The organism is Streptomyces sp. NPDC015139 (assembly GCF_043079785.1).
In the GTDB taxonomy this organism is placed as follows: Bacteria; Actinomycetota; Actinomycetes; order Streptomycetales; family Streptomycetaceae; genus Streptomyces; species Streptomyces albidocamelliae.
In genome coordinates, this window is record NZ_JBIBUW010000008.1 from 346,472 (window position 1) to 390,782 (window position 44,311).

At 72.8% G+C, this 44,311-nt stretch carries 43 protein-coding genes and 1 pseudogene (1 of these 44 only partly in view); 19 read left to right on the top strand and 25 right to left on the bottom strand.

Annotated elements, in window-relative coordinates:
- The 3 genes in view from ACF08B_RS23710 to ACF08B_RS23720 are tightly spaced (at most 52 nt apart) and all read right to left on the bottom strand, a layout consistent with a single transcriptional unit that may run on beyond the window.
- Window positions 1-2,201, bottom strand: partial view of a SpoIIE family protein phosphatase gene (locus tag ACF08B_RS23710; RefSeq protein WP_392319205.1) — the 5' portion only. Its footprint begins 139 nt before the window's first position; the window shows 2,201 of its 2,340 coding nt (coding positions 1-2,201); it begins with the start codon at window positions 2,199-2,201; its stop codon lies beyond the left edge, outside the window.
- Between the two features lie 52 nt (window positions 2,202-2,253).
- Window positions 2,254-2,721, bottom strand: a complete 468-nt coding sequence (locus tag ACF08B_RS23715; protein WP_392319206.1) for a peroxiredoxin — start codon at window positions 2,719-2,721, stop codon at window positions 2,254-2,256.
- Complete coding sequence (locus ACF08B_RS23720; RefSeq protein WP_392319207.1) at window positions 2,718-3,098, bottom strand: DoxX family protein; 381 nt, start codon at window positions 3,096-3,098, stop codon at window positions 2,718-2,720. Before ACF08B_RS23720 ends, ACF08B_RS23715 begins: the two co-directional genes overlap by 4 nt.
- A 291-nt stretch (window positions 3,099-3,389) precedes the next feature.
- Here ACF08B_RS23720 and ACF08B_RS23725 point away from each other — a divergent pair, with 291 nt between their 5' ends.
- Together ACF08B_RS23725 and ACF08B_RS23730 are read left to right on the top strand one after the other, a co-directional pair.
- Window positions 3,390-3,839 (top strand): SH3 domain-containing protein, encoded by a 450-nt coding sequence (locus ACF08B_RS23725; protein ID WP_392319208.1) that lies wholly within the window; start codon window positions 3,390-3,392, stop codon window positions 3,837-3,839.
- A gap of 187 nt (window positions 3,840-4,026) precedes the next feature.
- Window positions 4,027-4,788, top strand: coding sequence for a DUF2690 domain-containing protein (locus ACF08B_RS23730; RefSeq protein ID WP_392319209.1), 762 nt, complete (start codon window positions 4,027-4,029; stop codon window positions 4,786-4,788).
- Between the two features lie 58 nt (window positions 4,789-4,846).
- Here ACF08B_RS23730 and ACF08B_RS23735 read toward each other — a convergent pair whose 3' ends face one another.
- From ACF08B_RS23735 to ACF08B_RS23755, 5 genes and pseudogenes are all read right to left on the bottom strand, one after another.
- Window positions 4,847-6,172, bottom strand: coding sequence for an MFS transporter (locus ACF08B_RS23735; RefSeq protein WP_392319210.1), 1,326 nt, complete (start codon window positions 6,170-6,172; stop codon window positions 4,847-4,849).
- A 102-nt stretch (window positions 6,173-6,274) separates the two neighbouring features.
- Window positions 6,275-6,385 (bottom strand): annotated as a pseudogene (locus ACF08B_RS23740) (4-carboxy-4-hydroxy-2-oxoadipate aldolase/oxaloacetate decarboxylase); the annotation flags it as partial.
- Complete coding sequence (locus tag ACF08B_RS23745) at window positions 6,382-7,134, bottom strand: PIG-L deacetylase family protein (RefSeq protein WP_392319211.1); 753 nt, start codon at window positions 7,132-7,134, stop codon at window positions 6,382-6,384. The gene ACF08B_RS23745 and the pseudogene ACF08B_RS23740, both read right to left, overlap by 4 nt.
- Before the next feature lie 173 nt (window positions 7,135-7,307).
- Complete coding sequence (locus ACF08B_RS23750) at window positions 7,308-7,958, bottom strand: GntR family transcriptional regulator (RefSeq protein WP_392319212.1); 651 nt, start codon at window positions 7,956-7,958, stop codon at window positions 7,308-7,310.
- Between the two features lie 101 nt (window positions 7,959-8,059).
- Complete coding sequence (locus ACF08B_RS23755; RefSeq protein WP_392319213.1) at window positions 8,060-8,917, bottom strand: LysR family transcriptional regulator; 858 nt, start codon at window positions 8,915-8,917, stop codon at window positions 8,060-8,062.
- A gap of 152 nt (window positions 8,918-9,069) precedes the next feature.
- Here ACF08B_RS23755 and ACF08B_RS23760 point away from each other — a divergent pair, with 152 nt between their 5' ends.
- Window positions 9,070-9,882 (top strand): DMT family transporter, encoded by an 813-nt coding sequence (locus tag ACF08B_RS23760; protein WP_392319263.1) that lies wholly within the window; start codon window positions 9,070-9,072, stop codon window positions 9,880-9,882.
- Window positions 9,883-9,924: 42 nt separating this feature from the next.
- Here the strand turns inward: ACF08B_RS23760 and ACF08B_RS23765 are convergent, their stop codons facing one another.
- Window positions 9,925-10,575 carry a TetR/AcrR family transcriptional regulator gene (locus ACF08B_RS23765; RefSeq protein ID WP_392319214.1) on the bottom strand — a complete coding sequence of 217 codons (651 nt, stop codon included), beginning with the start codon at window positions 10,573-10,575 and terminating at the stop codon, window positions 9,925-9,927.
- Window positions 10,576-10,820: 245 nt separating this feature from the next.
- Between ACF08B_RS23765 and ACF08B_RS23770 the strand changes: the two genes are divergently transcribed.
- The 3 genes from ACF08B_RS23770 to ACF08B_RS23780 all read left to right on the top strand — a co-directional run bounded on the left by ACF08B_RS23770 (window position 10,821) and on the right by ACF08B_RS23780 (window position 14,507).
- Window positions 10,821-12,293, top strand: a complete 1,473-nt coding sequence (locus ACF08B_RS23770) for an MFS transporter (protein WP_392319215.1) — start codon at window positions 10,821-10,823, stop codon at window positions 12,291-12,293.
- Between the two features lie 309 nt (window positions 12,294-12,602).
- A complete protein-coding gene (locus ACF08B_RS23775; protein ID WP_392319264.1) occupies window positions 12,603-13,580 on the top strand; it encodes an ATP-dependent DNA ligase in 978 nt (325 codons plus the stop codon).
- 150 nt (window positions 13,581-13,730) lie between these two features.
- Window positions 13,731-14,507 carry an NPP1 family protein gene (locus tag ACF08B_RS23780; RefSeq protein ID WP_392319216.1) on the top strand — a complete coding sequence of 259 codons (777 nt, stop codon included), beginning with the start codon at window positions 13,731-13,733 and terminating at the stop codon, window positions 14,505-14,507.
- Between the two features lie 37 nt (window positions 14,508-14,544).
- Here the strand turns inward: ACF08B_RS23780 and ACF08B_RS23785 are convergent, their stop codons facing one another.
- From ACF08B_RS23785 to ACF08B_RS23820, 8 genes are all read right to left on the bottom strand, one after another.
- A complete protein-coding gene (locus ACF08B_RS23785; RefSeq protein ID WP_392319217.1) occupies window positions 14,545-15,171 on the bottom strand; it encodes a TetR/AcrR family transcriptional regulator in 627 nt (208 codons plus the stop codon).
- Window positions 15,172-15,218: 47 nt separating this feature from the next.
- A complete protein-coding gene (locus ACF08B_RS23790; RefSeq protein WP_392319218.1) occupies window positions 15,219-16,121 on the bottom strand; it encodes a 3-hydroxybutyryl-CoA dehydrogenase in 903 nt (300 codons plus the stop codon).
- 34 nt (window positions 16,122-16,155) lie between these two features.
- On the bottom strand, window positions 16,156-17,328 hold the full coding sequence (locus tag ACF08B_RS23795; protein WP_392319219.1) for an acyl-CoA dehydrogenase family protein: 1,173 nt from the start codon (window positions 17,326-17,328) through the stop codon (window positions 16,156-16,158).
- Window positions 17,329-17,378: 50 nt separating this feature from the next.
- A complete protein-coding gene (locus tag ACF08B_RS23800) occupies window positions 17,379-18,551 on the bottom strand; it encodes an acyl-CoA dehydrogenase family protein (protein WP_392319220.1) in 1,173 nt (390 codons plus the stop codon).
- A gap of 85 nt (window positions 18,552-18,636) precedes the next feature.
- Window positions 18,637-20,691, bottom strand: a complete 2,055-nt coding sequence (locus ACF08B_RS23805) for an acetate--CoA ligase family protein (protein WP_392319221.1) — start codon at window positions 20,689-20,691, stop codon at window positions 18,637-18,639.
- Window position 20,692: 1 nt separating this feature from the next.
- Window positions 20,693-20,884 carry a ferredoxin gene (locus tag ACF08B_RS23810; RefSeq protein WP_392319222.1) on the bottom strand — a complete coding sequence of 64 codons (192 nt, stop codon included), beginning with the start codon at window positions 20,882-20,884 and terminating at the stop codon, window positions 20,693-20,695.
- Between the two features lie 51 nt (window positions 20,885-20,935).
- Complete coding sequence (locus ACF08B_RS23815; protein WP_392319223.1) at window positions 20,936-22,159, bottom strand: NADH-ubiquinone oxidoreductase-F iron-sulfur binding region domain-containing protein; 1,224 nt, start codon at window positions 22,157-22,159, stop codon at window positions 20,936-20,938.
- On the bottom strand, window positions 22,156-22,575 hold the full coding sequence (locus tag ACF08B_RS23820; RefSeq protein WP_392319224.1) for a hypothetical protein: 420 nt from the start codon (window positions 22,573-22,575) through the stop codon (window positions 22,156-22,158). Before ACF08B_RS23820 ends, ACF08B_RS23815 begins: the two co-directional genes overlap by 4 nt.
- A gap of 355 nt (window positions 22,576-22,930) precedes the next feature.
- Here ACF08B_RS23820 and ACF08B_RS23825 point away from each other — a divergent pair, with 355 nt between their 5' ends.
- The 8 genes from ACF08B_RS23825 (at window position 22,931) to hemC (ending at window position 32,040) form a co-directional block, all read left to right on the top strand.
- Window positions 22,931-24,130, top strand: coding sequence for an aromatic ring-hydroxylating dioxygenase subunit alpha (locus tag ACF08B_RS23825; protein ID WP_392319225.1), 1,200 nt, complete (start codon window positions 22,931-22,933; stop codon window positions 24,128-24,130).
- 174 nt (window positions 24,131-24,304) lie between these two features.
- A complete protein-coding gene (locus tag ACF08B_RS23830; RefSeq protein ID WP_392319226.1) occupies window positions 24,305-25,432 on the top strand; it encodes a spermidine/putrescine ABC transporter substrate-binding protein in 1,128 nt (375 codons plus the stop codon).
- A gap of 3 nt (window positions 25,433-25,435) precedes the next feature.
- Window positions 25,436-26,335 (top strand): ABC transporter permease, encoded by a 900-nt coding sequence (locus ACF08B_RS23835; protein WP_392319227.1) that lies wholly within the window; start codon window positions 25,436-25,438, stop codon window positions 26,333-26,335.
- Window positions 26,332-27,213, top strand: coding sequence for an ABC transporter permease (locus ACF08B_RS23840; RefSeq protein ID WP_392319228.1), 882 nt, complete (start codon window positions 26,332-26,334; stop codon window positions 27,211-27,213). Before ACF08B_RS23835 ends, ACF08B_RS23840 begins: the two co-directional genes overlap by 4 nt.
- Before the next feature lie 4 nt (window positions 27,214-27,217).
- Window positions 27,218-28,297: an ABC transporter ATP-binding protein gene (locus ACF08B_RS23845; protein ID WP_392319229.1), complete on the top strand. Its 1,080-nt coding sequence runs from the start codon at window positions 27,218-27,220 to the stop codon at window positions 28,295-28,297.
- Between the two features lie 27 nt (window positions 28,298-28,324).
- Window positions 28,325-29,644, top strand: coding sequence for a flavin monoamine oxidase family protein (locus ACF08B_RS23850; protein ID WP_392319230.1), 1,320 nt, complete (start codon window positions 28,325-28,327; stop codon window positions 29,642-29,644).
- Window positions 29,637-31,070: an aminobutyraldehyde dehydrogenase gene (locus ACF08B_RS23855; protein WP_392319231.1), complete on the top strand. Its 1,434-nt coding sequence runs from the start codon at window positions 29,637-29,639 to the stop codon at window positions 31,068-31,070. Before ACF08B_RS23850 ends, ACF08B_RS23855 begins: the two co-directional genes overlap by 8 nt.
- A gap of 34 nt (window positions 31,071-31,104) precedes the next feature.
- On the top strand, window positions 31,105-32,040 hold the full coding sequence (gene hemC, locus ACF08B_RS23860) for a hydroxymethylbilane synthase (protein WP_392319232.1): 936 nt from the start codon (window positions 31,105-31,107) through the stop codon (window positions 32,038-32,040).
- 40 nt (window positions 32,041-32,080) lie between these two features.
- On the opposite strand, the gene ACF08B_RS23865 is transcribed toward hemC, so the two are convergent.
- The 4 genes from ACF08B_RS23865 to ACF08B_RS23880 form a co-directional block, all read right to left on the bottom strand.
- Window positions 32,081-32,605, bottom strand: a complete 525-nt coding sequence (locus tag ACF08B_RS23865) for a hypothetical protein (protein ID WP_392319233.1) — start codon at window positions 32,603-32,605, stop codon at window positions 32,081-32,083.
- A 190-nt stretch (window positions 32,606-32,795) separates the two neighbouring features.
- Window positions 32,796-33,653, bottom strand: a complete 858-nt coding sequence (locus ACF08B_RS23870; protein WP_392319234.1) for an ABC transporter permease — start codon at window positions 33,651-33,653, stop codon at window positions 32,796-32,798.
- On the bottom strand, window positions 33,613-34,533 hold the full coding sequence (locus tag ACF08B_RS23875; RefSeq protein WP_392319235.1) for an ABC transporter ATP-binding protein: 921 nt from the start codon (window positions 34,531-34,533) through the stop codon (window positions 33,613-33,615). The genes ACF08B_RS23870 and ACF08B_RS23875 overlap by 41 nt, the downstream gene beginning before the upstream one ends.
- A complete protein-coding gene (locus ACF08B_RS23880) occupies window positions 34,530-34,985 on the bottom strand; it encodes a MarR family winged helix-turn-helix transcriptional regulator (RefSeq protein ID WP_392319236.1) in 456 nt (151 codons plus the stop codon). The genes ACF08B_RS23875 and ACF08B_RS23880 overlap by 4 nt, the downstream gene beginning before the upstream one ends.
- A 243-nt stretch (window positions 34,986-35,228) precedes the next feature.
- On the opposite strand from ACF08B_RS23880, the gene ACF08B_RS23885 reads away from it, so the two are divergent.
- A complete protein-coding gene (locus tag ACF08B_RS23885; protein WP_392319237.1) occupies window positions 35,229-36,023 on the top strand; it encodes an RNA polymerase sigma factor SigF in 795 nt (264 codons plus the stop codon).
- 22 nt (window positions 36,024-36,045) lie between these two features.
- Here the strand turns inward: ACF08B_RS23885 and ACF08B_RS23890 are convergent, their stop codons facing one another.
- Complete coding sequence (locus tag ACF08B_RS23890) at window positions 36,046-36,357, bottom strand: ANTAR domain-containing protein (RefSeq protein WP_392319238.1); 312 nt, start codon at window positions 36,355-36,357, stop codon at window positions 36,046-36,048.
- Window positions 36,358-36,514: 157 nt separating this feature from the next.
- Here ACF08B_RS23890 and ACF08B_RS23895 point away from each other — a divergent pair, with 157 nt between their 5' ends.
- The gene (locus ACF08B_RS23895) at window positions 36,515-37,336 is read left to right on the top strand and encodes a VOC family protein (RefSeq protein WP_392319239.1); all 822 of its coding nucleotides are present in this window, start codon (window positions 36,515-36,517) and stop codon (window positions 37,334-37,336) included.
- Between the two features lie 9 nt (window positions 37,337-37,345).
- Here ACF08B_RS23895 and ACF08B_RS23900 read toward each other — a convergent pair whose 3' ends face one another.
- The 3 genes from ACF08B_RS23900 to ACF08B_RS23910 form a co-directional block, all read right to left on the bottom strand.
- The gene (locus ACF08B_RS23900; RefSeq protein ID WP_392319240.1) at window positions 37,346-37,972 is read right to left on the bottom strand and encodes a hypothetical protein; all 627 of its coding nucleotides are present in this window, start codon (window positions 37,970-37,972) and stop codon (window positions 37,346-37,348) included.
- Window positions 37,973-38,187: 215 nt separating this feature from the next.
- The gene (gene glgX, locus ACF08B_RS23905; protein WP_392319241.1) at window positions 38,188-40,332 is read right to left on the bottom strand and encodes a glycogen debranching protein GlgX; all 2,145 of its coding nucleotides are present in this window, start codon (window positions 40,330-40,332) and stop codon (window positions 38,188-38,190) included.
- Entirely contained in the window at window positions 40,329-40,841 is a 513-nt protein-coding gene (locus tag ACF08B_RS23910; protein ID WP_392319242.1) for a pep a2, read from the bottom strand. Before ACF08B_RS23910 ends, glgX begins: the two co-directional genes overlap by 4 nt.
- Window positions 40,842-41,144: 303 nt before the next feature.
- Between ACF08B_RS23910 and ACF08B_RS23915 the strand changes: the two genes are divergently transcribed.
- The 3 genes from ACF08B_RS23915 to ACF08B_RS23925 all read left to right on the top strand — a co-directional run.
- Window positions 41,145-41,444, top strand: a complete 300-nt coding sequence (locus ACF08B_RS23915; RefSeq protein WP_392319243.1) for a DUF5133 domain-containing protein — start codon at window positions 41,145-41,147, stop codon at window positions 41,442-41,444.
- Between the two features lie 108 nt (window positions 41,445-41,552).
- Window positions 41,553-43,544: an alpha-1,4-glucan--maltose-1-phosphate maltosyltransferase gene (locus tag ACF08B_RS23920; RefSeq protein ID WP_392319244.1), complete on the top strand. Its 1,992-nt coding sequence runs from the start codon at window positions 41,553-41,555 to the stop codon at window positions 43,542-43,544.
- Window positions 43,541-44,311, top strand: a 771-nt coding sequence (locus tag ACF08B_RS23925) for an alpha-amylase family glycosyl hydrolase (protein WP_392319245.1), incomplete at its 3' end; no start/stop codon positions are given. The genes ACF08B_RS23920 and ACF08B_RS23925, both read left to right, overlap by 4 nt.

The window sequence follows — 44,311 nt, forward strand, 5'->3', positions numbered from 1 at the left end:
GGGGAGGTGGAACTGCCGTCGGAGACCTCGCAGATGAGCGCGCGGTCGCGGATCAGGCGGAGCTTGATGGGCGGGGTGCCGTAGCGGATGGCGTTGGTGACCAGTTCGCTGACGACGAGTTCGGTGACGAAGGCCTCCTCCTCCAGGCCCCAGGCGGCCAGTTGCCGGCCGGCGGCCCGCCGGAAGGTGGCGACTTCGGCCGGGTCCGGCGGGACGTCCCAGGTGGCGATCCGGTCCGCGCCGAGGGCACGGGTGCGGACCAGGAGCAGGGCGACGTCGTCGATGGGCTGTTCGGGCATGACGGCCTTGAGCACGTTGTCGCTGAGGGACTCCAGGGAGTCGCTCGGTGCGGCGAGCGCGCGGCGGAGTTCCTCGGTGGCCCGGTCGCCGTCCCGGTCGCGGTCCTCGATCAGCCCGTCGGTGAAGAGGGCGACGACGGAGCCCTCGGGCAACTCGAGTTCGGTCGCCTCGAAGGGCAGACCGCCGACGCCCAGCGGCGGCCCGGCGGCCATCGGGACGAACTCGGCCGTGCCGCCGGGCAGCACGACGGCCGGGGCCGGGTGACCGGCGGCGGCCAGGGCGAGGCGGCGCGAGACGGGGTCGTACACGGCGTACAGGCAGGTGGCGCCCAGTTCGGCGACCTCCTCGGCGCTGCCCTCGGATGCCAGGTGGGTGACCAGGTCGTCGAGGTGGGTGAGGAGTTCGTCCGGCGGCAGGTCGACGTCGGCGAGGGTGCGCACGGCCGTCCGCAGCCGGCCCATGGTGGCCGAGGACTGGATGCCGTGGCCGACGACGTCGCCGACGACCAGGCCGACCCGGCCGCCGGAGAGCGGGATGACGTCGAACCAGTCACCGCCGATGCCGGCCAGAGATCCGCACGGCAGATAGCGGTGGGCCACCTCGACCGCGGCCTGTCCGGGCAGGCCCCGCGGGAGCAGGCTGTGCTGGAGGGCCAGGGCGGTGGCTCGCTCGCGGGCGAAGCGGCGGGCGTTGTCGACGCAGACGGCGGCGCGGCTGGCGAGTTCCTCGGCGAACACGGCGTCGTCCGGGCCGTAGCCGTCCGGGTGGACCACGCGGACGCAGACCGCGACACCGAGGGTGGTGTCGCGGGCCCGGAGCGGCACCGCGATCATGGAGTGGACGCCCAGGCGGAGATCGCGGCCCGCGGGCGAGCGTCTGTTGCGCTCGGCCAGCCACTCCACGAAGGCGGGCTCGCCGGCCTGGGCCAGTACCGCCCGGCCCTCGCGCAGCGCCCGGGCGGGCGGGGAGAGCGGCGGGTAGGCGTCGGTCTCGCCGATGCGCATGGCCGCTCCGGGACTGCCCGGACGGGCGGAGCCGTGGGCCACGCGCTGGACCGGGGCTCCGTATTCGGCCGTGATCGGCGGCTCCTCGGCGCCGAGCACCCAGTCGAGCAGGTCGACGCTCGCGAAGTCGGCGTACCGCGGGACCAGGATCTCGATCAGTTCCTCGGCCGTGCGGACCACGTCGAGGGTGGTGCCGAGGCCGGTCGCCGCCTCGTTCAGCAGGGCGAGGCGGCGGCGCGCCCAGTACTGCTCGGTGTTGTCGAAGGCGGCCATGGCGACGCCGGTCATCTCACCGGAGTCGCCGCGCAGGGGCCACATCTCGATGCTCCAGAGATGTTCCCGGTTGAGCGCGGGGGCGCGGGCGAAGCTCTCGTAGCGGATCGGCCTGCCGGTCTCGGCGACCTCTTCCAGGTGGCGCAGGAGACCCTGGTTGGCTTCGCCGTCCTCGACGGTGTCCGAGAAGAAGCGGCCGGTCAGCCCGGCCTCGGAGACACCCATGACCTTGCAGGCGGTTTCGTTGAGCCGCAGGTAGCACTGCCGGAGGTCGAAGACCGACATGGACATGGACGCCTGCTCGAAGGCCCGGGCGGCCAGGGTCGGGGCGGGCGCGGCTTCCTGGTCGGCGGTGACCGCGTACCCGGTGACCTCACCGTCCTGCCCGAGGACCGGGCAGGCGGTGAGAGCCACCTCGACACGGTGGCCGTCGCGGTGCCGCAGGGCGACGGTGCCGCAGCGGGTGGCGAGCGCGTCGGCGGTGACGTCCTCAGCGAGCAGGCCGGCCGCCGGCCGGCCCACGACGTCCCCGGCCGGGTGGCCCGTGAGCAGCCGCGCGCCCTCGCTCCATCCGGTCACCCGGCCTCGGGCGTCGATGAACGCCACGGCGGCGACATGCTCCATACGCCCAGGATGATCCGATCGGTCCGGTGCATCAAGCGCGGGACCGGCCGGCTCAGCCCCGGCGGGCCCGCAGGGCGGCGAGTGCCCGGTCGGCGTGGGTGTTCATGCGCAGCTCGCTGCGGACGATCTCCAGCACCGTGCGGTCCTCGGCGATGACGAAGGTGACGCGTTTGGTCGGGGCGAGGGAGAAGCCCCGCTTGACGCCGAACCGCTCCCGGACCGCGCCGTCGGCGTCGGAGAGCAGCGGCATGCCGAGGGTGTGCCGTCCGGCGAACTCCTGCTGCTTCTCGACGGTGTCCCCGCTGATGCCCACGGGCCGGGCGCCCGCCTCGGCGAATTCGGCGGCGAGGTCCCGGAAGTGGCAGGCCTCGGCGGTGCAGCCGGGGGTGAGGGCGGCGGGGTAGAAGAAGAGGACCACCGGCCCGTCGGCCAGCAGCTCGCCGAGCCGGCGGACCGTGCCCGTCTCGTCGGGCAGGGCGAAGTCGTCGGCCTTGTCCCCGATCTCGATGCGCTCGCTCATGACCGCCCCTCCCCCTTGCGGGCGACCCCACGGGCCCACAGCACCAGGGGGAGCTGGAGCGGCAGGCGGGCCAGGGCCGCGGTCCTCAACGGCGCCGGCCGGTGGCGCCAGTCCACGGCCATCTGCACGTTGGCGGGGAAGACGCCGACGAAGAACGCCGCCGCCGCCTTCGCGGCGACGGCGCGCGTGCGAGGTGCGGCGATCCCGGCCGCCAGGGCCAGTTCCACGACCCCGCTGCCGTACGTCCAGGTGCGGGGCGAGCCCGGGAGCATCCGGGGAATCGTGGCGTCGAACTGCCGGGGAACGGCGAAGTGGGCGACTCCGGCGGTGGCCAGGAGCCCGGCTAGCAGCAGGGGTGATCGTTCGGACCGGGGCACGGTTCCTCCTCTGGTGATCTGCCGCCGGATATTACTGGACGGTAAGCACGGGCGGGCCGTTCCCCCCGCCTCGTACGGCCGGGTCGCACCGGCGTCCACCGGGGCGGGCGGGACGGCGAGACGTGTCCCCCGCACCGGCCTGGTGGGGCGCCCCGCGGCGCCCGGGCGCGTCCCGGGGGACGTCCGGGACGTCCCGCGGGACGCGGGCACGGCATGTCCCGGGGCCGCCGCGGCAAGGCTGGCCGTCGTGATCACTGCTCGTGGTCACGAGAACGACAGCCGGAGGTTTCCATGATCCGACGGACTCTCAAGGGCGGCCTGGTGGCCGCGGTGTCCCTGCTCGCGTTCCTGCCGACGGCGGCCGGTGCCGCCACGGCGGGCGCGGCCGCACCACAGGCGCCCGGCGCCACCGCGCTGCACCACCGCACCCACCCGGCCCGGCACCACCACATCCACCGCTTCACCGTCCCCGGAGTCCCGCTCCGCTCCACCGGCCACCGCGTCGTCGCCGCCGCCACGGGCCGTGTCGTCACCCACGGCGCCCGGCTCAACGTCCGCTCCGGCCCCGGCACCGGCTACCGGGTGATCGGCCACCGGCACGCGTACCGGACCGTTCGGCTCGCCTGCCGGACCCACGGCTCGTGGGTGCGTGGCAACCGCGTCTGGTACCGCCTGCCGCACCACCGGGGCTACGTGTCGGCCCGCTACGTGCGTCCGTACCGCACCCTCTCCTGGTGCTGACGCCCCCTCACCACCGCACCCCCTGAACACCGAAGGCCCGTTCGACGACCCCCGAACGGGCCTTCGGCCTGCCCGGGCCTCACCTTCCTCCTACCTCTCCGGCGTTGCAGCGACCTCCTGACGGGGAAGTCATTCCGAACATCAGGGGCGAAACCGCCCATAGCGGATGGGAGTCGAGGAACGCACGATGGGGCACCCCCAACGATCCACCACGCCGGACGAACGCCTGACGGCCGGCCTGCGCGAACTGCGGGACCGCACCGGGCTGAGTCTCGCGGCGCTGGCCGCGCGCACCCCGTACAGCAAGTCCGCCTGGCACCGCTATCTGTCCGGCGCCCAGCGGCCGCCCCGGGCCGCCGTGGAGGCGCTGTGCCGGCTGGCGGGCGGCGCCCCCGAGGCCGTCCTGCCCCTGTGGGACGCCGCCGACGCGCGGCCCTCCGCGAGCCCGCAGCCCCCGCCCCGCCCGAACCGCCGGCGCGCCTGGCTGCCGCTGTCCGCGGTCGTCCTGTGCGGAGCGGCGGCGGCCCTGGGCGCCACGCTCGGCCTGTCGGGCGGGCCGGGAACCGCGCCCGCCGCACAGACCCTCCCGGCGGTGCCCCGCTGCCACGGGCCCGCCTGCCAGGGGGAGTTGCCCGACGCCTCGGCGTGCACCCGGGACGCGCAGACCCGCAGCTCGGTCGACGCCCGCGGCTACACCGTCCGGCTGCGCTGGTCCCCCGCCTGCGGCACGGCCTGGTCCGAGGTGCGGATGCGCTCGCCGCGGGCCCGGGAGGTGTCGGTCCGGGCGGGGCAGGACGTGCTCTCGGCGAGCTATTCCGCCCACGACACCGCCGGCGACAGCAGCCCGATGCTCTTCGTGCCCTCGCCCCGGGGAGTGGAGGCGTGCGCCGAGGCGGACGGCAAGGTGGCCTGCACGGGCCTGGACGCGGACCTGGAGGAGCAGGGGTGAGAGCGGCACGGCGCCGCACCCCGGGGTCTCGGGTGCGGCGCCGAACGGGGGTCCCGGGTCAGCCGGTGGTGACCAGGGGCTGCCCGGTGCCGGCGGGCCGCGGCCGCCTGGACGAGCGCAGGGCCGCCACGCCGATGAACACCGTCGACGAGACGCCGGCCAGGGCGAAGGCGGTGAACCCCCAGTCGCCGTTGCCCGCGGCGAGGAGCTGCCCGCCGAGCCACGGACCGAAGACCGCGCCGAAGCGTCCCATGCCGGAGGTCCAGCCCACGGCGGTGGCGCGGTTGCCGGGGGTGGAGCGGATGGAGACGGTCGCGTAGATCATCGTCTGGGCGCTGTTGAGGAACACGCCGGTGAGGAGGACGACCAGGCAGGTCACGCCCAGCGGCATGCGGACGCTGAGGAGGAAGACGCCCGCCGCCGTCAGCGCGAACCAGACCGCGGAGATGCGCGGGGCGCCGAAGCGGTCGGAGGCGCGGCCCGCGACCAGCATGCCGACGATGCCGCCGAGGTTGAACAGGACGACGAACGTCAGGGCGGAGCCGAGATCGTAGCCCTCGCCGCGCATCAGGGTGGGCAGCCAGGTCGCGACGCCGTACACGAGGAGCAGGCCGCCGAAGGAGGCGAGCCAGTACAGGAGCGTCTGGGCCCACTCGCCGCCGCGGAACAGCCCGAGCAGCGCGCCCCAGCGGTCGGCCGGCGCCTCGGGGGCGTTCCGGTCGGGGAGTTCGACCTCGTAGCGGGCGGCGAGGGCGCGGGCCTCTTCGGTGCGGCCCTTGGCGACGAGGAAGCTCAGCGACTCGGGCATGACCTTCGCCAGGACGGGGACGAACAGCAGCGGGGCCACGCAGACGGAGAAGGCGGCGCGCCAGCCGGCCGGTTCCACCAGCCACTTGGCCACGTAGGCGGAGAGGATGCCGCCCGCGTGGTGGGCGGTCATCAGGACGCCGATGGTGAGGGCGACGCGGCCGCCACGGGCGTAGTCGGAGACCATGGAGATCGCGGTGGGCAGCAGGCCGCCGAGGCCGACACCGGCCAGGGTGCGGCCGAGCCCGAAGACGGCGACGGACCCGGAGACCGCGCATATCCCGGAGGCCAGCGAGAACAGCGTGACGCAGCCGACCATCAGCTTCTTGCGGCCGATGCGGTCGGCGACCGTGCCCGCCGTCAGGGCGCCCACCAGCATGCCGAAGGTGGCGTAGCTGCCGAGGTCGCCGGCCTGGCCCGGGGTGATCCCGAGTGCCTTGCCCTCCAGCATGTGGGGCAGCACCGAGCCGTAGATGAACATGTCGAGGCCGTCGAACAGCACGGCGAGCCAGCACAGGCCGACGACCAGCGGAGCCAGTCTGCGGCCGCGGGCGGACAGGGGCGGGGAGGAGGACATCGTTGTTTTCCTCTCGTCCAGGCGGCGTTCCCTGGAGGGGACTTCGAAGCGGGCCTGCGCGGCTCGTGCGGCCGACCCGGTGTGCGCAAGACGCTAAGGATGCAGCCCGGTGCGGCCCATCGCCTCGTGCACGGTGGCGACGCCGTACCCGGCGAGCGCCTCGACGTCCGTGGCCGCGGCCCTCGGCGGGCCGGTGACGATCACGCCGCTCATGCCAGCTCCTTCGCGATCTGCGGGTAGGGGCGCATGTAGGCCTCGGCGAGGGTCCGGTGGGGCAGCCCGAGGTTCGGGCCCGCGTTCCGCTTGAGCTGGACGCCACGGCGGACGGCGAGGTCGGTGTAGTAGTCCCACAGGTGCCGCTGGGCGCCGAGGCACTCCATCGCCTTGCGCTTGGTCTCCCAGACGTCGGTGATGTCGAGGAGGACTTCGGGCCGGAAGCCGCTCATCTCGGGCTGGTGCGGCTCGAAGTAGAAGACGGGCGGGGCGCCGATGATCTCGCCGGGGCCCGGGTAGCCGATCGCCTGGGCGAGGACGCGGGCCTCCAGGGCCATCCGGTTGGCGGCCGGGTGGTCGCCGTTGTACGGGTCCTCCACCGGGTGGGTGAGGACGACGTCGGGCTGGGTCTCCCGGTGGACGGCGACGAGCCGGTCGGTGAGTTCGGCGCTCGCGACGAGGGGGTAGTCACCCGCGTCGAAGAAGCGGACCTCGGCGCCGAGGGTGGCGGCCGCCCGCTCCGCCTCCTCCCGGCGGATCGCCTTGATCTCCTCGAGGGTCCGGCCCTCGCGCCACGCCCTGGCGGACTCACCGCGCTCGCCGAAGGTCAGGCAGGCGATGGTGACCTTCTCGCCCCGGGACGATGCCAGGGCGATCGCTCCGCCGGCGCGCCATACGAAGTCGCCGGCGTGCGCGGTGACGACGAGGGTAGAACGGGGTGGGGGTGCGGGCGCGTTGGCGTGCGTCATTGCGGGTTCTCCCTTTTCGGGCGCGGCGGGCCGCCGGAGGTGTCCGGTGGTCCGCCGCGCCTCGGTGGACAGGTGCGCGCCCGTCCCCGCGTCCCGCGCGCGACGCGTTCTGCCGTTCGGCGACTCCGACTCCCCGGTACTTCCCCGCCGGAGCGGGTCGGTGCCGGGGCTCGTCAGTCGCCGAGCGCGTCGATCACACTGGCGAGGTGGGCGCGGACGGCCGCTTCGGCCGCCTGCGGGTCCCTGGCCCCGATCGCCTCGATCATCGCCAGGTGCTCGTTCAGGGATTGCTGCGGGCGCCCCGGCCGGAGTGCCAACTGGAAGCGGTGACGCACCAGTTGGGCGTTCAGCCGTTCCAGCAGCTCGACCGCGGTCTGCTGCCCGGAGATCTCCCGGATCCGGTCGTGGAGCTGGTGGTTGAGCTCGGAGTAGGTGACCGGCTCGCCGTCGGCGACGGCCTTCTCCATCGCCGCGCCGAGGTCGGCCAGTCCGGCCAGCTGCTCGTCGCTCGCGGCGACGGCGGCCTTCGCCGCGCACAGCCCTTCCAGGACCATGCGGCACTCCGTGATGGCGACCGCTTCCTCCACGGTCACCACCCGCACCCGCGAACCGCGGTTGCGGATCCTCTCGACCAGTCCCTGCGCCTCCAGATCGATCAACGCCGCGCGGATGCTGGCCCGTGTCACACCGAACTGCTCGGCGAGTTCGTTCTCCACCAGCCGCTGGGCCGGCGCCATCTCGCCGTGCAGGATCGCCTGCCGCAGCTGCGCGAGCGCGTGCTGTTTGGCCTGCTCTCCGGTGGTCGGACGGGCTTCCTTCGGCATGTGCCCTCCCTGAGTGAGTGCCTGTCGAACCTAAATCTAGCCAGACAGAATTGTCAACAATTTTGTTCGCGCTATGGGCGGCACTCCCTCGTGCCGCTTCCTCAGGCCGACCGGTACAGCTCGGTGAGCAGTTCCAGGACGGCCTGGAGTGCCGGGTGCGGATCGTCGCGCCACCAGGCGAGCCGTACGGCGACCGGTTCGGCGTCGCGCACGGGCCGGTAGACGATCCCGGGGCGCGGATACTGGTTCGCGGTGGACTCGGCCGTCACCCCGACGCCCCGGCCGGCGGCGATGACGGTGAGCCAGTCGTCGACGTCGTGCGTCTCCTCGGTGGCCGGCCGCGCGTCCGGCGGCCACAGCTCGGGCGTGGCCGTGCCGGTACGGCGGTCCACCAGCAGCAGGCGGTCCGACAGTTCGGCGAGCCGCACCGAGCGGCGCCGGGCCAGCGGATCGTCGGCGGCCAGGGCGCACAGCCGCCGTTCCAGGCCGACGATCGCGGTGTCGAAACGCCGGTCGTCCTGCGGCCGCCGGACCACCGCCAGATCGCAGGCGCCCTCGGCGAGGCCCGCCGAGGGCGAGTTGACGCGCACCAGGTGCAGGTCGGTCTCCGGGTGGGCCGCGCGCCAGCGCCGCTGGAGGGCGACCGTGTGCCGGCCCACCGCCGACCAGGCGTACCCGACGCGCAACCGCGTGTGCCCCGAGGTGGCCTCCCGGACCAGTGCGGACACGTCCGCGAGCACCCGCCGGGCCTGCGCCACCACCCGCAGGCCGGTCGCGGTGGGGGTCACCTCGCGGGAGGTGCGCCGCAGCAGGCGTACCCCGAGGGCGCGTTCGAGCGAGGCGAGCGTGCGGGAGACGGCGGCCTGGGAGACGCCCAGGGCGATCGCCGCGTCGGTGAACGTCCCCTCGTCGACGATGGCCACGAGACAGCGCAGCTGACGCAGGTCGATGTCGTGCATACGTGCAGCGTATAGATCGGCCGACGCATGCATTTTGCGCAAGGACCGGGCGGGCGCACGATCCGGGCATGCGACGAGCTCTCGAACACCCGGCGGGTACCGCGCCCGTGGCCGCGACGACGCCCCTGCCCACGCCCGGGCGGCTCACCGGGGTGGCCACCATGATCGGCAGTGGGCTCTCCAACCAGACCGGCGCCGCCGTCGGCGCCCTGGCCTTCCCGGTCCTCGGCCCGCTGGGCGTGGTGGCGGTACGGCAGTACGTCGCCGCCGTCGTCCTGCTCGCGGTGGCCCGGCCGCGGCTGCGCGGCTTCACCCGGCGGCAGTGGTGGCCGGTGCTCCTGCTGGCCGTGGTGTTCGGCACGATGAACCTGAGCCTGTACACCGCCGTCGACCGGATCGGCCTGGGCCTGGCCGTGACGCTGGAGTTCCTCGGGCCGCTGACGATCGCGCTGGCCGCCTCCCGGCGCCGGCTCGACGCCGTCTGCGCACTGCTGGCCGGGGCGGGGGTCGTCGTCCTGATGCGGCCGCGTCCGTCCGCGGACTGCACCGGGATGGCCCTCGGTCTGGTCGCCGCGTGCTGCTGGGCGTCGTACATCCTGCTCAACCGTGTGGTGGGACGGCGCATACCGGGCGCGCAGGGCGCGGCGGCGGCCTCCACCGTGTCGGCCCTGGCCTTCCTGCCCCTCGGTGTCCTGGTGGCGCTGCGCCATCCACCGACGACGGCGGCCGTGCTGTGCGCCGTGGCCGCCGGTCTCCTCTCCTCCGCCGTGCCGTACCTGGCCGACCTGCTGACGCTCCGCCATGTGCCGGCACAGACGTTCGGCCTGTTCATGAGCGTCAATCCGGTGCTGGCGGCCCTGGTCGGCCTGGTGGTGCTCGGCCAGGAGATGGGCGGGCCGGAGTGGGCGGGCATCGCGGCGGTGGTGGCGGCCAACGCGGTGAGCATCGCCACGGCGCGCCGCTGACCGCCCCGCTCCGGGCGGGCGGGCGGTCGGCGCGTGGCGCGGTCAGCGCGTGGCGCTCACCGGTGCCAGCCACAGGCCGACGATCGCGTCGGCGAGCCCCGTGGCGACCTCGTTCCAGCCGGCGCGCGGGGTCGGGGCGCCCTCGGCCAGGGCCCGCTCCCGTTCGGCGCAGGTGTGCAGGATGAGCAGGCGGACCATCTGGCCGCGTTCGGCGCGGACCTCGGGCGGCAGCTCGGGGAGGGTGCGGTCCAGCCCCTCGATCGCCAGCCGCAGCGCCGGGGAGGTCAGCGACTCCTCGACCATGATCTCGTGCAGCGCCGGGTCCGTCATCACCTGGGCGCAGAAGCGGGCGTACCAGGTGGGACTGGAGAGGCCGGCCAGGTGCTCGGTGACCGGGCGCACCAGGCAGTAGACCCAGTCGCGTACGTCCGTGGAGTCGCCGGCGGCCGCGAGGGACCGCTCCCTGAGCACCTCGATGCGGTCGGCGTGCCGGCGGGCCACCGCACGGACCAGGTCCGCCTTGGTGCCGAAGTGGTAGCCGACCGCCGCGTTGTTGCCCTGCCCGGCGGCCTCGCTGACCTGGCGGTTGGAGACGGCGTACACGCCGTGCTCGGCGAACAGCCGCTCCGCCGCCGCGAGGATCGCCTCCCGTGTCGCGTTCACCTGCTCGGCCCGCGCCGTCCTGCGCGCCATGCTCACCACCGCTCCGGGACTGCGCATCGCCCTGGCCGGCCGGTCCCGCGTGCCGCCCCAGGTCCTCGACCGGGGCGGCGAGGTCCAGCGGGGGGCAGCCTACGGGGCGCGTCCGGCCGCTCCCGACAGGCCCCGTGCGGAGCGCCGCCCCCGGTCGCTAGAGTAAGTCAATCAGTTGACTTAAAAGGCGTCGGATCGTCGAACCGGCCGCCCGCTCCTGCCCTCCTCCGGAAGGTTCCCCTCCCATGTCCGACGCCCCCGCCCGGCCCGCCGAGGCCGGCAGCTCCGCTCCGCCCCGTCCGGGTGCCGTCGTCGCCGTGCTGGCCCTGGCCGGCATCACCGTGTCGCTGATGCAGACCCTGGTGATCCCGATCGTCCCCGAGCTGCCCGGCCATCTGCACGCCGCGCCGTCCGACGCCGCCTGGGCGGTCACGGCCACGCTGCTGGCCGCCGCCGTCGCCACCCCGGTGGCCGGCCGGCTGGGCGACATGTTCGGCAAGCGGCGCCTGCTGCTGGTCAGCCTGGTGCTGCTGGTGGCCGGTTCGGTGGTCTGCGCGTTCAGCGACCGGCTGGTGCCGATGATCGCGGGCCGTACGCTCCAGGGACTCGCCGCCGCCGTGGTCCCGCTCGGCATCAGCATCATGCGCGACGAGCTGCCGCCACAGAAGCTGGCCGGTTCCACCGCGCTGATGAGCGCGTCGCTGGGCGTCGGCGGTGCGCTGGGCCTGCCCGCCGCGGCGTTCATCGCCGACCACTTCGACTGGCACGTGCTGTTCTGGACCTCCGCGACCGTGGGCGTCGTCGCGTTCGCCCTCGTGCTGGGCCTCGTGCCCGAGTCCGGTGTGCGCACCGGTGGCCGCTTCGACCTTCTCGGGGCGCTCGGCATGGCACTCGGGCTCGTCTCGCTGCTGCTGGCCGTCTCCAAGGGCGCGGACTGGGGCTGGGGCAGCGGCACCACCCTCGGCCTGTTCGCGCTCGCGGCCGTCGTCCTGCCCGCCTGGGGATGGTTCGAACTGCGCACGGCACACCCGCTGGTGGACCTGCGCACCACGGCCCGCCGCCAGGTGCTGTTCACCAACCTGGCCTCGATCGCCTTCGGCTTCTCGATGTTCGCGATGTCCCTGGTCATGCCGCAGCTGCTGCAGCTGCCGGCACAGACCGGCTACGGGCTCGGCAGGTCCATGCTCACCGTGGGTCTGGTCATGGCACCGCAGGGCCTGGTGATGATGGCCATGGCCCCGGTCTCCGCGATGATCACGAAGTCCCGGGGGCCGCAGACCACGCTGATGACCGGTGCGGTGATCGTGGCGGTCGGGTACGGCCTCGGCATCGCGCTGATGAGCGAGCTCTGGCAGCTGGTCCTGGTGTCCTGCGTGATCGGCGCGGGCGTCGGCTTCGCCTACGGAGCCATGCCCGCACTGATCATGGACGCTGTCCCGGCGTCGGAGACGGCCGCCGCGAACAGCCTCAACACGCTGATGCGGTCCATCGGCACCTCGGTGGCCAGCGCGGTCGCGGGCGTGATCCTGGCCCGGTTGACGATCAGCCTCGGCGGTCACGCGCTGCCGTCGGAGAACGGCTTCAAGGTCGTCATGGCCATCGGCGCGGGCGCGGCGGCCCTCGCGTTCGTCCTCGCCGCGTTCCTCCCCCGCCACCGCTCGGCCACCCCGGCCCCGGCACCGACGGCCGAGGAGCCGTCGGCCGAGGCGGTGGGCTGAGCGACCCACTGCCCGGCGCCGGCTGGTACGCCCTCCCGGCCACCGCCGGGGAGGTCGGCGCCGAAGGGCGGACGGGGCGTGGCGAGCGGAATCCCGGCCCGGCCGGCGGCCGCGGGCGCGAGGCCCATGGCGATCCAGGGGTCGCCACCGCGCCCACCGTGCGGCCCCGGCCGCGTCCCCGGCTCCGGCTCCGGCTCCGGCTCCGGACGGACCGTCGGCGCCGGCCCGCCGGAGGACCGTTCAGGGGAAACCGGGTCGCTGTGGGCGTGATGGCGGACGTCGTGGTCGAAGGCTCTTGCCGTGACCGTCGTGACGCTGCCGCTCATCCCGCCGATGCTCGCCACACCCGGCCGGCTGCCGCCCGTCGCCCAGGACGACCGGTGGGCGTACGAGACCAAGCAGGACGGACAGCGGGTGATGGTCTACCTGCCCGGCGACGGAACGGTGCTGCTGCGCGCCCGCTCGGGCGAGGACATCACCGGCGCCTATCCCGAACTCCGGCCGCTGGGCGGCGCCCTGGGCGGCACCGCGGCCGTACTGGACGGCGAGGTGCTGGCCCTGGACGAGCGGGGCCGGGCCGACTTCCAGCTGCTGCAGAACCGGATGGGCCTCGCGCACGCCCCCGCGCGAGCAGCACGCCGGGCCGCCCAGGTGCCGGTGCACCTGGTGTTGTTCGACGTGCCGTTCCTCGGCGAACCCCTGGTCCGGCTGCCGTACACGCGGCGCCGGGCCCACCTGGAGGAGCTGGGGCTGACCGGATCGCACTGGTCGACACCCGGCGCCGTGACCGGGCACGGCGCCGAGGCGCTGGCGGCGACCCGCGAGCACGGCCTGGAGGGCCTGGTGTGCAAGCGGCTGGACTCGGTGTACGAGCCCGGCGTGCGCTCCCGCGCCTGGATCAAGATCCGGAACATGCGTGCCGAGGACGTCGTCGTCGGCGGCTGGCTGCCCGGCAAGGGGCGGCTGACGGGACTGCCCGGCGCGGTGCTGGTCGGACAGCGCGCGGCGGGCGGGCTGCGGTACGTGGGCGGGGTCGGCACCGGCTGGAGCCACGCCGAGCGGACGGAACTGGCGCGGCTGCTCGGGGAGGCGGCGAGCGACCGCTGCCCCTTCACCCCGGTGCCGCGCGCCCCCGGCGCCCGCTGGGTGCTGCCGCGGCTGGTGGGCGAGGTCAGCTACAGCACCCGTACCCGCAACGGACTGCTGCGCCAGCCGTCCTGGCTCCGGCTCCGCCCGGACCTCACACCGGAGCAGTCGGCGGCGGACCTGCCGGACGAGTTCGTCTAGCGGCGGACGGCGCCCCAGCGGGTACGCACGCGGGCCGGCGGCAGGAGTTCACCCGCGCTCAACTCCTGGGACGCATGTGTCCTCTTGGCAGCGCGGTGCCCGGCCGGGATGCTGAACTCACGCGCTCCCCACCGCTGTTGGAGGAATCCGGTGTTCTCGCTCGCCTCGCGCCCGCGGCTCGGCCGATGGTTCGCCCCGCTCGCCAGCGCGGCCGCCCTCGTGATCGCCTTCCCCGCCGTCGCCTTCGCCGCGCCGCCCCTGGCGCTACCGAAGAACGCGGAGCCGGCCGAACTGGCGTACCAGCCCGCGTTCGACTACGACACGGACGGCTGCTACCCGACTCCCGCCATCGGCCCGGACGGAACGGTCAACGGGGGCCTGAACCCGACCGGCGCCCTCAACGGCAACTGCCACGACGCCTCCGACCTCGACAACACCAACGGCTACTCCCGCTACAAGTGCAACAACGGCTGGTGCGCCTATGTCTACGGCCTGTACTTCGAGAAGGACCAGGCACTGCCCGGCAGCAGCATCGGCGGGCACCGCAACGACTGGGAGCACGTCGCGGTGTGGGTGCAGGACGGGCAGATCCGGTACGTGTCGACGTCCAACCACGGCTCGTTCACCGTGCACCCGGCATCCGAGGTCCGCTTCGAGGGCGGGCACCCCAAGGTCGTCTATCACAAGGACGGCATCGGCACGCACTGCTTCCGGCTCGCCAACGCGAACGACGAGCCGCCGGAGAACCACCGGCACACCTGGCAGTACCCGGCGCTCGTCGGCTGGAACGGCTACCCGGCCGGTGTGCGGGACAAGTTGAGCTCCTACGACTTCGGCAGCGCCCACTTCGGTCTGCGCGACGACAGCTTCGCCTCGCACCTGGCGTCCGCGAAGCCGTCCGGCATCCCGTTCGACCCCAACGCCTGAGCGGGCGCCGCGAGGCCCGGCCGTCGTAAGACCGCCCTCAGGTCTGCGACGGTTCCTCGGGCAGTTCCGCCGGCAGGCCGAGCGCCCCGGCGACATGACGCCAGACGGCGGCCAGGGCCGTGTCCAGCGTGACGGCGGGATCGCGCAGCATCAGCCGGATGCCGTAGCCGTCGCTGAGGGACAGCACGAGGGTGCCGAGGTCGTCCACGTCTGCCGGGGCGAACTCGCCCGAGTCGATGCCCCGGCGGATCGCGCCGGTCACCCACGCGTGCAGTTCGGCGTACAGATCGACGGCGAAGACCCGGGTCGTCTCGTCGCGCAGCGCCCGCGCCCACAACTCCTGCCACAGCCGCCAGTCCTGGTGCAGTTCCGGGTCGGTCGGCAGCAGGTTCCGCAGGATCCGCGCCAGGACGACCGCCGCCGGCGCGGTGTCGGCGTCGCGTTCGGCGTCCAGGGCGGTGTGGGCGAACGAGTGGGTCATCGCCTCGGTGAACAGCTTCTCGCGGGTGTCGAAGTGGTAGTGCAGCAGTGCGGTCGACACCCCGGCCCGCTCGGCGACCATCCGCATGCGGATCTTCTCGAAGCCGATCTCGGCGATGACCTCGCACGCCGCGGTCAGGATGCGCTCGCGTGTGTCGGCCGTGCCGCGCACCTTGGTCGTCACCCTGCGGCTCCCCTCGTCCGGTGGTCCTGCGCCGGGACCATCTTCCCTCACGTCCGCTCCGCCGGTACGGCCGTCCCTTGCCGCGGCTGTGCCGGGTACGTGTGGAAGCCGCGCCCCGACTTCCGGCCGAGCAGCCCCGCCTCCACCATGCGGGACAGCAGCGGCGGCGGCGAGTACAGCGGCTCGCGGAACTCGGCGTACAGCGACTCGGCGATGGCCCGGGTGGTGTCGAGGCCGATCAGGTCCGTCAGGGCCAGCGGGCCGAGGGGGTGCGCGCAGCCGAGGACCATGCCCCGGTCGATGTCCTCGACACTCGCGCCGCCCGCCTCCACCATGCGGATCGCGGCGAGCAGGTACGGCACGAGCAGCGCGTTGACGACGAACCCGGCCCGGTCCCGGGTGCGGACGGTCTCCTTGCCGAGCCTGCCGGTGACGAAGGCCTCGGCGCGGCTCAGGGTGTCCGCCGAGGTGAGCAGGGACGGCACCAGCTCGACCAGCCGCAGGACCGGCACGGGGTTGAAGAAGTGCACGCCGACGACGCGTTCGGGGCGCGAGGTGGCGGCGGCGAGCCGGATGACCGGGATGGAGGAGGTGTTGGTGGCCAGCAGGACGTCGTCGCGGGTGAGGACGGCGTCGAGGCGGGTGAAGACGTCCGTCTTCAGGCGCTCGTCCTCCGCCACGGCCTCGACCACCAGAGGGCTGTCGTGCAGCGCCTCCATCTCGTCGACGACGGTGATCAGGGCGTCGGCGGCCTCGCGCCCCTCGGTGGTGAGCCTGCCGTGCGCGGTGGCCCGGTCGAGCGAGCGGGCGATGCGCAGGCGGCCCGAGCGGGCCGCCTCCGCGTCGCGTTCCACCACGGTCACCGGCAGGCCGGCCCGCGCACAGACCTCGGCGATGCCCGCGCCCATCAGGCCGCAGCCGACGACTCCGACGCGTTCGATGTCGGTCATCCGAGCTTCCCTTCGATCTGTGTCGGCCGGTGTGTCAGGCGGTGGGCAGGTCCAGGACCCCGGTACCGCGGCGGACGAGTTCGTTGGCGATGATCAGCCGCTGGATCTCGGAGGTGCCCTCCCAGATGCGGTCCACGCGCAGCTCGCGGTAGAGGCGCTCGACGGCGTAGGAGCGGTCGTAGCCGCGCCCGCCGTGGATCTGCAGGCACCGGTCGATCACCCGGCCGGACGCCTCGCTGGCCGAGAGCTTGGCGATGGCGGCCTTGGCGTGCAGCCGCTTGCGGTCCTCGGCCGAGGCGCGGTCGATCTCCCAGGCGACCTGGTGGGTGTAGGCGCGGTTGACGGCGATGTCGACGGCGCTGTCGGCGAGCATCCCCTGGATCAGCTGGTACGAGGCGATCGGCGACCCGAACTGCTCGCGCTCCACGGCCCAGTCCCGGGACAGCTCCAGGGCCCGCTCGGCCGCGCCGGTGGTGCGGGCGGCGATCATCAGGCGCTCCTCGGTGAACCAGGAGCGGGTGATGTCGTAGCCCTCGCCGATGCCGCCGAGCACCGCGTCCTCGTCCACCTGGACGTCGGTGAAGGTGAACTCGGGGTGCTCGTAGACGAAGGTGTGCATGAAGCGCGGCACGCGCGTCATCTCGATGCCGGGGGTGTCCTTGTCCACCAGGAACAGGGTCGGGGCGCGCTCGGGGCCCGCGGCGGCGAGGACGATCATGAAGTCGGCGTGGTCGCCGACGGTCACGAACCACTTCTCGCCGTTCAGGACCCAGCCCAGGTCGTTCTTGGTGGCGGTGGTGGCGAGGTTCTGCGGGTCGGAACCGGCGCCGGGCTCGGTGACGGCGTAGCAGTCCCGCCGTTCTCCCCGGATCACCGGGACCAGGAAGCGCTCGCGCTGCTCGGGCGTGCAGAAGCGCAGGGCGTTGGCGGGCCGCCACACCATGTCCCACAGGGCCCCGGTGAGGCGCCCCAGTTCCTCCTGCACGGTGACCTGTTCGGCGATGGTGAGGCCGGCGCCGCCCCACTCGGCCGGCATGTTGACGGCCTGGAGTCCCGCGTCGAGGACGGCGTCCCGGATCTTGGCGTGGGCGTCGGCGGGCAGGCCGTTGTTCTCCTCGCACTCCAGCTCGTAGGCGGCGATGAGGTCGGTGAGGGCACGCGCGTCGGCCTTGAGCTGTACCTGGCGCGGGGTGAGACGGAAGTCCATGGAAGTCCTCGCTGTGAAGGTGATGGGGTGCGACGGGGGCTCGGTGATGGTCAGGGCGTGGGCAGGGCCAGGGCGCCGGTGCCGCGCTTGATCAGCTCGTTGGCGATGATCAGCCGCTGGATCTCGGAGGTGCCCTCCCAGATCCGGTCGACGCGCAGCTCGCGGTACATGCGCTCGACGGCGTAGGAGCGGTCATAGCCGCGTCCGCCGAAGATCTGCAGGCAGCGGTCGGCGACCCGGCCGGCCGCCTCGCTGGCGGCGAGCTTGGCGGTGGAGGCCTTGGCGTGCAGCGTCTTGCGGTCGGTGCCGGGCTGGTCGGCCTCCCAGGCGACCTGGTGGGTGTAGGCGCGGTTGACGGCGATGTCGACGGCGCTGTCGGCGAGCATCCCCTGGATCAGCTGGTAGGAGGCGATCGGCGACCCGAACTGCTCGCGCTCCACGGCCCAGTCCCGGGCCAGTTCCAGGGCGCGCTCGGCCGCGCCGACCGTGCGTGCCGCGATCATCAGGCGCTCGTCGGTGAACCACTCCTTGGTCAGCTCGTAGCCCTTGCCGACCCCGCCGAGCACGTCCTCGTCGGCGACGAAGACGTCGGTGAAGGTGAACTCGGGGTGCCCGTTGACCGCGGAGTGCATGAAGCGGGGCAGCCGGGTCATCTCGACACCGGGTGCCGCCTTGTCGACGAAGAACAGCGTGGGCAGCCGCTCGGGGCCGGCGTCGGCCTGCACCAGCAGGAAGTCGGCGACGTCGCCGCAGGTGACGAACCACTTCTCGCCGTTGAGGAGCCAGCCGCCGTCGGTCCGGGTGGCCGTGGAGGTGCCGGAGGAGGGGTCGGATCCGGCGCCGGGCTCGGTGACGGCGAACGCGTCGAACTTCTCGGCCCGGATCACGGGCAGCAGGTACTTCTCGCGCTGCCGTTCGTCGCCGTAGGCGAGGACGTTGGCGGGCCGCCAGGGGATGTCCCACAGGCAGTTGGTGACCTTGCCGAACTCCTCCTCGACGATGACCTGGTCGAGCAGGCTCAGTCCGGCGCCGCCCCACTCGGCGGGCATGTTGATGGCGTAGACGCCGGCGTCCATGGCGGCCCGGGTCAGCTCGGCGACGAGCTCCTGCGGCAGGGGCCCGCCGGCCTGCTCGGACTGCTCCTCGTACCGCATCAGCAGGCGGGCGTAGTCGGCGGCGCGGCGCTTGAGATCGGCCTGTTCGGGGGTGTAGCGCAGGTCCATGGGTGCCTCTTGTTTCCGGGAGACGGGGTGCGGGGCGGGTGGTCCGGTCCGGTGGGTGCCCACCGGTGGCGGGGTTGCGGTCCGGTCAGGCGAGTACGGCGCGGGAGTCCAGGGCGAGGACGCCCCGGGGCCGTACGAGGAGGGGGTTGACCTCGATCTCGGCGATCTCGGGGTGTTCGGCGGCGAAGGTGGTGATCGTCTCGACGGCGGCCGCGGCCGCGGCGACGTCCACGGCCGGTCTGCCGCGTACGCCGTCCAGCAGGGCGGCGGTGCGCAGGCCGCGCAGCAGCGACTCGGCGCGGTCCGCGGGCACGGGTGCCAGGGAGAAGGCGACGTCGCGCAGTGCCTCCGCCAGGACTCCGCCCAGGCCGACCATGGCCACCGGTCCGAAGCGCGGGTCGCGGTTGACGCCGACGATCAGCTCGATGCCGTCCGACAGGTCCGCCATGGCCTCCACGGAGTAGGAGGGGGCGCCGAGACGGGCGTGCATCTGCCGGAAGGCGGCGAGGAGTTCGGCCGGGCCGGCCAGGTTCAGGGCGACCCCGCCCGCGTCGGACTTGTGCAGCAGGTGCAGGGCCTTGAGGACGTAGGGCCCGGTGAACTCGGCGGCAGCGGCCAGGAGTTCCGCCTCGTCGTGGATCTCCTGGGCGGCGGGGAAGGCCAGCCCGGCCGCTTCGAGGGCCCTGCGGGTCTCCAGGTAGCCGGTCCGGCGGATCGGTGCGGCGGGCGCGGGGAGGGGGGTGACGCCGGTGTGCGCCGTCGCGGGTGCCGTGGCGAGGAGCGCGCGGGCGGCGTCCTCGGTGGCGGCGAAGACCGGGATGCCCGCCGCGGCGAGGGTGCGGCAGCTGGGCGACTCGGGGTACATCGACTGCACCACGAGCGGTTTCGCGGTGGCCCGGTGCCGTGCCGCGATGAGCCGGGCGGCCTCCCGCTCGCCGTCCGCGAGCGCCGTACCGCCGCCGCCGAGTCCGCCTTCGGCCGCCGCGTAGCCGCCGAAGTACCCCGTCATCAGGACGGCGTCGGTGTCCTCGGCCGCCAGCAGCGCGGCCACGGTCGCCGCGTACGAGCCGGGGTCCTGCTCGCCCATGCCGGCGAGGTCGACGGGGTTGGCGACGGCGGACTGCTCCCACAGCGCCTCGCGCAGGTGCTGCCGGGTCGGCTCGGCGAGTTCGGGCACGGTCAGGCCCGCCGTCTCGACGGCGTCGGCCGCGATGACACCGTGGCCGCCGCCGTCCGTGAGGACCGCGACCCGCCGGCCCGCCGCGCGCCGCGCGCCTTCCGACGCCGCGAGGACGACCGTGAGTTCGCGCGGTGTGGCGACGAGTTCCACGCCGGCGTCGCGGCAGGCCGCGCTCACCACGTCGGCGGAGGTGGTGAGCGCCCCGGTGTGCGACTGGGCGCTGCGCGCGGAGGCGTCCCCGCGGCCGGCCGTCAGCAGCACCACCGGCTTGCCGGCCTCGGCGGCGGCCTCGGCGAAGGCGCGCCCGTCGCCGAAGTCCTCCGCGTAGACGGCGATCGCCCGGGTGCCCTCGTGCCGGGCGCAGTCGGCGAGCAGGTCGACGAGGGTGACGTCGGCCTGGTTGCCCAGCGAGACGAAACGGGAGAAGCCGAGGCCGTGCGGGCGGAAGCGGAGCTGCAGTTCGAGGGCGAGGTTGCCGCTCTGGCTGAGCAGGGCGACTCCGCCGGGGGTGAAGGAGTCCGAGGCCAGGAAGAGGTCGGTGGTGTTGTCGGCGATGCCGAGGCAGTTGGGGCCGACCATGACGGCTCCGGCGGCGCGCACGCGTTCGGCGACGGCGTGCTGGCGGGCCCGGCCGGCGGCGCCGGTCTCGGCAAATCCGGCGGTGATGGCGACGATCGCCCGGGCCCCGCACCGCAGGGCCTCGTCGACGGCGTCCTCGAAGCCGGCGGCGGGCACGGAGACCACCGCGAGGTCGACCGGTTCGCCGAGCGCGCTCAGGCTGGGCGCCGCGGTGCGGCCGAGGACCGTGCCGGCCCGCCGGTTGACGAAGTGGACGGGGCGGCGTCCATCGGCGCGGAGGGCCTGGACGGCGATGGCGTGGCCGTACTTGGCGGGGTCGTCGCTGGCTCCGACGACGGCGACGGAGACCGGGTCGAAGAGGGCGGAAAGGTCGCGTCCCATGTCACTTCACCAGCCGCAGCGCGGAGTTGGGGCAGGCGGCGACGGCAGTGGCGGCGGCTTCCTCGCCGCCCTCGGGCACGGTGGTCCCGCGCACCCGGGCGTAACCCCACTCGTCGAGGTCGATCAGCTCGGGCGCGGGTTCCTGGCACAGGCCGTAGCCCTGGCAGAGGGTGGAGTCCAGCAGGAGTTTCATGACACGGTCCTTTCGGTGCGGCGGGGAGGTGGGGGTACGGGGTGGGCCGGGTCAGGGCACCGGCACCGTGAACCGGCGTCCGTCCCCGGGTGCCGCGCCCGCACAGGCGGGGCACCCGGAGTCGCGGTGGTCCTCGACGCGGTCGGGGAAGTGCGCGAGGAGGGAGCCGGCGACGCCGGCGGCGGCGTCGAGGAGCCCGCAGGCGCCGCGTCCGGGCAGCCCGCGCGACCAGCGGAGCAGTTTCTCGGACGTGTCGGCGCCGGCCTCGCCGCGGGCGACGGCGGCCAGGGCGTCGGCCAGGGCTCCGGTGCCGGAGACACACACGCCGCACTGCCGCGCGCTCTGTGCCGCGAGGTAGGCGGCCGCCTCGCCGGCCACCGCGACGGGGCAGGCCTCGGGGTGCAGGAAGTGCAGTGCCCCGCAGCCGAGCGCGCCGCCCGCGGCGGCCAGCACGTCCTGGTCGAGCGGGAGGTCCCGCCAGCCGGCGCCGTACAGTCCGCCGAACATCCCGCCCAGCAGCACCGCCTCGGAGGTGCCGTGCCCGCACAGGTCGGCGAGGACCTTCAGGTGGGTGCCCGCGGGCGCCTCGACCAGTGCGGCCGCTCCCCCGGTTCCGGAGACGGTCACGAGGTGGGCGTCGGCGGCCGTGCCGTCGGGGCGGGTGTGCAGCAGCGCGATGCGGGCCAGCGTCTCCACGTTGGCGACGAGGGTGGGGGCGCCGCCGACACCGCTCTCGTACGGGCGCGGGGGCTTGGCCGTGGGCAGCGCCGGGCCGCCGTCGATGCGGCGGACGACCGCGCTCTCCTCGCCCGCGACGTACGCGGGCTCCGTGCGCACGACGTCGACCGGCAGCTCACCGGGCCACTCGCCGAGCGCCCGGCGTACGGCTCGCTCGGCGCGGGGGTCGGAGAGGTAGACGACGCCGCGTGCGGCGCCGGTGACGGCCGAGGCCAGCCGGAGGCCGTCCAGGACCAGGTGGGGGCGGTGCCGCAGCAGCCAGCGGTCCTTGACGGACCCGGGCTCGCCCTCCTCGCCGTTGGCCACGGCCACGGGCCGGCCGGGGGCGTCGCGGACGGAGCGCAGCTTGACGGCGGCCGGGAAGCCGGCTCCGCCCCGGCCGCGCAGCCCGGCGGCGGCGACGCGGTCGAGCAGTTCGGCGGGCTCGGGCAGGGGGGCGTAGCCGCCCGCCGCGTGATAGGCGGCCAGGTCGGCGGTGGCCGGGGTGGTGAGCAGCCCGTGCTGTCCTTCGGGAAGAAGCGAGAGGACGCCGGTCATACGGTGCTCCGGGGCTCGGGGTGGCGGAAGGGGAGGGACCGCAGGCGGACCAGCGCCCGTTCGAGCGCCTGCCGTTGCCCGTCGGTGCGCCGGTAGCCGTCGCCGGGCAGGCCGATCAGCATGCGGTGGTGGTCGAGGACGACCTCGCCGGCGAGCAGGGCCGGGCGCGGGTCGGGGGCCGGGGAGGACTCGGCGGCCGCCTCCACGACGAGGTCGGTGACCTCGCCGAGGTAGCGCAGCCAGCCGCGCTGGGTGCCGCGCAGCACCAGCCGCTCCACGCGGCGGCGCTCGGCGGCGACGAGGCCCGGCGGCGGGGTGTCTTCCGCGGCGCTCCGCAGGGCGGCCACCACGGCGGGCAGCTCCTGTTCGGGCTCCGGTGTGAGGCCGAGCCATACCAGACTGCGGCGAGCGCTCATGCGTGCCTCCGGGGGCGCACCGGTCCCGGGGTCCGGGAACGGGCTGGCGCGGCGATGGCGGGTAGGGGGTGCTCCGGTCCCTGCGGGGAGGTGGGAGCGGGGCGGCGCACGAGGGCCGCGGAATCACGGGACGCGTCCGGGCAGCCCTCTGCTGGAGCCGACGCGTCCGACCTGCCACCGACACTAACTAACTAATTAGTCAGGCCACAAGTCTTGACTTGGCCCTCCGCCGGTCCCACTCTGACTAACCAATTAGTCAGCCGGGACACGCCAGGTGCGCAACGGCACCGTGGGCCGTCGTCCCGCCCGCAGCCTCACCGCCCATCGCCGCCGCCGCGGCGCGGAGGAGGACCCCATGCACCCCTCGACCACCCGGGCCGACACCGCACCGGTGAATCCGCCCCAGGCACCCGGAGAGGATCCCGGGAAGGCGCTGTCCGCGCGCTACTACACCGATCCGGCCGTCAGCGCGGCCGAGACCGAGCACATCTTCGCCAGGTCCTGGCAGCTCGCCTGCCACGAGTCCGACCTGCCCGGGCCGGGCGCCCGTCTGACCGCCACGGTCGCCGGCCGCGAGGTCCTGGTCGTCCGCACCGAGGACGGCGGCCTCGCCGCCCACCTGAACGTCTGCCGCCACCGCGGCACCCGCCTGGTCACCGCCCCGGAACCGGAGGGCAAGGCGATCCGCTGCCCCTACCACGGCTGGACCTACAAACTGGACGGACGCCTGGTCGGCGCCCCGGAAGCCCGCCGGATCCCCTGCCTGGACAAGCCCCGGCTCGGACTGCACCCGGTCAACGTCGAGTCGTTCCTCGGCTTCGTCTTCGTCAACCTCGACATGGAGGCGACACCCCTCGCCGAATCCTGCAAGGGACTCGCCGAGGCCGTCGGCCGCTACGCCGGGGCGGACCTGGTGCCCGTCGGCAAGCACCGCACCCACGACCTCGCCGACGGCGAGGAGCAGAACGCCAACTGGAAGGTGATCGTCGACAACTACCTGGAGGGCTACCACGTCCCCGTCGCCCATCCCGCGCTGATGCGCCTGCTCGACTACCAGGCGTACACCGTGGACGTGCAGGAGAACTACGTCCTGTTCGAGTCCCCGCTGCGCGACAAGCCGTCCTCGAACTGGACCGAGCGCCTCTACCAGCGCCTCGCCTCCCCGATGCCGGGGCTGACCGAGGCCGACCGCCGGGTCTGGCGGTACGCCGTGATCTACCCGAACACGCTCATCGACTTCTACCCTGACCACGTGCTCGCGTGGACCGCCCTGCCCACCGCCCAGGACCGGGCGGCGATCCCCGGTGCCTTCTACACCAGGCACGGGGAGAGCGTCCGCACCCGGCTGGCCCGCCGGCTCAACATCCACATCGGCTGGGTCACCAACGACGAGGACGCAGAGCTGGTGGAACGCGTACAGGCCGGCCTCTCCACGCCCGGCTTCGAACCGGGACCGCTCTCGCGCCGCGAGGCCGCCGTCGGCTGGTTCGCCCGCCGGGTCCGGGACGACCTGGAGGGAACCGCGCCGTTCGCCCCCGAGGGGACCGCCCCGTGACGCCCTCCGCCCCGCGCCCGCTTCCGGTGCGCCTCCCGCCGGGCTTACCCCTCCCCCGCTGACGCACGTCCGCACCACCCCAGACCGGTCTTCACTGCGGAGTCAGGGCCCGCAGCGAGCCGACCAGCCGGTCCGCCCTGGACTTGTGCCGTTCCTCGACGGAGAGGACGCTTCATGTCCCCCGTTCCACCCACCCCACCGACCCGCCGCGCCCTTCTGCGCGCGGGCGCCGGCGGACTGCTGGGCGCCGCGGCCGCAGGCTGCGGGTTCATGCCCGCGCGCCAACCCGACGCGAAGGACCTCGCCCCCGTCCGGCCCCGCGTCGACGGCGACCTCGTCTACTTCAACTGGGCCGACTACGTCGATCCTTCCGTCTTCAAGGGCTTCGAGAAGGAGTACGGCGTCAAGGTCGTGCAGTCGAACTTCGACTCCATGGAGGGCATGGTCGCCAAGCTCAACGCGGGCAACCGCTACGACATCGTCTTCCCCACCGCCAAATGGGCCCAGCGCCTGGTCCGCGGGGGCCGGCTGCGCCGGATCGACCACAGCCGGCTCACCAACGCCCACGCGATCTTCGGCACCTACGACTATTTCGCGGACCCGTGGTACGACCCGGGCTCCGCGCACACCGTCCCCTTCACCGCCTACAAGACCGGCATCGGCTGGCGCCGCGACCGGATCGGCGAGCTCACCGGGTCCTGGAAGGACCTGTGGAGCGACAAGGCCCGCGGCAAGGTGTTCCTGCTCGACGACCGCGACGAGGTCCTCGGCATGGGCGCCCTGGAACTCGGCCTGCCGGTCAGCACCGGCGACACCGGCGACCTCGACCGCATCACGTCCCTGCTGGGCACCCTGCGGCCCCGGCTGCGCGGCTTCTCCAGCGACAGCTACAACAACCTCCTCAACGGCAACGCGGTCATGACCCAGGCCTGGAGCGGTGACATGGCCGCCATGCTCAACCAGGCCAAGGACCCCTCCGTCTTCGGCTTCCAGGCCCCCAGGGAGGGGACACCGATCAACTCCGACTGCTACGCCATCCCCTGGAACGCCCCGCACCCCGGCACCGCGATGCTCTTCATCGACTACATGCTCCGGCCGGAGAACGTGAAGAAGAACATCGAGTACATCGGCTACCCGATGCCGGTCGCCGGCACCGAGAAGGTCTACGCCGCCCTCGTCGAGCCCTTCCCCGAGTGCCTGGTCACCCAGGCCGACCTCAAGGCGGACCTGTTCTTCCGCAACGGCGGCCGCGCGGCGGAGGACGCCCGCGACACCGCCTGGACCCATGTGAAGGCGGGCTGAGACATGGCACTGCTCCGCCCCTCCTCCCGCACCCGGCGCCGCAAACCGGACACCAGCGGCAGCCGCATGTGGACCTGGTTCATGCTGCCCGGCACCCTGTGGATGACCGGCTTCCTGGTCGCCTCGCTGATCCTCGTCGCCGTACTCGCCGTCGGCACCACCGACGAACTCGGCAACCCGCGCTTCGGCTTCGACCTCGCCGGCGTCCGCGCCCTCACCGACCCCGCCTACACCGAGGTCCTCGCCCGCTCCCTCGGCTACGCCCTGCTGACCTGCCTGATCTGCCTGCTGATCGCCTACCCGGTGGCGTACACCATCGCCCTGCACGGCGGCCGGTACAAGAACGCGCTGATCGCCGCGATCGTGGTGCCGTTCTTCGCCAACTACCTGGTCCGCATGTACGGCTGGTCGGTCGTCCTCTCCGACGACGGGCCCCTGCTCCGCGCCCTGCGCGCGATCGGCCTCGCCGACGGCGACACCAGGATCCTCAACACCGGGATCGGCGTGGTCGCGGGCCTCGTCTACGGCTTCGTCGTCTTCATGATCATCCCGCTGTACGCGGCCCTGGAACGGCTGGACGTCTCCCTCGTCGAGGCCGGCCGCGATCTGTACGGCGGCCCGGTGCGGACCTTCTTCTTCGTCACCCTGCCCGCCACCCGGCAGGGCGCCGCCGCCGGGCTGGTCCTGGTGTTCCTGCCCGCCATGGGCGACTTCGTCAGCGCGCAGCTCATGGGAGGCCCGGACCAGATCATGATCGGGAACCTGATCCAGGACAAGTTCTTCCAGGGCCAGAACTGGCCCCTGGGCTCGGCGCTGACCATGCTGCTGATGCTGGTGCTGCTGCTCGGGATGTTCGGTTACCTGCGGCGCACCCGCAAGGACGAGGCGGAGGCCCGCCGATGACCCTGATCAAACCGCCCCGGGCCGCCGCTCCCGCCCGGACCGCCGCGAAATCCCGCTCGCGGCGCGGCCGCGCCGAACGCAGGCCGCGTGTCCTCCTCGCCGTCACCGGGCTGTTCTTCGCGCTGCTGTACCTGCCCATCGCGGTCGTCGCGCTGTTCTCCTTCAACTCCAAGAAGTCCCTGACCGTGTTCGGCGGGTTCAGCCTGCGCTGGTACCGCGCCTTCGCCCACGACGACGTGCTCCTCGCCTCGCTCGGCACCAGCCTGCGGATCTCGCTGGTGGCGATGGCGGGCTCGGTGCTCCTCGGCGTGGCCCTCGCGCTCGGCCTCGTCCGCTCACGCACCCGGCTCGGCTCGCTCGCCGGGCTCGTCATGCTCGTCCCGCTGATCACCCCCGAGATCGTCACCGGCGTCGCGTCCATGCTGCTGTTCAAGGGCCTCGGCGTGACCCTGTCCACGGGCACGGTCATGCTGTCGGAGATCACCTTCTCCATCTCCTACGTCACCGTCATCCTCCGCTCCCGCGTCGCCGCGCTGAACCCGGAGGTGGAGGAGGCCGCGATGGACCTCGGGGCCACCCGCTGGCAGGCGGTCCGCCTGGTCACCCTGCCGGCCCTGCTGCCCGCCGTGCTCGCGAGCGCCGTACTGATCTTCGCGCTCGTCTTCGACGACTTCGTGCTCGCCTACTTCACCACCGGCGTCGACCCCCAGCCGCTGTCGGTGCGGATCTACTCCGCGATCCGCTTCGGGGTGCAGCCGACCATCAACGCCGTCGGCACCCTGATGCTCGCCGGCTCCATCTGCCTGATCGCCCTCGCGCTGTTCATCCCGCGCCTCTTCGGCCGCCGCGGCGGCCTCGACATCCTCTCCGGAGAGTGACCCCATGGACGCGACCGACGCGACCCCGGCCGTCCGGCTCGACGGCGTCTCCAAGCAGTACGCGGACTCCTTCGCCGTGCGCGACCTCGACCTCGACATCGAGGCCGGCCACTTCTTCTCGCTGCTCGGCCCCTCCGGCTGCGGCAAGACCACCTCACTGCGCATGATCGGCGGGTTCACCGACCCCACCGACGGCTCGGTGCTGCTGGCCGGCGAGGACGTGACCGGGCTGCCGCCCAACAAGCGCAACGTCAACACCGTCTTCCAGAGCTACGCCCTCTTCGACCACCTGAGCATCGCCGACAACATCGGCTTCGGCCTCAAGCGCAAGGGCGTCGACCGGACCGAGACACGCAGGCGGGTGGCCGAGATGCTGGACCTGGTCCAGCTCGGCGGCCTGGCCGAGCGCAAGCCCCGCACCCTCTCCGGCGGCCAGCGCCAGCGCGTCGCCCTGGCCCGCGCCCTGGTCAACCGGCCCGCCGTCCTCCTCCTGGACGAGCCGCTGGCGGCCCTCGACCTGAAGCTGCGCCGGCAGATGCAGGTGGAGCTGAAGCAGATCCAGCGCGAGGTCGGCATCACCTTCGTCTTCGTCACCCACGACCAGGACGAGGCGCTCACCATGTCCGACCGGATCGCCGTGATGAACGCCGGCCGGGTCGAGCAGTGCGGCACCCCCGAGGACATCTACGAGCACCCGGCGAGCCGCTTCGTCGCCTCCTTCATGGGCACCTCCAACCTGATGACGGGCACCTACCGCGGCGGCGAGGTCGCCCTGGACACGGGCCCCGCCCTGCCGGTCGGCCACCGCTCCGGCATCACGGAGGGCACCGCCGTCAGCGTCTCCGTCCGCCCCGAGAAGATCTGGCTGTCCGACTTCGAACCGGGCATGTCGGTGCTCAGCGGGGTGATCCGCGAGACCGTCTACAGCGGCGCGACCACCACGTACCTCATCGAGCTCGCCCCCGGCGTCACCCTGTCGGTCCTGGAGCAGAACACGGACCGCGCCCGCATGGAGGACCGCTGGAGCGGCGGCGAGACCGTGGAGTTCGCCTGGCGCCCCGAGCACTGCCTGGTCATGGCCTGACCGCGCCCGAACCGGAGAGCGAAACTGATGCATCACGACGTGATCGTGCTCGGCGCCGGACTGGCCGGCCTCACCGCCGCCCGGGACCTGGCGGCCGCCGGCACCGACGTACTCGTCCTGGAGGCCCGTGACCGCGTCGGCGGCCGGGTCGAGCAGACCCGCACCCCCGACGGCCGCACCGTCCAGCTGGGCGGCGAGGTGGTCGGCCGCGGGCACACCGCCTATCTGCGTCTCGCCGAGGAACTCGGCCTCGAACTCGTCCCCAGCTATGTCGCCGAACCCGGACGGATCACCCGGGCCACACCGGAGGGCCGCTCGGCCGGCGATCCGCCGCACTGGTTCGGCCCCGGGGACGCCGCCCTGCACGACAAGCTGGGCGCGGAGTTCGGCGCCCTGGCCGCCGGCGTCGACCCCGACGACCCCTGGTCGCACCCCGACGCCGCCGCCCTGGACCGGCTGTCCGTGGCCGGCTGGCTGCGCTCCCGGCACGCCACCCCGGCCGTGGTCCGCCTGTGGGAGATCGGCCAGCTCGCCCTGGCCGGCGGCTCCTACGAACGGATCTCCCTGCTGGCCGCGCTGCGCAAGAGCGCGGCGGTCCCCGGCTCGGGCGGCGGCGACTACGACTACGACGACTGGGAGGGGTTGAAGCTGGCGGCCGGCTCGGCGACCCTCGCCGAGGTCCTCGGCCGCGGTCTCGGCCCCCGGGTACGGCTCGGCTCACCCGTCGCCGCCCTGGACGTACGGCCCGGTCACTGCCGCGTACTGCTGGTGACCGGCGAGGTCCTCACCGCCACCGCCGTGGTGAGCGCGCTGCCCGTGGGGCCGCTGCGGGACGTCGCCGTCACCGGTGTGAGCGAGGCCCGGCTCGCCTCCCTGCACCGGCAGCGGCAGGCGACGGCCGCGAAGTTCGCCGCCGTGTACGACCGTCCCTTCTGGCGGGACGGCGGCCTCAACGGCCTGTCCGAGGCGGAGGGGGTGCTGGGCAGCACCTGGCCGCAGAACGAGGGCGTGCTGTCGGCGCTGATCCCGCCCGAGCGGTACGGCGTCCTGCTCGGCACCCCGCCCGCTCTGCGCACGCCCGAGCTGCTCGCCGAGATCGCCGGCATGTTCGGCGACGAGGCGCTGCGGCCGACGGCCTGCCATCTGCGGATGTGGGGCACCGACCCGTGGACCCGGGGCTACGTCACCCAGTGGCCGCCGGGCGAGGTCATGGCGGTCGGCCCGCTGCACGGCCGCCACGAACCCCCGTTCTACGTCTGCGGCTCGGACCAATGGGTCGCCGGATACATGGAGGGCGCCGTCCGCACCGGGCGCGCCGCCGCCGAGGAGGCACTGCGCCGTGGCTGACCCCGAACACCTCACGACCGTGCTCAACCACATCGGCGGCAAGGAGGTGCCGGCCGCCTCCGGCGCCACCCTGCGGCTGGTCGACCCGGCCACCGGGCGCCTGCACGGGACGGCCCCGCTGTCCGGGCGCGAGGACGTCGACGAGGCCTGCCGGGCCGCCCAGGAGGCCTTCCCCGGCTGGTCGTCGACGACGCCCGCGCAGCGGCAGACCGCCCTGCTGCGCATCGCCGACGCCCTGGAGCGTCAGGCCGCGGCCGTGGCCGACGCGGAGGTGACCGACACGGGCAAGCCACGTGCCCTGTTCCTGGCGGACGAACTGCCCGCGATCACCGACGTGCTGCGGTACTTCGCGGGAGCCGCCCGGAACCTGCCGGGCGCCGCGGCCGCCGAGTACACCCCGGGCCGCACCTCACTGCTGCGCCGCGAACCGGTCGGGGTCTGCGCCCAGATCACCCCGTGGAACTACCCGTTGATGATGGCGGTGTGGAAGGTCGCGCCCGCGCTCGCCGCCGGCAACACCGTCGTACTGAAGCCCTCCGACACCACACCGTCCTCGGCCGTGCTCCTCGCCCGGCTGGCCGCCGACCACCTGCCGCCCGGCGTGCTCAACGTCGTCTGCGGCGACCGGGACACCGGGCGCGCCCTCGTCGCCCACCGGTACGTGCGGCTCGTGGCCGTCACCGGCAGCGTCCGCGCCGGACAGGAGATCGCCGCCGCGGCGGCGGCCGACCTCAAACGGCTGCATCTCGAACTCGGCGGCAACGCGCCGGTCCTGATCCACGAGGACGCCGATCTCGACGACGCGGTGGAGCAGTTGTCGTCGCTGGCCTTCTACAACGCGGGGCAGGACTGCACGGCCGCCACCAGGATCCTGGTCCACGAGCGGATCCACGACACCTTCCTGGACGCCTTCGCCCGCCGGGCCGCCCAGCGGCTGCCCGGCGCCCCGGACGACGCGCGGGCCGATTTCGGTCCGCTGGCCGGCGCCGTGCAACTCGCCTCCGTGCGGGGCCTGCTGGAGCGGCTGCCGGACCACGCCGAGGTCGTCACGGGCGGCACGGCCCTCGACGGGCCCGGCTACTTCCACCGGCCGACGGTGGTGGCCGGGGCCCGGCAGGAGGACGAGATCGTCCGCAGCGAGGTGTTCGGACCGGTCGTCACCGTCCAGCCGTTCACCGGCGAGGCCGAGGCCCTCCGCCTGGCCAACGGCGTGCCCCAGGGGCTCGCGGCGAGTGTCTGGACCCGGGACCACGACCGCGCGATGCGCGCGAGCCGGGAGCTGCACACCGGCATCGTCTGGGTCAACACCCATGGCACGACGGTGTCCGAGATGCCGCACGGGGGCGTACGGCACTCCGGATACGGCAGCGACCTCTCCCTCACCGGCCTGCTCGACTACACCCAGGTGAAACACGTCATGCTGTGACGGGCGTTCGGCCCCAGGGTCTATGGTGTCCCCCATGTCTGTGCCGGAACTCATCCGTATCGTCTCCCGCGACTCGCCCATGGCGCTGGCTCAGGTCGAGCGCGTACGCGCCGAGTTGGCCGTACTGCACCCGGGTGTGCGGACCGAGGTCGTCCCCGTGAAGACCACCGGTGACAAGTGGATGGGCGACCTGTCCCAGGTCGAGGGCAAGGGCGCGTTCACCAAGGAGGTGGACGCCGCCCTGCTCGCCGGGGAGGCCGACCTCGCGGTGCACTGCGTCAAGGACGTCCCCGCCGACCGGCCGCTGCCCGCGGGCACGGTGTTCGCCGCGTTCCTGAAGCGGGACGACGTCCGGGACGCGCTGGTGCACCCGGGCGGGCTCGGTCTGGACGAGCTGCCGGCCGGCACCCGGATCGGCACCTCCTCGGTGCGCCGGATCGCGCAGCTGGCCGCCACGCACCCGCGCCTGGAGTGCGTGCCGTTCCGTGGGAACGCCAACCGCCGGCTGGAGAAACTGGCCGCCGGCGAGGCGGACGCGCTGCTGCTGGCGGTGTCCGGCCTGGAGCGGATCGGCCGCACGGACGTGATCAGCGAGGTGCTGTCGACCGAGACGATGATGCCGCCGATCGGCGCGGGGATCCTCGCCCTGCAGTGCCGGGAGGACGACAGGGCGCTGATCGACGCGGTCAGCGGGCTCGGCGACCCGGCCACCCACCGGGAGGCCACGGCCGAGCGGATGTTCCTGCATGTGCTGCAGGGCCACTGCAACAGCCCGATCGCCGGTTACGCGCGCGTGGACCGCAGCGGTGAACTCTCGCTGCGGGCCTGTGTGTTCACGCCGGACGGCAAGACCCGGCTGAACGCCCACGAGTGGGCGGGCCGGCTGGATCCGGCCACGCTCGGCACCTCGGTGGCGGTGGCGCTGCTGCGGCAGGGCGCCCGGGAGATCATCGACGGCATCGCGCACTGACCCGCGCTCAGCCTCGGGCCGTACGGCACCGCCGCTCGTGTCAGGCGGTGCCGGGCTCGGTCTGGTCCTTGAGGAAGGCGCTCACCTGGTGGGCGAGGCCCGCCTGCGCGGTGCCCGTGCAAGCGGCCGCCGTGGCCGACTCCGAGACACCGATGCCGCCCGCCCACAGCCGGCGGTCGGCCCACTCCTCGTCGACCCGCAGCTGCACCTGCACGTCCACGTGGCTGAGGGCGCCCTCGGGGGCGGCGGCGTAGATCACGGCGGTGGCCCGGCGCAGCGGATAGACGTCGAAGCCCTCGATGAACTGCGAGCTGCGCCAGTCGATGAAGGCGCCCTCGCCGTCGGGGCCGACCCGCACGTCGATCTGGCCGTCCTCCAGGTGGATGCCGTAGTGCCGGTCTCCGCGGTTCTCGATGGTCACCCGGACACTGAAGTACGTCAGCCCGACGGCGGCGTCGTCGCGTCCGCGCGGGGGCTCGGCGGCCTCCAGACGGTGGACGCGGACGCGCAGACCGGCATGCTCGTCGTACTCCTGCCAGTCCCCGACCACGTTCGGCTCGTACACAGTGCCCCTCTCGCCTTTCGAGAGCTGCTGTTTATCTGTGTGCTCAGCGCACTGTCAAATGAGCGGAATGCGCTGTGGCCAGGGAATTCACCCGCTTTGATCGGTGATCAAGCGCTGCGCAGGAACAATCCCCTCCCGGCGCTGTCCGGTGGGCGGGGCGGGCGTGCCGCACATCACGTCGCCGGCAAGATCAGCGGGCCAGCCGGCCGAGCAGCGAGGAGGCCGCGGTGATGCCGAGCGCGGCGGCCAGCGCGAGCACGCCGTAGTCGACCGCGAGATGCGCGGGCGTGCCCAGCAGCAGGCCGCGCAGGGCGTCGACTTGATAGCTCAGCGGATTGGCCCTGCTGACGGCCTGGAGCCAGCCCGGCATCACCGAAACGGGGTAGAGGGCGTTGGAGCCGAAGAACAGCGGCATGGTGATCGCCTGTCCGAAACCCATGAGCCGGTCACGGCTGAGGACGATGCCCGCGATGGTCATGGACAGGCAGGAGAAGAACACGGCGGCGAGGACCACCGCGAGCGCGACGCCGAGCAGCTTCAGCGGGTTCCAGGTGAGGGCGATGCCGAGGAGGGCCGCGATCAGGATGACGACGACCGCCTGCACCAGGGACTTCACCCCGGCCGCGAACGCCTTGCCGGTGATCAGGGCCGAGCGCGGGGTCGGGGTGACGAGGAGTTTGTTCAGGATGCCCGCGTCCCGTTCCCAGATGATCTGGATGCCGTAGAAGATCGCGATGAACATGGCGGACTGGGCGATGATGCCGGGCGCCAGGTAGTCGACGTACGGGATGCCGCCCGTGGGTATCGCCCGGATCCGGGTGAAGGTCTGACCGAAGATCAGCAGCCAGAGGGCGGGCTGGACCGCGCGGGTGTACAGCTCGGTGCGATCGTGGCGCAGCTTCTGCAGTTCGACCGCGCACAGGGCGCCCACGCGGGCGGGCAGCAGCAGCCGGCCGGCGCGGGGTACGGGCGGGCTGAGCAGCAGCGCGGTGTCCACGAGCGTGCCGTCAGCCGACGCGACGGGCGGTGCGGCGGGTGCTTCGGACATCGCGGAAACCTCCTGCGGAGTGGTCGTCGAGGCCGCTGCCGGCGACCTCGCGGAAGACGTCCTCCAGCGTGGGCAGGACGTCGGTGCCGTGGCGTTCGGCGAGACCGTGGCGCAGCTCGGCGGGCGTGCCGAGGGCGCGGATGCGGCCGCGGTGCATCAGGCCGACCCGGTCGCAGTACTGGTCGGCCTCGTCCATGTAGTGGGTGGTGACCAGGACGGTCATGCCGGTGGCCGCGCGGACGGCGTTGATGTGCTCCCAGACGCCGGTGCGGGCGATCGGGTCGAGGCCGATGGTGGGCTCGTCGAGGATGAGCAGCCGGGGTGCGCTGACCAGGGCCTGGGCGAGTTCGAGACGGCGGACCATTCCGCCCGAGTAGGTGCCGGCGAGCCGGTCGGCGGCGTCCGCGAGGCCGACGGCGGCGAGGGCCTGGGCGACCCGCGCGGCGCGCTCGCGGCGGCGCACGTCGAAGACCCGGGCGAAGAGGGCGACGTTCTCCCGGCCGGTGAGGCCGCTGTCGGCGGAGAGCTGCTGCGGGACGTAGCCGAGCAGGCGCCGGACGGCCATGCGTTCCCTCGCGGCGTCGTGACCGAAGACGCGGACCGTGCCGGCGGGGACGGGCAGGAGCGTCGTGAGGCAGCGGATGGCGGTGGTCTTGCCCGCGCCGTTGGGGCCGAGCAGCCCGAACACCTCCCCCTTCCGGACGCCGAGATCCAGCCCGTCGACGGCACGGGTCTCCCCGAAGGCATGGGTGAGCCCCACACACGCGACGGCCACCGCTTCCGGCCCGCCCACACCGCCCACCGCGCGCGGGGCCGCGAGCGAGGCCGAGTCCGGGGCTTCGTCCCGGGGGAAGGGGTTGTGCCGTGGATTTCCCATCATGATTCCTCGGCCTCCTCGTGCAGGGTGGCGGCCAGCTTGCGCAGGGCCGGGAGGGCCGCGCGCAGGGCCTCGCGGTCGACGTCGTCCAGCCGGGAGACGTGGCGGTCCACCAGCTCGGCCCGGCGGCGCCGCCAGTCCCCGAGCCGTTTCTCGCCGGCGCCGGTCAGCAGCAGGCGGGCGACGCGGCGGTCGGCGGGATCGGCCTCCCGGACCAGGTATCCGTCCCGGACGAGCTGGTTGACGAGGGTCGACACCGAATTGCCCGCCAGGTGCAGCCGCCGGGCCGCCGCCGAGATGCCGATGCCGGGCCGCGCCTCGACCAGCCGCAGCAGTTCCACCTCGGCACCGCGCAGCCGGGGGACGGTGAGCCCGCCCCGCAGACGGCGCCGGATCAGCCGCTGGATGCGTACCAGCGCGTCGGCCAGTTCCTCGGTGAACGCGTCGTTCGCCACACCTCGGAAATTACCTCTGCGACAGAGGTAATACCCCCAAGTCCGCCTCCGGAATTCGTAAAGTCCTTTATGTACTCAATTGTTTAGGGATGTCCGCGAGGGGGAAAACAAACGTAAGTGCTTCGGACAGGAGGCACGTCCGTGGGAGCCGGCGCAGCCGGATCGCCCCGGTGTCACAACCTGGTCCGAGCGCACCTCCCGCGGTGTCTGTCCATTCAGCACCTGCTGAGAGAGGTGCGCACGATGCCTGTCACCGGCAGCAGCACCAAGCCCCACCCCCACGACGACGCCCCCGACACGGTGGAATCCTTCGAGCGGCTCGCGAGGCTGCCCGACGGTCCCGAGCGCAGGACGCTCCGCGACGAGCTGATCGAACTGTGGCTCCCCATGGCCGAGCGGATCGCCGTGCGGTTCCGCGGCCGCGGCGAGGCCCTGGAGGACCTGTACCAGGTGGCCGCCCTCGGACTCGTGAAAGCCGTCGACCACTTCGATCCGGAACGCGGCCGGGCGTTCGAGGCGTACGCCGTGCCGACGATCACCGGTGAGATCAAACGCCACTTCCGCGACCACATGTGGACCCTGCACGTGCCGCGCCGGGTGCAGGACCTGCGCAACCGGGTCCGCAGCGCCGCGAAGGAGCTGGCGCAGACCACGTCCGGCCGGGCTCCCACGATCGCCGAGATCGCCGCGTACACCCGGCTCACCGAGGACGAGGTGCGCACCGGCATGGAGGCCCTGGAGTGCTTCTCCGCGCTGTCGCTGGACGCCGAGGTGGCCGGTACGGACGGCTACGCCCTCGGCGACTCCCTCGGCGCGTCCGACCCCGGCTTCGACCTGGTGGTCGACCGGGCCGCCGTCCGGCCCTGCCTGGACGCCCTGCCCGAGCGCGAGCGCCTCATCCTCTACCTGCGGTTCTTCCGCGGCATGACCCAGAGCCGGATCGCCGACCAGCTCGGCATCTCGCAGATGCACGTCTCCCGGCTGCTCAGCAGCTGCTTCGACCGTCTGCGCGAGGAACTGCTCGCGGAGGCCCGCTGAGCACCGCCCCGGCGCCGGCCCCTCACGCGTCCGCGCCGGGCACCTGCGTGGGGCCGTAGCGGTCCAGGGCGTCCTCCAGTTCGGCCCGCACCTCGGGCGGTATGTCACCCCGGCGCCCCCAGACGAGGATCAGTTCGGCGACGTTCCGCAGTTTGATGTTGGTGTGCTGGGAGACGTCCTTGAGTACCTCCCAGCCCTGGTCCGGGGTCACCCGGCCGAAGGCCACCATCATCCCTATCGCCTGGTCGACCACCGCGTGCGAGGCCACGGCCTCCTTCAACTGGTCGACCTCCGCCTGAAGCTCGGCGATGCGGTCCGCTTCGCTCTCTCCCATGCCTCCATGGTGCGCGAACGGCCCAGCAGTGGGCCACCCCGGGGTACTGACCCCCCGCCACCCGGGGTACTCGACAGGCAGCCCTCCCCCCTGCGGCCGGACACTGGTGCAAGACCGGTGGCCGCCCGGCCCCGCCCCGAGAGCAGGACGCACTGCCATGAACCAAGACCCCCCTGTCAGCGGCGGACGGAGCGACGGCGCGCCGAGGCGCCGGGATGTCGTCTCCACCCACTCGGTCTTCGGTGCGCCGTGCTGGGTGAGTCTCACCAGCCGGGACCTGGAGGCGACGCAGGACTTCTACACGGCCGTCCTCGGCTGGCGCTGGCGCGGCGCGAAACTCGGCGAGCACTTCCGTATCGCCCTCGCGAACGGGGTGCCGGTGGCCGGGATCGCCGCCGTCGCCGCGATGTGGCAGATGGCGGTGGCCTGGACGCCGTACTTCGCCGTGCCGGACGCCGACGTGGCCGTGGCCCGGGCCCGCGAGCGGGGTGGCACGGCGGCCGTGGGACCGCTGTCCTTCCCGCCCGGCCGTGCCGCGCTCCTCGCGGACCGCGACGGGGCGACCTTCGGCATCTGGCAGGGCGAGCTGGTCTACAACTGGGAGGCGTGGCGGCGGGCCACGCCGGCCTTCATCCGGCTGCACACCCGCGACGCCTTCGATTCCGCGATCTTCTACGGCGAGATCCTCGACTGGGCGTCCGGGGTGTCGGGGTGCGAGGTCGAGTACGCGGGCGGCGAGGTGCTGCTGCGCTACCAGGGGGACGTGGTCGCGCGCATCGACTCCGGCGCCGTGGAAGCCGCCCCGGACCCCTCCGTGCGCCCGCACTGGCAGATCCACTTCGCCGTGTCCGACGTGGCGGCCTGCGCCCGTGCGGCGGAGAAGCACGGCGGCAGCGTCCTGAGCGAGGACGAGCAGGAGGCGGTGCTGCGCGACGCGGACGGCGCGCAGTTCACGGTGACGTCCCGCAGCCACCGGTGACCGGATCGCTCACGCCGGCCGGGTGGTGAACCTCCTGTGGACGGGCGCCGCGAAGAGGTAGGGGTTGGGGAAGCCGTCGGTGTCGTAGGGCGTGCCGGGTTCCGCTCCCAGGAAACGCCAGAAGTCGAAGACCGCCTCGGCGTCCAGGCGCCCCCACCGGTCGCCGTCGCGGACCGGCCGGTTCCGCGGATCGTCGGACGACGCGTCGAAGTCCTCGTACGTCGGGTCCTCGACGTCGACGCTCGTCAGGTAGCCCCTGGCGTGGTCGGGGTCGAGGCCGAGGGCGGGGAACTGGGCGACCAGCAGGTCCGGCCGGCCCCGTACCGACGCGTCGGGGAAGAACTGCTGACCGGGCTGCGCCCACTGGAGGAACCGGTCGACGGTGGTGCCGTGGTGGAACAGTTCGTAGCCCCAGTAGTCGCCGTCGTACAGGAAGGTCAGCAGGCCGGGGCAGTCGTGGACGCGCGAGACATGGAACTGCGCGCGGCGCCGCAGGTCCCATTCCCAGCCGCGCGTCCAGCTCAGCGCGGTCCAGGGGCCGCTCGTCCGGTGCAGTGTGTAGGCGTCCTCGTCCGCGGCGGCGTCCACCAGCCGGTGGTCCTGCGCCCGCCAGAAGCCGGCCAGTGCGTCGAACACCTGCTCATGGGTGACCCCGTGGAAAAGACTGCACCGCAGGAAACCGCCCACGCGCTCCCCCCTGCCGCGACGGCCGCCGACTTCGGCGGGCTCCATTCGCCGGCAGCGGCCGGCGCCGGACATCATCACCCGGCGCCGGGCCACCCTCCACCGAATTTCCCCCGCTCGCTCCGTCGCCGCGCGCGGCGTCCGGCTCCGGTGGTCGCGGCGCGTGCCTAGCCGGCCGCTCTCGACGGCCTGGACAGCAGGATCAGGCTGCGCGACTCCACGGGGAGCCTCGTGGCCGCCTTGCGTTCGCGTTCGTCGGGGACGCCGTCGGGATCCGCGGTGTCGATGAGGGTGGTCCAGCGCTCGCCGAAGGAGTCGTCGGGCAGCCGGAAGTCGACCGGCTCCCAGTAGCCGTTGACGAGCAGCAGGAAGCTGTCGTCGGTCATGCGGCGCCCGTACGGGTCGCGTTCGGCGATGGCGTCGCCGTTGAGGAACACGCCGACCGAGTGCGCGTCGCCGCGCTGCCAGTCCCGGTCGGTCATCTCGCGGGCGTCCGGCCGCAGCCACATGAGATCGGGCAGCGGCTGTTCGGCGTTGGTCGCGGTCTCGCCGCGGAAGAAGCGGCGGCGGCGCAGCACCGGATGCGCGGCGCGCAGGCCGATGAGGTGCCGGGTGAACTCCACCAGGGAGCCCTGCTCCGCCGTCAGCTCCCAGTCGACCCAAGAGATCTCGTTGTCCTGGCAGTAGGCGTTGTTGTTGCCGCGCTGGGTGCGGCCGAGTTCGTCGCCGTGGCAGAGCATCGGGATGCCCTGCGAGAGCAGCAGCGTGGCCAGCAGGTTGCGCTGCTGGCGGGCACGGAGTTCGAGGACGGCGGGATCGCCGGTGTCGCCCTCCGCGCCGCAGTTCCAGGACCGGTTGTGGCTCTCGCCGTCCCGGTTGTCCTCGCCGTTGTCCTCGTTGTGCTTGTCGTTGTACGACACCAGGTCGCGCAGCGTGAAACCGTCGTGCGCGGTGACGAAGTTGACGCTCGCGCGGGGCCGGCGCCGGCTGTGCTGGTAGATGTCGGAGGAGCCGGTCAGCCGGGAGGCGAACTCACCGAGGGAACCGGGCTCCGCGCGCCAGAAGTCCCGCACCGCGTCCCGGTACTTGCCGTTCCACTCCGACCACAGCGGCGGGAAATTGCCCACCTGGTAGCCGCCCTCGCCCACGTCCCAGGGTTCGGCGATCAGCTTGACGCGGCTGATCACCGGGTCCTGCTGGATCAGGTCGAAGAACGCCGAGAGCCGGTCCACCTCGTGGAACTGCCGGGCGAGCGTGGCCGCGAGGTCGAAGCGGAAGCCGTCGACGTGCATCTCGGTCACCCAGTACCGCAGCGAGTCCATGATCAGCTGCAGTACGTAGGGGTGCCGCATCAGCAGACTGTTGCCGGTGCCGGTGGTGTCGTAGTAGTGCGCCCAGTCGCCGTCGACCAGGCGGTAGTAGGAGGCGTTGTCGATGCCCCGGAAGGACAGCGTGGGGCCCATCTCGTTGCCCTCGGCGGTGTGGTTGTAGACCACGTCGAGGATGACTTCGAGGCCGGCCGCGTGCAGCGCCTTCACCATCGCCTTGAACTCGTTGACCTGCTGGCCGAGGCTGCCGAAGGCGGCGTAGGCGTTGTGCGGGGCGAAGAAGCCGATGGTGTTGTAGCCCCAGTAGTTGGACAGCTGCCGGTCCTGGAGGACGCCGTCCTGCACGAACTGGTGGACCGGCATCAGCTCCACCGCGGTCACGCCGAGCGAGGTGAGGTGCTCGACGACCGAGGGGTGGGCGAGTCCGGCGTAGGTGCCGCGCAGCCGTTCGGGCACGTCCGGATGGGTGCGGGTCATGCCGCGCACGTGCGCCTCGTAGATGACCGATTCCGCGTACGGCGTCCGCGGCGGGCGGTCGTCGCCCCAGTCGAAGAACGGGTCGGTGACCACGCCGAGCATGGAGTGGCCCGCGCTGTCGGCCGGGGCGGGACCGTCCGGGGCGCGCTCGTACAGGGAGGTGTGGTTGTCGATCTGGCCGTCCACGGCACGGGCGTACGGGTCGAGCAGCAGCTTGGCCGGGTTGCAGCGGTTGCCGAGGGCGGGCTGCCAGGGACCGTGCACCCGGAAGCCGTAGCGCTGACCGGGGCCGATGCCGGGCAGGTAGGCGTGCCAGACGAAGCCGTCGACCTCGTGCAGCCGTACGGGGGTCTCCTTGCCGTTCTCGGCGACCAGGATCAGCTCGACGCGCTCGGCGACCTCGCTGAAGAGGGCGAAGTTGGTGCCCTGTCCGTCGAACGAGGCGCCCAACGGGTAGGGGTGCCCGCTCCACACGGGCACCCCTGCACGCTTCTTGCGGGCGGTCACCGGCTGCCCTCCAGGACGCCGTCACCGGCGGGCGCGGGCGCGGCCAGCACCGCCGTCCGCGGGGCGCGCGGCACGCGGAGGCCCGTGCGCAGAGCGGGGTCGGGCGCGAGGGGCACCAGCGGGACGCGTTCGCCGGAACGGGCGCGCTGCGAGAACCAGATGATCTTGCTGCCGGTGTCGGAGGCACAGCACCCCCAGCCGTCGCTCATCGCGGCGATGTCCGCCAGGCAGGACCGCAGGTCCTGGTCCGGGCGCAGATCGGGGTCGTCGTCACCGAAGGCGGTGATCAGGTGCTGGCCGTTCCACCACATCTCGATCGAGGTGTGCTTGTCGGTCGCGTGCTCGTCGATCGCCCTCAGCAGCAGTTCCGCGCCGAGGCAGACCGGGGCCACGAGGTTCTCGAGGTCCCAGTAGCGGAGGTGGGCGGCCAGGATGCGGCTGACCTGTACCACTCGTTCCGGACTGACTTCCACATCGAGGTGGTAGTAGCAGGGCACTGCGGTCTTCATCGTCGCTTGCTCCTCACCGGCGAAGCTCTCGCTCCCCTTGCCCCGTCCGGGAGGGATCCCGGACACATAGCGTGAGCGGTTATCGCTTCTGAGTCACCTTCACGATGGGGGCACTACGCCATTCGTGCAACACGAGCACCCGACACCCGGAATGGTTGAAGCTCCAACAAGACGCTGCGTCATCGTGCGTGCACCATAAGTGAAAGCCTCGATCGCCGTAACGGTGCCGCGCCTTCCCGTGCGCGGACACCACCCGACCGTCGGGAACGCGCCCAGTCGAGAGCGTGGAGGGTGAAGAGGGCGATGCTGCTACCCGCCAAGGCCGAAGTGGCCCGGCAGTTGCGGCGTTACCGGGCGTGGGAGCGCGTGATGCTCGCCTCGCCCCACGACCGCACGGTCCGGGCCACCTTCGAGGACTCGGGTTACACGCTGTGCGTTCTGATGGGCAAACGGTGCGCCCGCGAGGCCGCGGACGCGGCCGAGCGCTATCTGCGCACCAGCCTGGTCACCTACCTGCGCGAGCAGGACGGACGGCCGCAGCCGCGCCGGACGGCCAGAAGAGCGCAGCCACCGGAGCGGCGTTCCACGGCGCCAAGCCCCTGACCTGGCACCGTACAAGGCGTTCCCCCACGGGACCGATCCGATTCGGCCCGTCTCGGATCGCGAAGCCGGGCCGCGTGCCCGGCTTCGCGCACGGCGGAGGTGAGATACATGCGCAGGACCCCGGCCATCGGCCGTGTACCGGTACGCGACGTCCGGCCGGCCGTGGAGTGCGGCAGGCGCCCGGCGAAGGCGGTGACCGGTGAGACCTTCGAGGTCACGGCCACCGTGTTCCGTGAAGGGCACGACGCCGTGGGTGCCAATGTGGTCCTGCGCGATCCCAAGGGCCGCCGAGGCCCCTGGACTCCGATGCGGGAGCTGTCCCCGGGCAGCGACCGCTGGGGCGCCGAGATCACCGCGGACGCCACCGGCCGCTGGACCTACCGGGTGGAGGCGTGGAGCCATCCGCTGGCCACCTGGCGGCACACCGCGTCCATCAAGGTGCCGGCCGGCATCGACACCGGTCTGGTGCTGGAGGAGGGCGCCGAGCTGCACGAGCGTGCGGCGGCGGGCGTCCCCAAGGGCCCTGAGCGGAACCTGGTGTTGGCCGCCGCGCACGCCCTCGGCGACGACTCGCTGTCGGTGCACGACCGGCTGAAGGCCGCCCTGGCCCCGGAGGTGGAGGAACTCCTCGCCCGGTATCCCCTGCGCGACCTGGTGACGGCCTCCGACGCGATGCCGTTGCTGGTGGAGCGGGAGCGGGCGCTGTTCGGTTCCTGGTACGAGTTCTTCCCGCGTTCGGAGGGCACGGCGGAGCGGCCGCACGGCACGTTCCGCACCGCGGCCCGCCGGCTGAGGGCGATCGCGGACATGGGCTTCGACGTCGTCTACCTGCCGCCGGTCCATCCGATCGGCACGACGTTCCGCAAGGGCCGCAACAACACGCTGAACGCCGGCCCGGACGACGTGGGCGTGCCCTGGGCCATCGGTTCCCCCGAGGGCGGGCACGACGCCGTCCACCCGGACCTCGGCACGATCGAGGACTTCGACTTCTTCGTCGGTGAGGCGCGGAAGCTGAACCTGGAGATCGCGCTGGACTTCGCCCTGCAGTGCTCCCCCGACCACCCCTGGGTGCACAAGTATCCGGAGTGGTTCCACCACCGTCCCGACGGCACCATCGCCTACGCCGAGAACCCGCCGAAGAAGTACCAGGACATCTACCCGATCGCCTTCGACGCGGACCTGGACGGCCTGGTTGAGGAAACGGTTCGCGTGCTGCGGCACTGGATGGACCACGGGGTGCGGATCTTCCGGGTGGACAACCCGCACACCAAACCGGTCGTGTTCTGGGAACGGGTCATCGGGGAGATCAACCGCAAGGACCCGGACGTGATCTTCCTGGCCGAGGCGTTCACCCGGCCGGCGATGATGCACACCCTCGCGCAGGTCGGGTTCCAGCAGTCGTACACCTACTTCACCTGGCGCAACGACAAGCAGGAACTGACGGAGTACCTGACGGAACTGTCGGGCGAGGCGGCGGCCTACATGCGGCCGAACCTCTTTCCCAGCACCCCGGACATCCTGCACGCCCACCTCCAGCACGGCGGCCGGCCCGCCTTCGAGGCCCGCGCCGTCCTCGCCGCCACCCTCTCCCCCACCTGGGGCGTCTACAGCGGCTACGAACTGTGCGAGAACACCCCGCTGCGCGAGGGCGGCGAGGAGTACCTGGACTCGGAGAAGTACCAGCTCAAGCCCCGCGACTGGGAGGCCGCCGCACGGGAGGGCCGGACCATCGCCCCGCTCATCACCCGGCTCAACGACATCCGGCGGCGGCACCCCGCGCTACAGCGCCTGCGCAACCTCCGCTTCCATCGGACCGACAACGACGCCGTGCTCGCCTACAGCAAGAGCACGGGCACGGACACGGTCATCGTGGTCGTCAATCTCGACCCGCATCACACCCAGGAGGCCACGGTCTCGTTGGACATGCCGCAACTCGGCCTGGACTGGCACGACGCCCTGTCGGTGCACGACGAACTGACGGGCGGGACGTACCACTGGGGCAGGACCAACTACGTGCGTCTGACGCCCGGCAGCGCGCCGGCGCACGTGCTCCACGTCGGGCGATCGACGCCCCAGAACGGAGGGCCCGCAGCCTCATGACCGTCAACGAACCGGTACTGGACACGTTCGAGGACACTCCGGCGAAGTACCGGGACCCGGATTGGTTCAAGCGAGCCGTCTTCTACGAGGTCCTCGTGCGGTCCTTCCAGGACAGCAACGGCGACGGTGTCGGCGACCTGAAGGGCCTGACCGCCAAACTCGACTACCTGCAATGGCTCGGCGTGGACTGCCTGTGGCTGCCGCCGTTCTTCAAGTCGCCGCTGCGCGACGGAGGGTACGACGTCTCCGACTACACCGCGGTGCTCCCCGAGTTCGGGGACCTCGCCGACTTCGTGGAGTTCGTGGACGCCGCCCACCAGCGCGGCATGCGCGTCATCATCGACTTCGTCATGAACCACACGAGTGACGAGCACCCGTGGTTCCAGGAGTCCCGCAAGAACCCCGACGGGCCGTACGGCGACTACTACATGTGGGCCGACGACGACAAGCAGTACCAGGACGCCCGGATCATCTTCGTCGACACCGAGGCGTCCAACTGGACCTTCGATCCGGTCCGCGGCCAGTACTACTTCCACCGCTTCTTCTCGCACCAGCCCGACCTGAACTACGAGAACCCGGCCGTGCAGGAGGAGATCCTGGCGGCGCTGAAGTTCTGGCTGGACCTGGGCATCGACGGGTTCCGCCTCGACGCGGTCCCCTACCTCTACGCGGAGGAGGGCACCAACTGCGAGAACCTGCCCGCCACCCACGAGTTCCTGAGGCGGGTGCGCAAGGAGATCGACGCGCAGTACCCCGACACCGTGCTG

Excerpts from the sequence above, each read along its gene's own strand:
- ACF08B_RS23890 (WP_392319238.1), bottom strand. The coding sequence starts at position 36,357 with ATGGGAGAGAGCGAAGCGGACCGCATCGCCGAGCTTCAGGCGGAGGTC.
- ACF08B_RS23730 (WP_392319209.1), top strand. The coding sequence starts at position 4,027 with ATGGGGCACCCCCAACGATCCACCACGCCGGACGAACGCCTGACGGCC.
- ACF08B_RS23825 (WP_392319225.1), top strand. The coding sequence starts at position 22,931 with ATGCACCCCTCGACCACCCGGGCCGACACCGCACCGGTGAATCCGCCC.
- ACF08B_RS23910 (WP_392319242.1), bottom strand. The coding sequence starts at position 40,841 with ATGAAGACCGCAGTGCCCTGCTACTACCACCTCGATGTGGAAGTCAGT.
- ACF08B_RS23850 (WP_392319230.1), top strand. The coding sequence starts at position 28,325 with ATGCATCACGACGTGATCGTGCTCGGCGCCGGACTGGCCGGCCTCACC.
- ACF08B_RS23835 (WP_392319227.1), top strand. The coding sequence starts at position 25,436 with ATGGCACTGCTCCGCCCCTCCTCCCGCACCCGGCGCCGCAAACCGGAC.
- ACF08B_RS23830 (WP_392319226.1), top strand. The coding sequence starts at position 24,305 with ATGTCCCCCGTTCCACCCACCCCACCGACCCGCCGCGCCCTTCTGCGC.
- ACF08B_RS23885 (WP_392319237.1), top strand. The coding sequence starts at position 35,229 with ATGCCTGTCACCGGCAGCAGCACCAAGCCCCACCCCCACGACGACGCC.
- ACF08B_RS23875 (WP_392319235.1), bottom strand. The coding sequence starts at position 34,533 with ATGATGGGAAATCCACGGCACAACCCCTTCCCCCGGGACGAAGCCCCG.
- ACF08B_RS23745 (WP_392319211.1), bottom strand. The coding sequence starts at position 7,134 with ATGACGCACGCCAACGCGCCCGCACCCCCACCCCGTTCTACCCTCGTC.
- ACF08B_RS23820 (WP_392319224.1), bottom strand. The coding sequence starts at position 22,575 with ATGAGCGCTCGCCGCAGTCTGGTATGGCTCGGCCTCACACCGGAGCCC.
- ACF08B_RS23810 (WP_392319222.1), bottom strand. The coding sequence starts at position 20,884 with ATGAAACTCCTGCTGGACTCCACCCTCTGCCAGGGCTACGGCCTGTGC.
- ACF08B_RS23895 (WP_392319239.1), top strand. The coding sequence starts at position 36,515 with ATGAACCAAGACCCCCCTGTCAGCGGCGGACGGAGCGACGGCGCGCCG.
- ACF08B_RS23770 (WP_392319215.1), top strand. The coding sequence starts at position 10,821 with ATGTCCGACGCCCCCGCCCGGCCCGCCGAGGCCGGCAGCTCCGCTCCG.
- ACF08B_RS23715 (WP_392319206.1), bottom strand. The coding sequence starts at position 2,721 with ATGAGCGAGCGCATCGAGATCGGGGACAAGGCCGACGACTTCGCCCTG.
- ACF08B_RS23840 (WP_392319228.1), top strand. The coding sequence starts at position 26,332 with ATGACCCTGATCAAACCGCCCCGGGCCGCCGCTCCCGCCCGGACCGCC.
- ACF08B_RS23735 (WP_392319210.1), bottom strand. The coding sequence starts at position 6,172 with ATGTCCTCCTCCCCGCCCCTGTCCGCCCGCGGCCGCAGACTGGCTCCG.
- ACF08B_RS23750 (WP_392319212.1), bottom strand. The coding sequence starts at position 7,958 with ATGCCGAAGGAAGCCCGTCCGACCACCGGAGAGCAGGCCAAACAGCAC.
- ACF08B_RS23915 (WP_392319243.1), top strand. The coding sequence starts at position 41,145 with ATGCTGCTACCCGCCAAGGCCGAAGTGGCCCGGCAGTTGCGGCGTTAC.
- ACF08B_RS23790 (WP_392319218.1), bottom strand. The coding sequence starts at position 16,121 with ATGACCGACATCGAACGCGTCGGAGTCGTCGGCTGCGGCCTGATGGGC.
- ACF08B_RS23800 (WP_392319220.1), bottom strand. The coding sequence starts at position 18,551 with ATGGACCTGCGCTACACCCCCGAACAGGCCGATCTCAAGCGCCGCGCC.
- ACF08B_RS23795 (WP_392319219.1), bottom strand. The coding sequence starts at position 17,328 with ATGGACTTCCGTCTCACCCCGCGCCAGGTACAGCTCAAGGCCGACGCG.
- ACF08B_RS23815 (WP_392319223.1), bottom strand. The coding sequence starts at position 22,159 with ATGACCGGCGTCCTCTCGCTTCTTCCCGAAGGACAGCACGGGCTGCTC.
- ACF08B_RS23870 (WP_392319234.1), bottom strand. The coding sequence starts at position 33,653 with ATGTCCGAAGCACCCGCCGCACCGCCCGTCGCGTCGGCTGACGGCACG.
- ACF08B_RS23725 (WP_392319208.1), top strand. The coding sequence starts at position 3,390 with ATGATCCGACGGACTCTCAAGGGCGGCCTGGTGGCCGCGGTGTCCCTG.
- ACF08B_RS23805 (WP_392319221.1), bottom strand. The coding sequence starts at position 20,691 with ATGGGACGCGACCTTTCCGCCCTCTTCGACCCGGTCTCCGTCGCCGTC.
- ACF08B_RS23920 (WP_392319244.1), top strand. The coding sequence starts at position 41,553 with ATGCGCAGGACCCCGGCCATCGGCCGTGTACCGGTACGCGACGTCCGG.
- hemC (WP_392319232.1), top strand. The coding sequence starts at position 31,105 with ATGTCTGTGCCGGAACTCATCCGTATCGTCTCCCGCGACTCGCCCATG.
- ACF08B_RS23765 (WP_392319214.1), bottom strand. The coding sequence starts at position 10,575 with ATGGCGCGCAGGACGGCGCGGGCCGAGCAGGTGAACGCGACACGGGAG.
- ACF08B_RS23845 (WP_392319229.1), top strand. The coding sequence starts at position 27,218 with ATGGACGCGACCGACGCGACCCCGGCCGTCCGGCTCGACGGCGTCTCC.
- ACF08B_RS23755 (WP_392319213.1), bottom strand. The coding sequence starts at position 8,917 with ATGCACGACATCGACCTGCGTCAGCTGCGCTGTCTCGTGGCCATCGTC.